The following is a 57671-nucleotide window of genomic DNA, read 5'->3' on the forward strand; positions in this document are numbered from 1 at the left end:
TAAATGAAGTACTAATTGTGCTAATGCTGTTGCACAGATGAAAGTACCTGCTGTTACAGCTAGTGCAACAGGAATAATACGCCAAGATAATCGACGGAATGCACCAAGGTCTTTACCTAAGGATAAACCTGCATAAGCAAGTACAGGTGTTGTTGTTGCAAGGAATGTAACTTGGCTAGTTTTAGCAATAATCCATTCTTGGCCAGGCATACCAGGTAAGGATGCAATAACACCAACTAAAGATACCCAGAATACCATAGGCAATTTATTAGCATATGGCAAGTTAGAGATCAAAGCGCCAATTGTAGCAAGGACTGCCAAGATAGCTACGCCAACTAAACTATCACTAAATAGATGTTTGCCATCCATTACATTACCTACTGCAGTGATGATAGCAGCAATACAGATAACGATGACAAATTGTGTTAATTTTTCGCTTTTACTCATGACTTGCTGCCTCCTCTGCTAAATCTTGTTCACGGGTACGACCTGTAAAGAAGTTGTATGTTTTTTCCATAACAGGTAAAGAAACAAATAGACCAAAGTATACGCCTAGAACGGTAGTTAACAAGTTTGCAGCCCCAGCAAGAGCCATAATTTGTTGTTCATAATCTGGATATACTGCAATGATCGGAGCTGTAGCAGCAGCCATCATACTAGCACTACCTACGCCAGCGCCCATAGCCAATGCCAATGGATGGAACCAACCAGATTGTGCCAACATCCCCGCCAATACTGAAGACCACATAGCGCCAATAAGAACGCCACAAATGTACATGCCCATAACACCACGGCCCTCAGGAGAGCTAAAGCCAAATTTGTCGATAATAATCGCTACGTTCGGCTCACGGTCTACAGAGTAACAAGCACCTACTGCTTCACGACGCATACCAACTAATAAAGCTACAGGTAAACCAAATACAATAGTACCAAAGAAATGACCAAGCTCTTGTAATAACAATGCCCAGCCAGCACTTGTAAGAATACCAAGATTTGGACCGATACCTAAACCGACTTTTACCATCAAGATCATAACGGCGATACCGATATAATCAGCAGATTTTTCCATCTGTTTAATGGTTAGGATTTTAAACTTAGGAATAGAAATTAATAAACCTAGAATCAATGTGTACAATAATGGCAATAATACAACAGGACCTAGTTTTTTTATGCCTATAAATTCAGCGACTACAGTTAGTACGAGCGCTAGAAAATGTATTTTGAGATTTCCCAAAAGCTGCATAATGACCTCCTATAAAAACATATAATATAACATTATTATATTATAAATAATTATTATTTATAGTGTCAATTACAGATGTACATTTGTCTATTTGAATTATTCTTTTCCAATAATATAAAGACCCTGTTCAGCATCAACTACCTCAATGATAATATTTTCTATCATTGATGGTTTTACTTTATGAAATCTTTGTTCTTCTTCATCATAATAAATGGCCCATTCAGATATAGATGCCGGAATACTGTCACTATCATAATCCTTCCCTCTCCAAATAGCATCATCTCTAAAATAACTTAGTCCATCTTTTACTAATTCTGTATCTAAACAAAATTCACCAGCTAAGCTAACATGATTATCTAATAGAAGATCTCTAACAATGATGGCTTCATATTCCCAACTTAGAAAACATAAATAATCAAAGTATCTAAGTGCTATCTTGTAATCCCAACGATTGTTTAAGACCATCGTTTGATATAATTTATTTACTAACTCATAATCAGAAAATATATAATAATAGTCGTTAGTTAAAAGAAAATTATATATCTGTTGAATTTCTTGTAGTTCTAACGTTTTATCTTCATTTATTTTGTCTATAGGCAACGAAGAAAATATTGTATCCATATAGTACCTCATAATATATTTCAACAAAAGGCAGTTTGATTTCTCAAACTGCCTTTTTACTGTCATTAAATTATGGAATTTAAAAACTTTACGCTTTGCAACGGCTTACCTATTTCTTGCTCGCAGTATGCAAATAGTAGCTTTTCAAGTTCCTTCCAAATTGTTTTGGGAAATTCTAAAGGCGTATCTTCACCCCACTGGTAAGCTAGAATCTGAGGTAATGTAGCTTTCACAGAACGAGAAATGCTAAGATTTGTAGTTTCCCGTACCTGCATCCAGAATGGCTCAATTCCGTCTTGATGGTTAAAAGCATTAGCACTAGGGACAACCCCTGCGAGAGATAATAGTTGCCATCCAAGCATTATCGTTCCCAATTGTACATTGCGACGTCGAATTTGCTTGGAATAGTTTACAACGGTATCAAAGACCTTGCGATCTACGTCATACATGGCAAATAACTCTTGAATGAGCTCACTCGCTACCGCTGCATAAGCAATATTATCGAGGTTTACATCTAAGGACTCCACCACATAGGAGCCATCAATTTGCGTAACATTAACATATTCCCCATCAGGTACGACTGTAATATACATGGCACTAAATGGACGTAAATAGGAGCTGTTGCGCATCGTCATCATTCGCTTATGTGGAATCGATGCTTTAATAAGCCCCAAGCTAGGCGTAATAAACGTAAATACGGAATACAACTTATACTTTTTTCGACTTATGACGATGGCTGGCGTATTAAAACCACCATTAAGCTTCTTCATTTTCTTCTTCCGTTGGTTCCTCTACTGGTATAGGTGTTACTTTAATGCGAGAGATACGATATCCTTGCATTTGAGTAACTTCAAAGGTGTAACCATGAGCATCCACCGTATCACCTACGATTGGTGTACGTTCTAATAAACCAAAGACATAGCCACCAATTGTATCAGAATCAGAATTATCAATTTCAATATTCATAATTTCTTCTACTTCGTCAACGAGGACCTTGCCATCAAACTCGAAGGAACCATCTGCATAGGACATCGTAGCTGGTAAATGCGGCTCATGCTCGTCTTGTATATCCCCAACTAGCTCTTCTATAATATCTTCTAAGCCTACAAGACCTACCATGCCACCATATTCATCTACTACTACAGCTAGATATATACGGCGAGTTCTCATATATTGCAACAAGGTAGATAATTTCATTACCTCTGGAACAGTAAGAATATCTCGTTTAATATTGCGCAAATCCTTACGGGCTTGATTAGGGCGTTCCATTAAATCTTTAATATGAACGAGGCCAATAATGTGATCCTTATCCTCTACACAGAGTGGATAACGTGTATGTACTTTAGAGCGGATAACCTTCATCGCTTCATCGTAACCATCTTCTACGAATACGCAGTCTACGTCTTGACGAGGCACCATAACCTCTTTCGCCATGCGATCTACGAAGTTAAAGACATTATCGATTAACTCAGACTCTACTTGGTCCAATTGCCCTTCCTCGTGACTTCGAGAAATCATCATGCGAATTTCTTCTTCTGAGTACACAAGGTCAAGCTCTGTAAAATATTTTGTTTTGTAAAAGCCTAAAATAACATTGGAGATTTTACTAGCAATCCAAATAAATGGATACACCAATTTACCTGCAGCCACGACGATACGGCTATAGGTATTTACATATTTTGTAGGGAAGGATAGGCCCAATGCTTTAGGTACAATTTCCCCAAAAATTAAGACGATTAAGCTAATTAATAGTAATAGAATAATATCTAACACTAAATGCATCCAAGTACTATGAATATTAAGAACCGCCACTATACGATCAACAATATTATCGAATACAAAAGTACCTGTGCCTGCAAGGGCCAAAATAAAGAATAGAATCAAAAACTGTGTAGTATTTAAAAAATACTCAGGATTTTGATAAAGCTTTAATAAAAATTCTCTATCCTTCTCCAAGAGGATGTCCATATCCTCTACATGTTCTTTACGAAGGCGTGCAAAGGAGAACTTTGCAACCACAAAAAAGTTAATTAAAAAAATACATAACAGACCAAACCCTATGGGTAACAGGCCATCTACACTATCCATCTTTATTCCTTTCATATGAATATGGAAACACTTATTTCTTTTTATTATATCAAATTATTTTCTATAACCAAGTTCAGATAACATACCAGATTTATTTCGCCAATCTTTTTTTACTTTAACCCAAAGGTCCAAGTACACCTTTGTAGCTAATAGCTTTTGAATGTCTGCGCGCGCTTCAGCGCCAAGTTGTTTTAACAAAGCACCTTTTTTACCGATGATAATTCCCTTTTGAGAGTCTCTTTCACAGTAGATTGTAGCGCGGATATAGGTAGTACCGTCATCACGTGTTTTCATTTCATCTACGTCTACAGCGATAGCATGAGGAATCTCATCTCGTGTAGCTAACAAGATTTTTTCACGAACGATATCGGAAATAATAAGGCGTTCCGGTTGATCCGTAATCATATCCTCTGGGAAATATTGTGGACCTTCCGGCAATGTTTCTTCTAGAACCTTAAGAATTTCAGATAAGTTCTCTTTATCTTTTGCAGAAATAGGAATGACCCCTGCAAAAGGATATGCATCTTGATAAGAAACGATTGCTTCTAAAAGTTCTTCTTTTTTGAGTGTATCAATTTTGTTAACTACCAAAAATACAGGAACCTTTACACGTTTCAATTGTTCAATAATAAAATTATCCCCAGGGCCACGTTTTTCATTGCCTGCTACGACAAATAAAACAGCTTCCGTTTCTTTTAAGGACTCAATAGCAGCATCTACCATGAATTCGCCTAACTTGTGCTTAGGTTTATGCACACCAGGTGTATCCATAAATACGATTTGTTTGGATTCATCCGTATATACGCAGATGATACGGTTACGCGTTGTTTGAGCCTTATCGGATACGATAGCAATCTTATCGCCAATAAGAGCGTTGATTAAAGTAGATTTACCCACATTAGGGCGTCCTACAACGGCAACAAAGCCTGATTTAAAATGTTCGTTCTTATTCATTATATGGTGCATCCTCCCGCACATAACCCAGATTACCTAGGATAAATTCTTCCTCTATGCGCATCTCTTTTTTATCTTCGTCGTTCATATGGTCATAGCCTAAAATATGTAAGCAACTGTGAGTCGTTAAATATGCTAATTCCCGTTCAAAACTATGTCCATATTCAATAGCTTGTTCACGAGTACGCTCTAAAGAAATAATCATATCACCAAGTAAGTGATGTTCCTCTTCACTACCTTCGTAATCATCCCCTTCATTGAGGGCAAAGGACAATACATCCGTTGGTCTATCGATGCCTCGATATTCCTTATTAAGTTTGTGAATCTTAGCATTATCACAGAGTAAAATACTCATTTCATCTTCTTCAAGACCATATACGCGACTCACTTCATCACAGACCTTGCGTATAACAGCCTCAATATTCGAATCCTCTTGAATTCCTTCATCATAGCTAATGTTTATATACATGCTTATCCTTTCGCTACACTCTCTTTAGATGCTGCGTTAGTTTCCGCAGTCTCACCAGCTAATTTACGTTCATGATACTGATCGTAAGCTTTTACAATACGGCCTACTAAATCGTGACGAACAACGTCTTGATCACTAAAGTAAACCATATTAATACCAGGCACATGACGCAATACCTTTTCAGCCTCTCCGAGACCAGATACGACACGTGGAGGCAAGTCGATTTGTGTCTTATCACCATTGACTACCATTTTAGAGTTGTTACCCAAACGGGTTAAGAACATCTTCATCTGTTCTGCCGTCGTATTTTGAGCCTCATCGAGAATGACAAAGGCATTTTCTAAGGTACGACCACGCATGTACGCTAGTGGTGCTACCTCGATAGTACCGCGCTCCATAAAGCGTTGCACTTGCTCGATACCAAACATTTCGTGTAATGCATCATAAAGAGGTCTCAAATATGGGTCTACTTTGTCTTGTAATTCACCAGGTAAGAAGCCTAAACGTTCACCAGCCTCTACGGCAGGGCGTGTCAAAATAATTTTATCTACATTGCGGTTTTTTAAATAGAATGCAGCTAAAGCTACTGCTAGGAATGTTTTACCTGTACCAGCAGGACCAATACCAAAAGTAATAGTATTTTTTCGGATACTATCTACATAGTATTTTTGACCTTCAGTTTTAGGCGTAATATTTTTACCGCGCATATTAACGGATAAAGTATCCTCAAACATAGTATGAACAGCATCAGCCTTACCATTAGCCACGAGTTTAGCCGCAATGCGCACCTGAGACTCAGTAATCGTACTGCCTTCACGATAGAGAAATACTAATTCTTCAAGAGTACGATAGAGGGCATTGACTTGGTCTTCATCCCCCTTGATAACTACCGTATCACCTCGAGCTACTACATCGGCAGAAATTACCTCAAGCATCATATGTAAATATCGATTATGTTGACCTAGTATGGATTGTGCTAGGTCATATGTAGGAAATGTAAATACTTGTTCGCTCATACAACCTCCTAATCTATAAATTTACGAACTGCTTTACCATTTAGGTAATCACAGAGATCACCTTGATGAGCATCTAGTTCGTCTAGTTTATCATCAATTAAATCTTGTACGCGCCACCAACCCATGGACCAGTTTGTAAAAAGCGTATTATCTTCAGGCGCTCTACCTACAAGACGCTGTAAAACAATGTCAGGGTGTAAATGACGTACAAAATTAACAACCCGATCAGCATATTCTTCCGCACTAATTAGGGTAAACTGCCCCTCTTGATACCACTTGGCCATCAATGTATTTTTAACAATATATAACGCATGTAATTTAACTTGATCTACACCAAGGGCTGACAAAATGCGAGCCCCTTCAATAGTATCCTTCATGGTATCCCATGGTAAATTAACTATCATATGAGTAGTTATGTTAAATCCATATCGCTTAATCCGTAATACGGCATCAATAAACTGGGCTAAATCATGACCACGATTAATTTTCTCTAATGTATCATAGTTAACCGTTTGAAGACCTAGCTCAATATAGATATCCTTATGAAAGCGATCCCCAATATCAGCTAATATTTCAAGATATTCATCAGCAATACAATCGGGTCTTGTTGCAATAGCAATGCCCACGGCTTCATCGATACAACCTTGTTCAATATAGCTTTTAAAATCATCAAGATTCAAGTAGGTATTACTAAAGTTTTGGTAATAAGGGATGAACTTCTTTGCTTTATATTTAGGGCCTATGTGAGCAATATTTTCCTCTAATTGCATGCGTACCGTCATCCACGCTGGACGATTTTCATAGCCTGCACCAATTTCACCGCAGAATGTACATCCCCCTACGCCTGCCGAACCATCACGGTTAGGACAGGTCAAGGGTAGTGCTACAGGTAATTTATAAACCTTTTCCCCATATGTTTCTTTATAATATTTAGATACCATGCGGTATCGTTTTGGTCTCGTTGTATCGGTCATAACACTCCTATTAAACTAACCAATCATCGCTTATTATGTAATATTTCAACTATCATAAATTCTCTAATCTTTTGATTATATAAAATTAGATAAACTATTTTTATATTACTAACAAGCCTCTATTTCAGGACGTATAAAAGGTTTTACCTCTTTATTTACGTCGATTACAACTGTAAAAGGTACATTTGGTACATTCTCTATACCTAACACTTTAGCCGTGTCCTTAGACATAGGCATTTCTACATATTGTTGGCGAATTTTGCGCCACTCTTTAAATGTATAGTTTGGAATATATTGAGATGCAATTTCTTCATTGCGCCAGAATGCTTCCCCTTCTTGTAAAAGTTCCTTTGTCTGCTTCGGTAAACCAACAGCTTCACTGCGAACCTTACCGCGATAGCTAACGAGTGTATCATATTGTAATAATTCGGCAGCCACTGTATCGCCTTTAGCTAAGAAGAAATTATACAAGAACTCAATTTGGTCAATATCTTTTAAATTAATCTTATGATTACCCGCATCGAGCCAAGCCTGTGTCATATCACAGAAATAGGAAAAGGCATCTTTTTTTATCTCCACTTTAGATGGATCGTACTTTTTCATAGGTGGTACATGATTAGTTTCTGTATTTTCCCCAGTTATAGATGTATCAGTATGTTCTTTTATAAGCTTACTACCAATATAGCCAAACACAGTTCTAAATCGTTCACTATTATAAAAGCGTTCAAAGACATCTTCAAAGTGTTTTAAGAAGCGTATATCTCTATAAGGAAGCACGTGAGTACTTAATACCTCATATGGCGCTAAGGGATCACTAATGTATTGATACTCTTCCATACGGCGTACACCAGAACCCTTTAACAGTTTTAAAAAACCAATTTGTAACGCATGTGGCTGTAAACTAAAAAGATCATTAAAGGATAATCCAAATCGTTGTTTATTCTCGTAAGGCAGGCCTACAATTAAATCCATGTGCACATGAGTTCGGCCTGCTTCAATAATAGGACGAATAGCCTTTTGAATATACGGCCAATCATTATATCGATTAATAGCATCCAAGGTTTTCTTATGTGTACTTTGAACCCCTACCTCAATTTGAATACGGCCTGGTGGTGTTTCACAGAGAATATTTGTCTCCCATTTCGTCATTAGCTCTGGTTCCATTTCTAGATGGAAATTCGTCTCCGTATCAGCATCACGCATGAATTCCATCATAGGTCGATGATGATGTGGCGCACAGTTAAAAGTTCTATCAACAAATTTAACTTGTTTTACCTTATGATCGATAAACCACTGTAGTTCTTTAAAAGTTCTTTCCTGCGGGAAAAAGCGAACTGTATTTTTATTGCCAGATAAACAGTACTGACAAGAGAATGGGCACCCTCGAGAGGATTCATAGTAGATGATTTTATGTTCTAAATCTATCATATCCTCTTCTACGTAAGGGAATGGTATGGTACTAAGATCTTTTACCTCCACCGTATCAGTAGAGCCCAGGAGTCGGCCAGAAATGTGGCGACCACGTACGCCAGGAATCTGCTCTTCTAAGCCATCCTTGCCAGCGATTAGTGCACTAATAAGTTGATAAAAAGCTTCTTCCCCCTCACCTTGTACGACATAGTCCACCGCAGCACAACGATTTAAGATTTCATCGGCTGTGAAAGACACCTCCGGCCCACCTAAAATAATTTTAATATCTGGTCGCACAGCTTTCACCATGTCTACTACATGTAAAGTCATCTCGATATTCCAGATATAGCAAGCAAAGCCCAATACATCAATATTGCGCTCTGTAATATCACTAAGAATATGTAAAACAGGCATATTAATAGTATATTCTACTATATCGTATGCCTGTCCGTGAGCCTGCCCATAAGCTTTGAGATAACGCAAAGCCAGAGAAGAATGTATAAATTTTGAATTTAATGTGGATAAAACTACGTTCATAGGTCCCCTTTAAATCATCGAATGGCTCAGCCACCGTCTAGTCATAATATATGTATTATACCATTAAAAGAGACTAAAGATAATAGAAATAATAGCACCCACTAAAATAACAACAGTTACTACCGTAAGAATGACACTACCAAAGAATACGACAGCTGCCAAAATAATCGCTAAAACAATAAACAAGACAATTCGACTAAGCCAGCTTGTACTAGTAAAGCTATACACCTTAACTTTCGGTTCATATTGATTGTTTTCATCGTAATATTGTTGCTCGTCATTGATATTGGTTGGCGTTGAATCTACATGGACGGAATCGCCTACCTCTTCAATAGTTACACCATCAAATTCTCGTCTCTCATCATCGGATAATACGCGTGTATTAGGTTCACCAGAATAAGTACTGCGACTATAAGTATCATCTGATTGACCATTTCTATATGTATATTGATTATTGTTTATATTGTGTTGATCATTCATATGTATTTCCTTTATATGAACAAATAATAATAAATTTTATACAATTTATTATACCATATTTTACCATCATAATGGCAAATAGAAATCCCTTCAGATATAAACTCATATATCTGAAGGGATTGTATTTTTTAATATTGATTAATGCTAATATATATTAACACTCATATCAGTCATTTAAGAATTTTTTAAGTAATTCATTTACCATTCCAGGATTAGCTCGGCCTTTGGATTCCTTCATAACTTGACCAACTAAGAAGCCTATAGCCTTACCATTACCACTCTTGAAGTCTGCTACTGGTTGTGGATTATTAGCAATAACTTGCTTAACAATTTCTTCAATAGCACCAGTATCTGTGATTTGAACTAGACCTTCCTCTTTTACAATAGTATCAGCATCCTTGCCGGATTCCCACATGGATACGATAACTTTTTTCGCAATTTTACCCGAAATTGTACCTTTGTCGATTAGGGCAATCATACCAGCCAAGTTTTCAGGACTTACCTTGGATTCAGCAAATGTTAAACCGCTTTCATTAATCATCTTGGACAAGTCACCAAGCATCCAGTTAGCAACAGTCTTAGGATCTGCACCTGCTTTTACAGTAGCATCTAAGAAGTCCGCTGTTTTACGGGATACAGTAAGAATAGTTGCATCTTCACGAGACAAGCCATATTCAGATACAAAACGTTCAATCTTAGCATCTTGTAATTCTGGCAGTGCACGACGTACTTCTTCGATTTTTTCATCTGTAATTACGATTGGTACCAAATCTGGTTCTGGGAAGTAACGGTAATCGTTTTCTTCGTCTTTTTTACGCATACCAAGAGTGATACCTTGTGCATCATCCCAAGTACGTGTTTCTTGATCTACAGTACCGCCAGCTTCGATTAACTTAGCTTGGCGCAATGCTTCATATTCAACAACTTTTTGGATTGCAGTTAAAGAATTAACATTTTTAGTTTCTGTACGTGTACCAAATTCTGTAGTGCCACGTAAACGTACGGATACGTTACAGTCACCACGCAAAGAACCCTCTTCCATACGACCGTCAGATACTTCTAAATATTGCAAAATAGAACGTAATTTTTCAACGTATGCTCTCGCTTCTGCACCGGAACGAATATCTGGTTCAGATACGATTTCAAGAAGAGGTACACCCGTACGATTGTAGTCAACATTAGAAGATTTAGAGTCGGAAATAGTGTTGCCACTATGGACGAGTTTACCTGCATCCTCTTCCATATGAATACGGGTAATACCGATGCGTTTAGTTTCACCATTAACCTCAATATCTAAATGACCATTTAAGCAAATTGGCAAATCATATTGAGATGTTTGATAGTTTTTAGGCAAATCAGGATAATAGTAGTTTTTACGGTCAAATTTGTTAAAGTTAAGGATTTCACAATTCAATGCTAAACCTACTTTAATAGCAAATTCTACTACTTGTTTATTTAACACAGGCATTGCACCAGGTAAGCCAAGGCACACTGGGCATACATGTGTATTTTGATCACCGCCAAATTCAGTGGTACAACCACAGAAGATTTTAGACTTAGTCTTAAGCTCTGTATGAACCTCTAAACCAACGACTGTTTCGTATTTACTACTCATAGAGAAACCTCCCCAGTTGGTGCTACTAATTGACAGTCTGGACGTGCTTGTTCAAATGTGAAAGCGGCACGTAACAATGTTTCTTCACCCATAGCAGGTCCAAGCAATTGTAAGCCGATTGGCAAATTACTGTTACTCATACCTGCTGGAATGCTAATGCCTGGAATACCTGCAAGGTTTGCTGGTACCGTACAGATATCTTCTAAATACATTGCCAATGGGTCATTTGCTTTTTCACCAAATTTATAAGACGTATTAGGTGCCGTTGGTGTTAAAATCAAATCCACTTTGGAGAATGCTTCATCAAATTCATTTTTAATGAGGCGGCGGACTTTTAATGCTTTCAAATAGTAAGCATCATAGTAACCAGCACTCAATACATAAGTACCTAACAAGATACGGCGTTGTACCTCAGGGCCAAAACCTTCTGTACGAGTTTTAGTAGACATGTCTACTAGATTATCTGCAGGTACGCGCATACCATAGCTTACGCCGTCATAACGAGCCAAATTGGAGCTTGCCTCTGCCAATGCGATGATATAGTATGCAGACAACGCATATTTAGAGTTAGGCAAGGAAATCTCAATGATTTCAGCACCTAATTTTTTATATGTTTCGATAGCCTCTTCCATAGCTTTGCGAACTTCACTATTGAGACCTTCACCAAAGAATTCTTTTGGCACACCAATTTTAAGATTTTTTACATCATTTACAAGAGCTGTAGTGTAATCCACACGAGCACCTGGAATCGATGTAGAATCCTTTGCATCGTAACCAGAAATAGCATTCAATACCAATGCAGCATCCGTTACATCCCGTGTAACAGGTCCGATTTGATCTAAAGAAGATGCAAAAGCAATAAGGCCGTAACGGGATACATTACCATAGGTTGGTTTTAAACCTACTACGCCACAGAAAGAGGCTGGTTGACGAATGGAGCCACCTGTATCAGAACCGAGAGCCCAAATTGCAGAACCACTAGAAACAGCAGCTGCACTACCACCAGAAGAACCACCCGGTACACAGTCAATATTCCATGGATTAGTCGTTTTTGCTAATGCAGAATTCTCTGTAGAACCGCCCATAGCAAATTCATCCATATTAAGTTTACCAAGGCTAATATAATGATTGTCTTGTAAGCGCTCGATAACAGACGCATTATATGGAGGCACAAAGTTTTCTAACATTTTAGACGCACAAGTTGCGGGTTCGTCTTTGATACAAATATTATCTTTAATTGCACCAGGAATACCAGCTAGTGGAGAAATCGCTTCACCTTTAGCAATTGCTTCGTCTACAACCTTAGCTATAGTTAAAGCACGGTCATGAGAATCTGACAAGTACGCATGCACAGTCGGTTCCACTTTAGCTTTATGAGCAATAACAGCATTCGTCAATTCAACGGCACTGATTTCTTTATTCACAAGTTTTTTATGTAATTCATGAATTGTCGGCACAGCAAAATCTCCTATTCTTGTACAACACGAGGCACTTTAAAGTACCCATCTTCTGCTTCTGGAGCATTGGATAAAGCTAACTCATGATCAAGGGATGGTTTCTTTTCATCCTCTCTAAATACATTGTGTAAAGGTACAGCATGAGCCATTGGTTCAACACCATCTAGTTCTAATGCATCTAGTTCAGCAACATAGGTCAAGATGTCGGACAACTCTTTTTCTACATGTGCCATATGTTCTTCTTTAACTTCCAAACGTGAAAGCAAGGCGATTTTTTTTATTTCCTCTTGGCTGATTTTCATCGGAACACATCCTTTCATAATTACTTATTATAAAGCAAATAGTATATATTTTCAAAACATTGTAAGACTATATATTTATTGGATTTCACCGAGTTCTTTTAATAGTTCTACGAACTCTTCTTCGTTTATCACACGAATACCCAATTCATTTGCTTTAGTGAGTTTACTACCACTATCTTCTCCAGCTACGACGAGTGTTGTCTTCTTTGAAACAGAACCAGTAACCTTGGCTCCATGAGCTTCAAGGATTTTACCGGCTTCACTGCGCCCCATAACCTCAAGCTTACCTGTGAGAACGACGATTTCGCCTTCCATTTGATTGCCTGCAGCTTCTACTACATCTACGGTCATCTTAAGACCAGCTTGAGTTAAGCCTTCAATAATTTCCTTATGTGCTGGATCTTGACGATATTCAACGATGCTATCTGCCATTGTGGGCCCGATTTCTTCAACTGCTACTAGTTCATCCTTCGTAATAGTCATGAACCGATCTATAGATTGCACCACATTAGCAATTGTAGTTGCAGCCTTTGAGCCGATTAAACGAATTCCCAATCCATATAATACACGGTCTAAACCACGTGATTTAGAGTCATCAATAGCTTTCACCAAATTTTCTGCAGATTTTTTACCCATACGGTCCATCGTAACAAGTTGGTCTACAGTTAAATGATATAAATCAACAACATTTGTAATTAACTTGTTGTTGATCAAATTTTCTACGATACTAGGACCAAGGCCATCGATATTCATAGCGTCACGAGAGGCAAAGTGGATAATTTGTTCCTTTTCAATAGCTGGACAATGTTTATTCGTACATCGAACTGCCGCTTCTCCTTCACGACGAACTACAGGAGATTCGCATACAGGACATGTATTAGGAATTGTAAAAGGAATTTCGGAGCCATTTCGCTTTTCAGGAACAACACGGATAACCTCCGGAATGATTTCCGCCGCCTTGTGAATAATAACGTGGTCACCAATACGAATATCCTTTTCATCGATAAAATCTTGGTTGTGTAATGTAACTCGGCTTACATTCGTACCAGATACAAATACGGATTCCAGCTCACCAGTAGGAGTTAGAACCCCTGTGCGACCTACATTAATGGTAATATCTTTAAGGATTGTTTCCACTTCTTCAGGTGGATACTTGTACGCAGTGGCCCATTTAGGATCCTTTGCAGTGCTACCAAGAACCTCTTGATCATCAAAGCTATTTACCTTAATAACCATTCCATCTGTATCATATGGAAGTTCATGCCGTTTATCACCCCAATAATCAATGGCTTCAATTACTTCATCAATTGTTTTACATACACGATAATGAGGATTTACAGAAAACTTAAAGTTCTCTAAACTCTTAAGCAATTCCTCTTGGCTATGAATATTGGCTCCCACTTCAGAACCTATAGCATATGCGAAAAATGCAAGATTCCGGTTAGCAGTAATAGCTGGGTCTTGTTGTCGTAAGGAACCTGCTGCAGCATTGCGAGGATTTACGAAGGTCGGGAGACCTTCTTCATCACGTTCTTCATTAATACGTTTAAATTCACTATGAGGCATATACGCTTCACCACGAACTTCGATAAACTCAGGCGCATTATCTAAAAATAATGGAATAGATTTAATGGTACGTACATTAGCTGTTACATCTTCACCAATGCGACCATCACCACGCGTAACAGCACGGACAAACATACCATTTTCATAGTGTAAATTAACTGCTAAGCCATCGATTTTTAGTTCTACAACATACGAAGATGGCTTATGGCCAAGTTCCTTTTCTACACGATTTCCAAAAGCTCGTACTTCATCAGCATTAAATACATTGCTAAGGCTTAACATAGGACGTCCATGAACGACCTTTTCAAAGGAGCCTTCCACCTTCATACCGACCCGTTGTGTTGGAGAAGATGGCACAATATATTCAGGATGAGCAGTTTCTAAATCCACAAGCTCACGATATTTTTTATCATATTCAAAGTCGCTCATAGTAGGAGCATCTTTTACGTAGTATAAATACTGCGCATGAGTAAGCTCCTGTTGCAACTCTTTAATTCTATCTTTCGGATTCATTTTATACCCTTTTATACACAAATATATTTAGTTATATGATTGTATGTGTTTTCTATTTAAATATAAACGTAATTAGACGAATCATCCCTTTTTAACAGGCGCAAATTTTGCCATTACGACACGTACACCTTGTGTAGGGAACTCGATAGTCAATTTCATACCCGCCCCTTCACCAGTTACGTTGATTACTTTACCATTACCCCATTTACTATGAATAGCCGTATCGCCCACCTTCCAGTCGGCAATTACTTCATTACGAACAATTGGCTTTGTCACAGGGCGGCTAGTAACACTCATATGTTGGGGTACATGACGTTTAATATCGTCAGGCACTTTACGCTTAGCACGTAAGCCATCTACTAATTCTTCGGGAATTTCATCGATAAATCGAGATGGTAAATAACTACTAGTACGGCCAAATACGGTTCTAGTAGTGGCATTAGAAATATATAATTCCTTTTCAGCACGCGTAATACCTACATAAGCAAGACGACGTTCCTCTTCAATTTCTTCAGGGTTCATCAAGGTACGACTATGAGGGAATAAACCTTCTTCCAACCCACATAAGAATACGATAGGAAATTCCAAACCCTTTGCAGCATGTAATGTCATCAATGTCACTTTAGCCTCTTCTTGTTCGAAGGAGTCTACATCGTTAACAAGTGCTACTTGCTCTAAAAAGTCCTCTACAGTACCAGATGGATTTGTATCTTGGAAGTCTTTTGCCACAGATAAAAGCTCACCAATATTCTCAGCACGAGCTTGATCTTGTGGGTCTGTACTCTCTTCTAATTGTGCCAAATAACCTGTTCTATCTAGAATAGACTCTAAGATATCGAGTACAGTTTTATCTTCCATTTCAGAAACAAGAGTAAAGATGAGAATACCGAATTCTTCTAACTTTTCTTTAGTTTTTCCCTTGATAGAATCAATTAAGTGTAACTGCGTAAGCGTCATAAACAAAGACGTTCCTTTTTCACGAGCATAGTCTTGTAGTTTAGCAACTGTAGTGGCCCCAATACTCCGTTTTGGCACATTAATGATGCGCAATAAGCTCAAATCATCAAAGGGATTGTATAATACGCGTAAATAAGCTAAAACGTCTTTGATTTCTTTACGATCATAGAACTTTGTGCCCCCTACCATCGTATAGGGTAAGGCCCGCTTAATAAGTGCTTCTTCAAGGACACGAGACTGGGCGTTTGTACGATATAAAATGGCCATATCCCCATATGGAACATCGTGAATATCATGTTTTTTAGCGATTGTGTCACCGATAAAAGCTGCTTCCTCATGTTCGGATTGAGCCGTAAAATGCTGAATTTTTGCGCCTTCTATTTTATCGGTCCAAAGATTTTTCTCTGGGCGACCTTCATTATTATCGATAACAGCATTGGCTGCATCGAGAATAATCTTAGTAGAACGATAGTTTTGCTCTAATTTAATAGATGTACAATTAGGATAGTCCTTTTCAAAATCTAAGATATTTTGAATATCAGCGCCACGCCAAGCATAAATACTTTGATCAGCATCACCCACGACGGCGATATTCTTCCAATGTGAAGCTAATAATTTCGCCAATAAATATTGTGCATGGTTTGTATCTTGATACTCGTCAATCATGACATAACGGAAACGATGACTATATTTATCAAGAACAGTTGCATTAGACTGTAATAATTTAACGGCTACTAATAATAGATCATCAAAATCTAATGCATTATTCTTGCGCAACTCCCGCTCATAATACTCATAAACATCAGCTACCTTTTGTTGGTAAAAGTCTCGTGCTTGTTTTCTAAAATCAGAAGCAAAAAGTAATTTATTCTTAGCATCTGATATGGCAGCAATCATAGCCCCTACAGGATAGTATTTATCATCCAAATTTAACGCTTTCAATGCGGCCTTAATAACAGCTTGAGAGTCAGATGTGTCATAGATAGTAAAATTGCTGTTATACCCTAAGAAACTATCTATTTCAAAACGTAAAAACTTAGCACAAAAGCTGTGGAATGTACTGAGCCAAATACGATTTGCCACATCGCCTACAAGACCTTCTACACGGCTTTTCATTTCTTTCGCCGCTTTATTGGTGAAAGTAATGGCCAAGATTTCATAAGGATTAACACCTTGTGCCAATAAATGTGCAATACGAACTGTTAAGACCTTTGTTTTACCAGATCCAGCACCAGCTAAAATCAATAAAGGGCCTTCCGTATGCTGGACTGCTTGTTGTTGTTCTTTATTTAAACCTGTTAATAATGAATTCATCGAAACACACCTATTGCCCTTACTTATGCAATACAAACTCCAAATATACATAAATGATCTTTATAAATCTGTGAAATAAGTATGTATAGTTAAAAGCTAAATTATTATATGCAAATAAACACATTTATAATAGCAATTAACATATTCATGCAATATACTTGAAGCCCTATAAATAGAGAAGAAGAACGTTGCGAGCAACGTTCTTTTTTAGTTTGTATACTATTTCATAGCACCAAGAATTGGTGGTACAATTTGTTTTTTACGAGACATAGTATTAGGTAAGAATACACCATTATCTTTTATTTCTTTTTCAAATGCTTTAGTAACTACAGCTTCTACATCGCCACTAAACAACAATGTTGTACTCTCATCGAGAATATTTGTAATCATGATGTAAGATGCATCGTAGTTATTGGCACTGCGAAGAGCCTCTAAAGCTTGTACAAGTTCGCCTTGTTTAGCCAACACATCTGTAGTATCCATAACGGAAATTTGTCCAATGGAAATAGTTTTACCTGCTTCGGAGAACTCTTTCATATCTGTACGAACGATATCATCATTAGTCAAATCAGAAATGTCGGCACCAGCTTTTAACATATCAAGACCATAGGACTCGATATCTACACCAGCGATTTCTGCCAATTTATGAGCCATTTCTTTATCTGTTTCAGTACATGTTGGAGAACGGAATAAAACAGTATCAGAAATGATAGCGGACAACATCAAGCCTGCAATAGCTTTAGGAATTTCTTGATTGTTTTCCATGTACAATTTAGTAATGATTGTATTGGAGCAACCTACTGGTTCTAAACGCATAAATACAGGACCATCAGTTTCGAAATCACCAATGCGGTGATGATCCACAACGCCGCACATATTCATAGACTTGTAACCGTCAATAATTTGTTTAGATTCATTGTGGTCTGTTAAATATAAGTTACCACCTTCTGGAGCAAATTCTTCCCAATTCTTAACAATTTGAGGGTGTTCAAAACCAAAATGATTCAATACGTATGTTGTTTCTTTATTTGCTTCACCTGCACATACTGGAGTAGCTGGTGTGCCCATTTGTGTTAAGAAATTAGCAAAGGAAATAGCAGAACAAATAGAATCTGTATCAGGGCTTTTATGACCTGCTACATATGTTTTTACATCACTCATAATATACCTCTTTTATATAAATTTCACACTTAATATCGACTTACGTCAATCCGATTTTTAACTCTATTATTATATCATAAATTATATAAAAAAACACGCCACTACTAAGTAGTGACGTGTTTTTGTCATTCTACAAAATTATCTAATGTAAATGATTAGTCGTGATTTTTTTTACGGTTTGTCAACAAACCAGGTCCAAGTGTTTCAATGATGATGAACAGCATTGGAATGATAAAGATACCAAACAATGTTGCTGTTGTCATCCCTGCTACTACAGTAATACCCATGGATGTACGAGCACCAGAACCAGCACCAGTAGATACTGCCAATGGCAATACACCAAGGATAAACGCAAAGGATGTCATCAAAATTGGACGTAAACGAATTTTTGCAGCTTCGATAGCGGCATCAACAACGTTCATACCACGTTCGTCTACACGAATCTTAGCGTACTCGATGATTAAGATCGCATTTTTTGCGGCCAAACCAACAAGGGTCAAAAGACCGATTTGCATATAAATATCGTTAGCTAAGGAATATCTACCTGTAAAATTCAACAAGAATGGAACTAAAGAAGCTCCAATCATACCAGATGGTACAGAGAACAATACGGCAAATGGAACCTTCCAAGATTCATACAAAGCAGCCAAGATTAAGAATACAAATACTAGACCTAAACCAAGAATCATGATGGTTTGAGAACCAGCTTTCAATTCTTCACGAGATTGACCTGCCCAGTCATATGTATAACCAGCTGGTAACGTTTTAGCTGCCGCCTCTTTCAATGCATTAATAGCATCACCAGAGGAGTAACCACGTGCTTGAGAACCGCCGATTTGTACAGCCATAGCATTATCAAAACGTGTAATACTAGATGGCATACCAGTTTGTTCCTTCGTAATATAGTTAGAAACTGGAACCATAAGGCCCTTACTATTACGAACAGCTAACATATTAAGCTGATCTGCATTTTGACGATAAGCGTCTTCAGCTTGAACTACTACTTTGTAGTTTTTACCATATGTAGTAAAGTCATTGACTTGAATACTACCATAGAAACCTTGTAATGTAGTAAAAATATCTGCTAATGCCACACCATCTTGGGCCGCTTTTTCGCGGTTTACATCAAATTGTAAGGATGGTGTAGATGTATCGAAGGTAGTGTAAACAGATTGAATGGCAGGGCTCTTACGAGCTTCTGCTAAGAATTCATTAGCACGTTCCGCCATAACTTGTGGGCTATCACCAGCTTTGTTGATGATGTACATGCTAAAACCACCAGTAGTACCAAGACCAGGAATAGATGGTGGATTCAATGCAATAACTGTAGCTTCAGGAACACCTTGTGCAGCAAAGCCAAATGTTTGACCAATCATAGCATTAATGGATGTAGCTTGTGTTGTACGATACTTCCAGTCAGACATGGTTGCAAAAATTACACCAGCACTAGATTTTTGACCACCACCTAAGAGATCAAAGCCTGCTACAGTAAATACCTCTTGGAATAATTGTTCATCCTTAGGCTTTTCAGGATCATTTTTACCTTCCAAGAAAGATGCGATTTTTTCAAGTGTAGCCATAGTACGTTCTGATGTAGCACCAGGTGGCTCATTAACAGCAATCATGTAGTAACCACTATCCTCTGCAGGTACAAAGGATGTTGGTAAGAAGTGGAATACTAAACCTGTACCACCAGCAAAGATTAATAATGCAATAACAGTTAAGCTCAAACGATGGCTTAAACGAGCCAATTGGATACCATACCAATTGCTAAAACGCTCTAAAGCTGCATTGAATTTATTTAACTGACGATGTACCCAATCTTCACGCTCTTTAGGTGTGTGAGGTTTTAACATCGTAGCACATAGTGCTGGTGTTAATACAAGGGCAACAATCGCAGAAATAACAACAGATACAGCGATTGTTAATGCAAACTGTTTGTAAAGAATACCTGTCATACCACCCATGAAGGCAACTGGTACGAATACAGCTACCAATACAAAGGCGATACCAATTACAGGGCCTTGTACATTTTCCATCGCTTTAATAGCCGCCTCTTTCGGAGGTAAGCCATTATATTTTAATTCATACTCTACCGCTTCTACTACTACGATAGCATCGTCAACAACGAGGCCGATAGCCAATACCATGGCGAATAATGTTAACGTATTGATAGAGAAATCAAGTAATACGAAAGCACCAAATGTACCTAGCAAGGATACTGGAACAGCAATCATAGGAATGATCGTAGATCGCCAAGATTGTAGGAACACATATACTACGATAAGAACGAGTAACAATGCTTCTACAAAGGTATGCTCTACCTCTTTAATGGAAGCACTTACGAATTTAGTATTATCTACAACTACGTTATATTGCATATCTGGTGGGAAAGATTTAGATTGTTCATCTAGTACCTTCTTAACATTCGCAATAGTTTCTAATGCATTCGCATCATTTTGTAAGGAAATAGCAAAACCTGCTACCTCTTTATGTGCGGACTTAGCAATAAAGTCATATCCTTTAGCACCAATTTGAATGCGAGCAACATCTTTTAGATGCAATACCTTACCATTAGAGCTTTTAATAGCAATATTACCAAATTGTTCAGGTGTTACAAGACGACCTTCAATTTTGATAGGGTATTGAAATGCTTGTTCCCCATTAGTAGGATTTTGACCAACTGTACCTGCAGCAGCCTGTAAGTTTTGTCCCTTAATAGCTGCTGTTACTTCAGAAATGGTAACACCAAGATTTTGCATCTTCGCTGGATCTAACCAAATGCGCATAGCATAATCAGAACCGAACTCTTGTACAGAACCGACACCCTTAATGGCTTTAATAGCATCCATCATATAGTTGGTAGCATAGTTCTTTAAGAATGTAGAATCATAAGTACCATCAGGTGAGTTCAAGGAAAATACCATAGCCATATCACCAGAAGATTTAGTAGTTGTAACACCAACTGCTTGTACCTCTGCAGGTAATTGAGCAAGTGCTGCTTGTACACGGTTTTGTGTATTAACCGTATCCATATCGGCATCTGTGCCTTGATTGAACTGAACAGTCAAAGAGTAACTACCATTACTAGAGCTACTAGATGTCATATAGTCCATATCTTGTACGCCTACGATTTGTGTTTCAATAACACTGGCTACCGTATCATTAACAACTTGAGCCGTTGCACCTGTATAGGCAGTGTTTACACGAACTGTAGGTGGAGAAATTTGTGGATATCGAGCTATCGGAAGGTTCATCATAGAAATGAGACCTACCAAGGTAATAACAATGGCTATTACAATGGCAAAGATAGGTCGATTAATAAAGAATTTCGACACGATCTAGCCCCCTTCTATTTTGTAGCTTTTAATTGTTCTTTTGAAAGCAATTTAGCATTAACCTTCACACCGTTTTTAACCTTAGTTAAGCCATCAACGATGATTGTGTCTCCAGGTGCTAAACCGGCTTTAATAATTGTATCGCTACCACTTGTACCGCCAACTTCAACACTTTTTTGTTCTACTACACCATCAGCATTTACAACATAGATAAAGTTTTTATCCATGATTTGAAGAATGGCACGACTAGGAACAAGAATAGCATCTTTAAGTTTTTGACCAGGAGAAATCACTGTAGCAAACATATTTGGCAACAACAAATGATCAGGATTTGGGAAAGATGCTTTCAACACAAGCTTACCTGTTGATTGATCAAGACTTTTTGCGGCTTGAACAATAGAACCCGGTTGATTATACGTTTCGCCATCAGCAAGTTTTAATTGAATATTTGGACCATTGGAATCATCGCCAGTTGGATTTTTCATGAAGTCAAGATATTCTTGCTCTGTCATACTAAATTCAACAAAGATAGGATCGATAGAATCAATAGTTACTAATGTTGTAGAACCTGCTTGTACAAATGTCCCCATATCGATATCATCCATACGTAATGTACCAGAATATGGTGCATATACCATTGTATCGCCATAGTTATCTTGAGCAATTTTTACGGATGCTTGGTATGCTTCATAAGCTGCCTTAGCTTGTTCTACAGTACTGCGTTGTGTATCTACACGTTGTTGCGCAATAGCATCTTGTTGAGCTAATGTTTCATAACGATTAAGGTCTACTTCAGCATTTTTATAGTTTGCATTAGCTTGAGCTGCTTGTGCTTCTGCATTAGCAAGAGTAGCTTCGTATTGACGAGAATCGATACGATATAATGGCTGGCCAGCTACAACTTGCTCCCCGCCTTTAACAAATTTTTCAACTACGTAACCAGTTACACGAGCATGTACAGCTACAGAGTTTTCTGCAACTACTGTACCAGCATAGGTTTGGTTTACCTGTGCATCACTTGCAGTAATTTTGTATGCATTGACACTCACGTCGCCTGCTTGCTGTTGATTACTGCCACAACCAGCAACCATTACAGCGGATACAACGAGAGCCGCTAACATACGGGAATAACGGAACTTCATTATCTGTACTCCTTTACACGAAACTAATCATCTATGTGTCATAATTACATAAATATCTTTATATATTTTACAGGATTCTATAGACAAAGTCAATTTTTTCGATACCCTTCCACCTTTATAAAACATAGATAAAATCTGATTTAATTCATATTCATTGTGCACAATCAAACCGATAAAAATTATTGACTTTTATATTTTTTTGTGTACAAAAAAATGCTAGAAGCATAGAACCATTATTTAGCATTCTATACTACTAGGATATATATTCAATATGGTGGAGATGAGGGGAGTCGAACCCCTGTCCAGAAGTGTTGCCATATAGACTTCTCCGAGCACAGTCTATGATTTAGATCTCAGGTTGCTACCGCTCACAGACAAGCTACACAACCCCAGTTCATGTTGTCTCGCCTAATTCATATGAACAACTGAATTAAGCCAGCCTACGGTTTGACGTCCATTCACACTTGGTAGGCACAAGTATGAGGGACGTAGCTTATGCAGCTAATGCAAAATTTTCTTCTGCGTTTAAATGTTTTCCCACCGTTTAACGGCCTCATGGAACGCCGACTCGCTATCTATACCACACGCACCCCTGTCGAAACCTTTACATCCCCGTGTGTCGCTCTCATAATTATAAGCCTATTTAGTATTACTGTCAATTATATGAAACCTTCACCAATTCGGTATATTCACTACTCTTAACCTTCTCAACTTATCTAAATTTGACAATTTTACCAATCCAAGGATTCTTTTATCCCTGTCTTCAGAGGATATATTATCTATTATCATGATTATAACTGTTTCATAGCATTTTGCAGTGATTGGCACACATAATCTATTTGTTCTTTATTATGCGCAGCAGTCACCGTTAGTCTAATTCTGCTTTCACCAATAGGTACTGTAGGCGGACGAATAGCGGTGCCTATAATGCCATCCTCATATAGATAATCAGATACGGCAAGTGTATCTTCATTACGCCCTATTAGTATTGGGAAAATTGGCGTTTCATTAGTAGCATCAATTCCCATAGAAATCAATTGATCTGCCATATAGTTTACATTTTCATGTAAACGCGCTAAAACAGATGCATCTGTCTCAAGAACCTGCAATGCAGCTAAGGCCGCCCCTATATCAGCAGGAGATAATGCGGTAGAGAATATAAAACTGCGGCTCGTATTAACGAGATAATCTATGATAGTACTATTTGCAGCTACATAACCACCAACAGAGCCTAGAGATTTACTCAATGTACCTAGTTGTATGTCTACTTCTTTTTCAAGTCCAAAATAGGCCGCTGTACCATGACCATTACCAATAGTTCCCGTTGCATGGGCATCGTCAACCATGAGCAATGCATTGTAATCACGGCTTAATTCATACAGTTTATCTAGTGGTGCAATATCCCCATCCATACTAAATACGCCATCAGTAACTATAAGCTTTCGAGTGTTTCGATCTACCTGTTTTAACAGATACTTTAACTCGTCTATATCACAGTGGCTATATGTTTTTACAGTACCTCGACTTAATCTACAACCATCAATAATACTAGCATGATTAAGAGCATCACTAAAAATAATAGTATTCTTATCAGCTACGGCAGAAATAGTTCCTACATTGGCCATATAACCGGTATTAAATACAAGGGCTTTTTCAGTATTCTTAAATTTAGCTAATGACCTTTCGAGCTCTGTAAATAATGGAAATGTACCAGATACAAGGCGCGATCCACCAGATCCTGTTCCATATTGTTGAGCCCCTTTCAGGGCCCCTTCTATGACACGAGTATCAAAAGTTAAGCCCAAATAATTATTTGAAGCCATCATTAAATATTCTTTATCATCTCGTTTTACTCGCACTGCATCTAGAGGACAGTATTCTCTTAAGGTTCGTAAATTATGGTTCTCTATCTTAGAATCTAATTGTTCTTTAAAAAATTTGTACATTCTATCTCCGTTGAACAAGTACTGGAGTACGCTCCAAATACTCAATTACACTTTCACTATCTATATCAGACCGTACAAAGAAAACGCGGCCCCCTATATCTGAACCAAATTCTTTCATATTAGGAAGGCGATGGTATACACCATTACAAGCAACATAACCTACTGTATAGTCTGGATCATCAGACCAACATAATTCGCCCACAATACCATCTGCTGATTGAACCTTTGAAGCTAATACTAAAGCCTCTCTCATATGTTCATTATCACCTAATGCATGAGAGTCAAAGGAGTCCATATGACTAACACGTACTCCGCGGTCACCTGTATCTAAGCGCTCGCCAGTAATGGCATCCACTAACATAGCGCCGCGCATAGATTTATCTAAACTTTTTAACAAAGATATAGCTTTAAGAACAGCTGCCTCACTAATATGAGGACCTTGTAAAAGCTCAGTCGCCAATTGATGGGATTCAGAAATACTACTAGTTTTATGTTCCTCTACCTTAAGACAGTCAATATATGTAATCTTCTCCGGTGGGATTAAATCTACAGTAATATTGATAAAATCAGCTCTTCCTTTACTGTGATGCAGTGCGCGATCAGCTAACGATTGAGCTATAGCCCCTACTTCTTCTAACTTCACAATCCGCTCTGCCCCAGAAATATGGTGGCCCCCTTTTTCATGGGGACCACCTTGAGCAGCACGCATGCGTACACTATATAATTCAGCCATTATGACACCTTCCCTTTAATAAGATCATTTTTAGGTACTTGGCTGTGAATTTTACGGAATACTTTCACAAATACTGGTGCCATAATAACAGTAAAAATCATGCCAGGCACTGCTAATGCAACCATAGGTAATGCAGCTTTACCGATATATACAGACAAGGTCAATCGCGCTAATGCAGATGCAATCGGGCCAGAAATCATAATACCTATCATATGATTGTGGCACATCCAAAGAATTAGCCCTACGATAAGTCTAAATTGCATAGCAATCATAACATTCAAAATAGTTTGTGTACCTAGTGCTAAACCGATTAAACTAGATAGACATCCGCTAATAATATATTTCTTAAATCCGAATACGGCACATATGGCTACCGCCAATGGAGCTGACAGTTGAAACTCTATACCTGGAATGACATTAGGTATTTTAATAGCACCTAATACAGTAATCATAGCCGTTAAAATAGCAACCTCTGTAATGTACCGAATATTCTGATTCATGATGTTTCTCCTCTACTTAGAAAATGTCAACCACAATCACAACTCTTTGTTTACATTATAATTTCAATATACATATTTATCAACTAAAAACACAAGATAAGTTAACAAATATCACACAAAAAAATCGAGCCATCATGACTCGATTTCTTTATTTTAATATTTTTGTTGTTCTTTAAGTCTCTTAGCAATATCTCGCTTAGCATCGCGTTCTGCCATATCTTGACGTTTATCGTATAACTTCTTACCTGTTACAAGGCCTACTGTAACCTTCACATAGCCATGGCTAAAATGAAAGTTAAGCGGAACTAGAGAGAAACCCTTTTCCTTCACTTGAGCATGTAATTTATTGATTTCAGCTTTATGCATCAACAATTTACGTGTACGCTCTGGCTCATGATTAAAACGGTTGCCTTGTTCATAGGGACTAATATGAACGCCATACAACAAAATTTCCCCTTTATCTATACGACAAAAACTATCTTTCAAATTAAGCTTACCTTGACGGATAGATTTAATTTCAGTACCTGTTAAAGCAATACCTGCTTCATAGGTTTCATGAATATGAAAATCATGACGCGCTTTACGATTGTCAGCAATAAGGGATGGACTTGATTTCTTTGCCATATTTACCTCTATCGTTTACGTTTACTTTTAGATTTCTTAGATTGACTACGTTTTATAGATTTATTCGACTTCTTACGGCTTGATTTGCCTTTTCCAGATTTTTTACTGAAAGCATCATAACGAGAACGACCAGTTTTATTATCATCGCGTCGTGAAGATTTTTTCCCTCTCTTACTTGAGGATTTGCGATCTTTACGACTACCAAAGCTATCTCGACTAGAAGCATAATCGGAACCATTGCGCAATTGTTCTTGGATAGCCATCAAATTATCTACTTCACCTAGAACAAAGTCAATTTGTTTCTTTTCTACATCGGCTTTTACAAGGGTAACAGTAACCTTATCACCTAGATGATATGTTTTACCTGTACGTTTGCCAACGAGAACAAAATGTTCTTCGTCAAAGAAATAGTAATCATCGTTCATCATGCTAATATGCACGAGGCCATCGATACCGTTTTCTAACTCAACAAACATACCAAAGGATGTAATACTTGCAATACTGCCTTCAAAGACTTCGCCAACGAATGGAACCATATATTGAGTCTTTTTAAGGTCTGTAGTTTCTCGTTCAGCCTCTGTTGCCACTTGCTCTTGAATAGAGGAATGTTCAACAGCACCAGCTAAAAAAGCCTCCTCTACATCTCGCTTGGAATATCCATTTTTCCAATGCATATCTGCTTTTAAAAGGCGATGAACCATTAAGTCTGGATATCGTCTAATAGGAGATGTAAAATGCGTATAACATGTAGATGCTAAGCCAAAGTGTCCCACATTGTTAATACTATATTTAGCCTGTTGCATCGAACGCAAGGTCATAATCTGAGCTACTTGCTCAATATCCTGCCCCTTCACCACGTCTAAGATTTTTTGGAAATCTCGAGGTGTTACGCCATTAGCACTAAGAACGAGATCTTGACCTAAGTAATTTAATACCTTTTGGAATAAATCTAACTTTTCTTCACTTGGACTTTCATGAATACGATATACCGAAGTGCGATGTGTATTTTTCAAATGAGTCGCTACCGTTTCATTAGCGATAAGCATACATTCTTCGATAAGGCGCTCTGCCATTGTACGATCCCGTTTAACGATACGTAATGGCGTACCATCTAGGTCAAGCAAAACCTTATATTCAGGAAAATCAAAGTCTAAAGCACCTCTACGACGGCGCATGCGATTTAAAATTTTCGAAATCTCTGCTAAGTCCCGTAACATGGGCATAAAGTCTTGTAAATCATCGGGAATTATGTTTTCTTCTAGTGCCTTATACACTTCTTTATAACTACAACGACGTCCAACATGGATAATAGATGGTCTAATACGATAATTAACGACAGTACCAGAATCATCAATTTCCATCATACAGGTCATAGCATATCGGTCTTCATGAGCATTTAAGCTACAAATACCGTTTGATAATACTTCAGGTAACATCGGTACTACACGGTCTACCAAATAAACAGATGTCCCCCGCTTATAGGCCTCATTATCGATAGGTTGGCCAGACGTTACATAGTGGCTTACGTCTGCAATATGTACGCCTAATTCGTAATTGCCATTCGGTAATTTACGACCACTCACAGCATCATCAAGATCCTTTGCATCCTCCCCATCGATAGTAACCATTTGTAAGTCACGAAGGTCCCAACGTTTTGGGTCTTCATGGATAACAGTATCGATTTTCTTACTAGCCTTAATAACCTCATCGGGGAAGGCAAAAGGAATCTTATGATTCGCCATGATGCAGTTAATATCAAGGCCCACATCGCCTTTATAGCCTAGAACTTCTGTTATAATACCTTCAGGCTTTTTATCGCCTTCAGGCCATTTTGTAATTTTAACTAATACTTTAGCGCCACTACGAGCATCTAAGGTATTTTTTAAATCTACAAATATATCTGTACCGATACGTTCATCATCAGGCACAACAAAGCCAAAGTGTTGTTGTCTATCATAGGTGCCAACTACAGTTTCATTAGCACGCTCAATAACATCAACAATAATACCTTCTCGTTTATGTTTTGTATAGTCAGATGGCACTACGCGAACACGCACTTTGTCGTTATGCATGGCAGTGCCCTTATTTTGTTCAGCCACATAAATATCTTCATCATCGAGCATGATAACAAATCCATAAGATTTACGATATCCTTTGTAAATCCCTTCATATTCTTCATGCTGCTGTTCTTCATATTGATATACATCAGGTCGCGTACAAGTTAATACACCTTCGCGAGCAAGCATTTTAGCAGACCGAATAAACATTTCTAGGTCTTTACCACCTCGAATATGATTATCCATTGCTGCATCTTCAATATGATATGCATGTGGTTGGATAGATTTATAAAAGTCCAATACTTTTTTCTTCAAATTTTCACCCCCTTAGGATGGAAAAAGAAAAAGCCTGCAAAGCAGGCTTTCATCATTAGAATTGATTAATCATTGCCCCTAATACTAAGCTCAACACAGCAAAGATAATCCCTAAAATAATTGTACATCTAGATAAGAAACCGTCTACACCACGGGCCTTACCACCAAAAGAGGAGTCTGCCGCACCAGAAACAGCACCGCCCATGCCAGAGCTTTTGCTATTTTGTGCCACAACTACTACGATTAATAAAATTGATACGATTACTTCTAGGATCATTAAAAAATTTGTCACGACTGTCATCCTTCCTGTGAGGCTCTAGGCGAACCCAATACACGATGTTCTAAATACTTCTCTAATTTACGTTTAACCCTTTGCAGTGCATTGTCGATAGATTTAACACTGCGATCTGTGACCTCAGCCATTTCTTGATAAGAACGTCCGTCTAGATATCCTTCCAAGACCTCCCACTCGAGATCACTTAAAATATGACCGATATTGCGCTCAATATCATCCAGTTCCTCTTTGCTGATAATGAGGTCCTCCGGGTTTGTAACCTTTGCGGAGGATAGCATTTCGATCAATGTACGCTCTGATTCCTCTGTATATACTGGTTTATTAAGAGATATATAGGAATTTAAAGGCGCATGTTTTTGTCTTGTAGCCGATTTAATGGCCGTAATAATTTGTCTAGTTATACACAATTCTGCAAAGGCTCTGAAAGACGCTAATTTATCATGTTTAAAATCGCGCGTCGCCTTGTAGAGTCCAATCATACCTTCTTGGATAATGTCCTCTCGATCCGCACCTACTAAAAAATAGGAACGGGCCTTAGCTCGAACAAAGTTCTTATATTTATTTACAATATAATCGATTGCAAACACATTTTGCTCTTCTTGAGCTATGACCACAACTTGCTCATCGGTCATTTCCTTGAAATTGTAATCGGACTTGCGTGTATGAATTAATTTCATAAGCTCCTCCTTACAATTGAGCGAGAAAAACCAATATATTTATTATACTGGAAGTGTATTTGATTTTCAACTATCAATGGCCCCGTCGCAATTTCTCTAGCTTTTCAGCCACTTCAGGAGATAATAAGCCCCCTACTTCATTACGTCGCAAGCTAAATTGATCTCGTCTATGTTCATGAGCATATTGCTGTCGTTCCTCTTCCTTAGCTATGCGAATCATATTTTGCAATTCTCGAGCTGGAATGCGTAAACCACCAGATCCAAGAATTTGATTTTGTTCAGCTCCATCAGAGGTTACAACATATACATTGGTATATTTGCCTTTCCGCAAAAATACCTCTCGTTCTATAAAGGAATCCGCCGTCTCTCCATCCTCAGTATAGACTTCAAGAAATCCGCTCGTAATAGCCTCTACAGAACCGCCAGACTTTGTATATTTACCATCAAACACAAGGATAACTTCGTATCCCTTGAATTTTCCGTAGTTTAACAATCTATCTCTAAGCTCCATACGGGCATGTTCTAATGACTCATGAGCCAATTTCTTTAGATGAGTCCAGGCGAATATCACATTATATCCATCTACAATTAAGATATCTTTTAACATAATTATTTCGCTTGTCGTTGACGAACCGCTTCATACATAAGAACGGCGGCTGCAACAGATGCATTCAAAGAATTTAAATTCCCATACATAGGGATGGTAACGAGGAAATCACAAGCTTCTTTTACAACGCGGCTAATGCCCTTACCTTCATTACCGATAACGATAACTGTAGGAATTGTCATATCCGCCTCGTATAAGGTACGATCACCTTCCATATGAGCGCCCATAACCCAAAAACCTTGTTTTTGAAGTTGTTTAATAGTTTGAGCTACATTCCCAACCTGTACAAGTGGAATTTGTTCAATAGCACCTGCCGATGTTTTAGCTACAGTAGCATTAATAGGAGCATTGTGACGCTTAGGAATGAGTACGGCCGTAGCCCCTACACATTCCGCAGTACGGATAATTGCGCCCATGTTATGTGGATCCTCAACACCATCTGTTAGGATAAGCAAAGGGACATCATGATTCGTCTCTTGTAGTACTTCACCAAGTTCCTTAAATTGAACAGCAGAAACAAGAGCAATAACACCTTGGTGTGGTACCTCTAAATCATATTTATTCATTTGTTTGATAGGTGTTGGACGCACTTCAATGCCTTGAGATTTAGCAAGGCCAACAATATCAGCTAGACCTGTTTTAACCTTATCTTCACTGACCATAATGCGCTGGATGGAACGACCACTTTTAAGGGCCTCTTTAACCGCATTGCGACCTACAATATAATTATCCATACTACATACCTCGTAGAGTTATTGAAAAGGCTTGCTTCATAACATCTTGTAAGCGCTCATCTTGACGCGTTTCATAAAGAAATCCAAGTACGGCTTCAAAGGCTGTACTACTACGATACTCTTGAACAGAACTACTTTTTGGCACATTTACATTACTATTTCTAGCTCGTCGTGCAATAGCTTGTTCTTGTTCTGTGAAAGCATCCTCTATTTCAAGCAATACCTTCGCTTGTGACTTAGCACAAATAAACTCAGTAACAATGGTGTGCAACACTTGTACCTTAGATATATTCATTTGTACCACTCGTTCACGGACATACATGGAGTATACGGCATCGCCAATATAGGCAAGCATAACTGCATCTGCACTGAGACACTCCTCTATAGTTCGTTTACGCAAACGAAGCGGCTCTTGTTCAAGAGCCGTCAACTTTTTTATTGCTTCATTCTTTAAGAATTGAAATTGTTTAAACTTCACGTTTTTTCCACCGTGCACCTTGAGGGGAATCCTCAATAGTAATACCGATTTCAGCCAAACGATCGCGGATACAATCAGCTAATGCCCATTGTTTTTGATCGCGACATGCTTGACGTACAGACAAGATTACTTGCATTAATTCTTCATATTCAGCAGCGTTAGCACCTGTGTTGCCTTCCCATGCTTTTTCAAGAATACCAATTACTTCTGTCATGAACTTGAAGATACGTTTTACTTCAGCAATAGCTTCTTGGCAAACAACACCTTCACGACCTGTTACAGTTTGATAGTAAATGTTGATCTCTTTAGCAAGACCAAACATGCTAGATGTAGCTAACGCAGTATTGAAGTCATCGCTCATAGCTGCTTCGAATTCTTCTTCATACTCTTTAGCTTTTTCTAATAAGCGTTGAGCTTCATCACATGAGCCTGGCTCACATTTTTCAAGGTAAAGAAGGTTTTCAATAGCTGTGCTTAACCGTTCCAAAGATTTATTAGCTTCTTCTAGACGCTCATCAGAGAAATCTAATGGGCTACGGTAATGCGTGCTCAATAAGAAGTAACGCAATGCATCAGGACTATATTGTTCTAAAATATCTTTTACCAAGAAGAAATTATTCAAGGACTTAGACATTTTTTCAGAATTAATAGTGATAAAACCATTGTGCAACCAGTAGCGCACTGCTGGATGTTGACCAGAGCAACCTTCTGATTGAGCAATTTCATTTTCATGATGAGGGAAAATCAAATCGCTACCACCACCGTGGAAGTCAAATTCTGTGCCTAAATATTTTTGGCTCATAGCAGAACATTCAATGTGCCACCCTGGACGACCATTCCCCCATGGGCTTTCCCAATAAGGTTCACCAGGTTTTGCTGCTTTCCACAAAGCAAAGTCCATAGGATTCTTCTTACGACCATCTACTTCAATACGTGCGCCTGCTTCCATATCGTCTAATGTACGACCAGATAACTCACCGTAATGTTCAAATTTCTCCACACTATAATATACATCGCCATCGAGTTCATAGGCGTAGCCCTTGTCAATCAATGTTTGAATCATAGCAATGATATCATCAATATGTGTAGATACACGTGGATAAATGTCTGCACGTTGTACACCTAACGCATCCATTACTTCAAAATAACTATCAATATAACGGTTTGCAATGGTATCCCAAGAGACACCTTCACCATTAGAAGTGTTGATGATTTTATCATCCACATCAGTAAAGTTTTGTACATATGTTACTTTATAGCCTACATGTTTCATATAGCGACGAATTACGTCCCAAGTCACGAAAGGACGAGCATTGCCAATATGAGGATGATTGTATGGTGTGACACCACATACGTACATTTTTGCCTCACCTGGTGTTACAGGATTAAAAACCTCTTTTTGGCGCGTCATAGTATTATAAACAGTAATTTCTCTCATCGTTACCGATGCCTCCAATTTTGTAAAATAAAAAAGACCTCTCATCTCATACAGAGACGATGGTCCGCGGTTCCACTCTGTTAGGTACCAATAGCGATACCCACTCATCGCATAACGGTGCGTCGCCGGACAAACCTACCTATAATCGGAGTGTCAGCTCGTGAATGCATTTCATCTACCTATCCATGAACCCTCCCACCATCGGTTCTCGCTAAAAAGTTAGTCGTAGAGTACTTCTTTCAGTCTCAGCTATTAAAATAATCTATATTCATATATAAAAATATTTTACCAATAAAGCTATAGAATGTCAATATTTACAAGAAAGATCCCCATCTTTCATAGGCAGCTATTCACATATCATACATAGGTATTTTAAATAGCTTAATTAGAAAGATGAGGATATATAATCAGAATATTAAATTACTATTATCATTCATAACAATAGCTTTTATAGTACACAAGTAATAATAATGTCATTACATCAAATCAATTAATATTAAGCATTTTCTAATTTATCTTGATCATCATGTTTACGGCAAATACCTGCAAAAATAGATCCTGTAAAGTTATGAATGATGGAGAATACTGCACCTGCTACCGCAGCTTGTGGTGTAAAGTGTTTTAGTGCTAAAGATACGGATAATGCAGAATTTTGCATAGCCACTTCGATTTGCATAGCACGACGAGAAGACACATCAATACTGAGGGCTTTACATACCAAGTATGTCACAACATAACCACTCAAATTTTGTACTAAACACGCTACAAAAATAATGAAACCGGTTTCGGCAATTTGCTTTTGGTTAACTGCAGTTACAGCTGCCAAGATAAGCAATACCGCGATAGCTGCAATGGTTGGACATACAGATTTTACAGGTTCAATTTTTGCGCCAATAAAGTAATTCAATACAATCCCCAAAATAATTGGTACTAACACAATTTTTACAATGGATATAAACATTGGCATAAATTGAATTTCAATAGAAGATGTTGCACCAGCATATAATACGACAAATAAAGGCGTTAAAATAGGTGCCAATAATGTGGATACAGTTGTTGCTGATACGGATAAGGGAACATTACCATTTGCAAGGAAGGTCATTACATTAGAAGCAGTACCACCAGGACATGCACCCAACAAGATAAAACCAATCCCAACTTCTGAAGGAAAATTAAATGCTAAGGCTACTAAGAAACCTGCTAATGGCATCCATAAGAATTGGATTACGGATACGAGAATAACCTTCATTGGTTGCTTAAATACATCAATAAAGACTTGAGCCGTTAATGTTAACCCCATCGCAAACATAACAAACTGTAGCATGTAAGCAATATAAGGAGTCATCCAAGAAAATACTGCAGGTAGCATATATGCTAAAACAGCCATCAATAGTACTATCCAGGATAGATAACTATTGAATAAGTGATTAATAGAACGAATAACACTCATAAAAACACTCGCTTTCATAATAAATCAAAATTTAATACGCCGATTATTATAGCATTTCTATAGAATATTAACAACACATACAAAAGGAGTTCACATAACACCTGTTACGTGAACTCCTTTGATTAATTGATCAAATTTATTTTGTTAATGCACCTACATTATCTAAACGATGTAAGCACTTTTCTTTACCAAGTAATGTAACAATATTATTCAAATCTGGACCATGCATTTGACCTGTTAAAGCTACACGAATTGGCATAAATACGAATTTACCTTTTAAAGAGGTTTCTTTCATTACGGCCTTGATTGTTGCTTTTACAACTTCAGGTGTAATTTCATCAAGTTCAGCCAATGCATTCCGGAAAGCGCCGAGAACTGTTGGAGCTGTTTCTTCATTCAATACAGCACGCAATTCTTCTTCATGGCCCTCTTCAAGGAATACTGTTTCGCCCATAAACAAGCCTACATGATCTTTGATTTGAGCACCATAGCTAATATGATCACGGAATGTAGAGCATAATAATGTCAACCAATCAATATCAGCTTGATTCAAGCTATCTGGAGCTAAACCAACCTCTTTCAAATGCGGTAAACAAAGATGGAATAACTCTTCATCACTCAAATTCTTCATATAGTGGAAATTTATATGGTTCAATTTATCAATATCAAACACAGCAGGATTTTTCGCTACCCGATCCATAGAGAAAGCCTGAATTAATTCATCTTGTGTGAAGAATTCTTCTTCACCTTCAGGAGCCCAACCAAGAAGTGCCAAGAAGTTTACAAGTGCTTCTGGCAAGTACCCTAATTGTTTGTATTGTTCAACAGAGGTAGCACCATGACGTTTGGACATTTTTTTGTAATCTTTACCAAGAATCAAAGAAATATGACCAAACTTAGGGACCTCCCAACCAAGAGCTTCATAGATAGCCATTTGGCGAGGTGTATTGGATAGATGTTCCTCTGCACGAATAACGTGAGTAATCCCCATCATATGATCGTCCATTACTACAGCAAAGTTATATACAGGAATACCATCGGATTTAACGATAACGAAGTCACCTACACCATTGGACTCAAAGGATACATGCCCACGTACCATATCATCAAAAGCGTATGTTTTATTCAACGGTACACGCAAACGAATTGTAGGTTTACGACCTTCAGCAATGTATTTAGCCTTTGTCTCTTCATCTAAGTGTTCACAATGACCGTTGTATTTTGGTGTTTCCCCACGATCCATTTGATCTTGACGCACCGCATCTAACTCTTCAGGTGTGCAGTAACACTCATAAGCTTTACCTTCATCCAATAAGCGTTGTGTTACTTCTTTATATAAATCAAGACGTTCTGTTTGACGGTAAGGACCATTATTACCACCTACATCAATGCCTTCATCCCAGTTCATGCCAAGCCATTGTAAGGAAGCTTTAATATTCTCTTCACTTTCACGTGTAGAACGAGCTAAATCTGTATCTTCAATGCGCAATACAAATGTGCCTTTTTCCTTACGTGCTAATAACCAGTTAAATAAAGCAGAACGAGCACCACCAATATGGAATGGACCCGTAGGGCTTGGAGCAAAACGAACTTTCATGGAACTCATGATTAAATCTCTCCTTCATATACAGAAACGACAGCTTGTGCAGCAATGCCTTCGCGGCGACCAATAGCCCCTAGCATTTCATTTGTTGTCGCTTTAATACTAATGCGATCTAATGGTATCTCTAAAATAGACTGTAAATTAGACTTCATCATATCGATGTGAGGTTTTAATTTAGGTGTCTCAGAAATAACCATAATATCAATATTATAGGCTTGTAACCCACGTTCTTTCAATAAGAAATTTACTTTTTCTAGTAAAAGCATGCTAGAAATCCCTTTATACTGGTCGTCTTCAGGTGGAAAATAGTATCCAATATCCCGTAAACCAGCGGCACCTAGCATGGCATCCATCAATGCATGAATGAGAACATCCGCATCGGAGTGACCATCAGGGCCAAGGTCAGACTCGATATGAACACCACCTAAGATACAAGGACGCCCTGCTTTTAATTGATGAATATCATAACCAAATCCAACGCGCATACGCTTATCCTCAATTCCTAAATATCGTTTTGCTACTGCAATATCATTAGGTGTGGTCACCTTAATATTACAATAGTCTCCACTTACTATATGTACAGGCTTACCTAAATACTCGACGAGGGACACATCATCAGTGCCTAAATATTTTTCGTCATAAGCCTTTTGATGGGCCTCTTTAAATAGATCTTTTTGAAAGCCTTGTGGTGTTTGAATTTGATATAACTCACTGCGTTTCAAGGTTTCTATTACGGTATGCTCTGTATTAACCCGTTTAATCGTATCCGTAGCAGGGACACCTACAGTAGCAGCTCCATATTCTATTGCGGCCCTAACAACAGAATCAAACAGTTTCGTTGATGCTAATGGACGCGCGCCATCATGAACTAGCACAATATTACTATCTTCTGATACAGCTTTGAGCCCATATGCCACAGAATCTTGACGTTCTCTTCCACCAAGCACTATCTTTACAGGAATATGCAAATCCAACCCTTGAATATGGTTAGACATATATTCTTGTTCGCCTTCAGCTACAACAAGAATAATTTCTTTTAAACATTCAATCTTTTCTACATTTTGTATGGTACGTTGAATAATAGAATGTCCCCCTAAAGGAATAAATATCTTATTTTCTTTGTATCCCATACGGCGACCAGCACCTGCAGCGAGAACGATACAACTAATTGCCTTGCCCATTTTGTCCTCCATCTACACGAGCAAAAATCATCCGTCCTGCACTCGTTTGTAATATGGATGTAACCATAACCTCTACATTTTGACCAACATAAGGTTTACCATCCTCTACGACAATCATCGTGCCATCGTCGAGATAAGCCACACCTTGGTGTACTTCCTTACCTTCTTTCATGATTTGAACGCGAATCCATTCTCCAGCGATTAGAGCAAGTTTTAATACATTTGCCAATTCATTGAGGTTAAGCACTTCAATACCTTGTACACGAGCCACCTTATTCAAGTTAAAGTCATTAGTCATCAATTTCCATTGCTTATCTAAAGCAAGTCGCATAAGTTTTGAATCAACCTCTACAAGATCATCATAATCATCTTCAACAACTTCTATAGCTACCTTATTGGCATCTTGCATATCCTTCAAAATATCAAGGCCACGTCGGCCACGGTTGCGTTTCGTAGCATCCGCAGAGTCAGAAATTACCTGTAACTCATTTAATACAAATAGTGGCACCATAAGAGGGCCTTCAATGAAGCCCGTAGCACATAGTTCTTTGATACGACCGTCAATGATAACTGAAGTATCTAGTAATTTTGGCGTACTAGAAGATTTATCTAATTTATGAGTTGAAAACATTTTAAAACGACTTGTTTTTTTAGTGCTATCTCCTCCCCATTGTTGTACGTAATTATTGTACATTTCGGGGCCTTTACGAGCCATGATTTTAAGTCCACTATATCCAAAAATAGCACTCAAAATTATAGGAATATAAGGTCCTATAATAGGTACTTGATTGAATGCAACACCAATTAGATTTGCAATAATAAGGCCGAATAATAAACCGATGGTGCCTGCAATCAATTCTTGATTTGGAATATGAGTAAGAATACGCTCTAATCTTTTAGCAATTACTAAACCTTGTTTCAGAATAAATGATGAAATCAGATAACCAATAACAAGGCCTAATAGAGTACCTACGATTAATACTGCAATACGTGCAATTGTTAACGACATGTCCCCAAAAGATTCAAATTGAGAGACCAAATATGGGTCAATAATAGGTGCTAAGCTATCCATTCCCACGTAGGCGGCTGTACCTACTAAAATGGCTATTACATAGCGTAAAATCCGATAAATCATGAAATCACCTCCTAATTATGAAAATACGAGTTGCATCGCCTCTTGTATAGATTTGACACCTTTAATTTTGATAGAGCTATCATTATCCTTGATTTGTTTATAGTTGCCTTCAGGAATAATAAACTTTTTAAAACCTAATTTCTTGGCTTCATTTATACGCTGTTCAATGCGAGGAATACTGCGAACATTACCAGTTAAGCCTACTTCACCTAAAATTACCATATCTGTTGGAACGATTCGATTTTTCAGATTTGACACAATGGCAACCGCCATAGATAAATCACAAGCAGGTTCATTTACCTTGAGACCACCGATGACATTTACATACACGTCTTTATTACCTAATGTAAAGCTACAGCGTTTTTCTAAGACTGCTAATAATACAATTAATCGGTTAAGATCATAACCAATCGCCGTACGTCTAGGCATACCAAAGGCCGTAGTAACGACCAAGCTTTGTACCTCTACTAAGATGGGCCGAACCCCTTCGAGGTAAATCATAACAGCACTGCCACTTTCTTCATCGGAACGCTCTGCCAAGAGAGAAGCAGATGGATTGGACAATTCCTGTAACCCTTCCTCTACCATGGCAAAAATGCCTGTTTCTGATGTAGAACCAAAACGGTTTTTAATGGACCGTAATATACGGAATTGATAAGAACGCTCCCCTTCAAAGTAAAGCACTACATCTACCATATGCTCTAACATACGAGGCCCTGCAATATTGCCTTCCTTTGTTACATGACCAATGATTACAGTAGGTATATTTCGTTCTTTACAGAAGCGAAGTAGGCGAGATGTGCATTCACGAACTTGACTAACACTGCCTGGCGCAGCATCTATATCTCCAGTATACATAGTTTGTATAGAGTCAATGACTAGTAAGGAAGGAGTCATTGCTTCAGCTTGCTCCAATATATGATCTAGATCAGTATCTGCAATAACTTGTAACCGTTCACTATTAATATGCAGTCGTTCTGCTCGAAGTTTAAGTTGTAACTGAGACTCTTCACCAGATGCATAAAGAACTGCTCCTACTGTATCGGCTATCTTCTGGGATACTTGTAGTAACAAAGTAGATTTACCAATACCAGGATCACCACCTAAAAGCATTAGAGCACCAGGCACTATGCCACCACCTAATACACGGTCAATTTCATCAAAGGTTGTAGATACGCGTGCAATAGAAGAAATTTCGATATCTGGCAAGGCGGTAGGCTTCGCCGTTTGATTTCCAACACCTCGAGAAGGTGTTCGACTATATTTAGTTTCTTTAATGATTTCTTCAACTAATGTATTCCATTCACCACATTGTGGACAACGACCCATCCATTTAGAGGATTCAGCCCCACAATTTTGACAGAAGAATACAGATTTTGCTTTTGCCATTATACCTCAAAACTTTTAAAAAGAAAGGCCATGAATGATAACCATTCATGACCTTTTATGCATAATTTTACTACATGGTTAACTATCATCATTCTATAGTATACCATTTAACTTATATTTTTTATATGAAAGGTAGTCATCAACTGTATAATTTGTATTTTTTATCATATTGATACAACAAGATCGTTATCCTTTGCATCTGCTTTAATAATTTTGCCTTCTTTTGCATCTCCTTTCAAAATAAGATCGGACACTGGGTCCTCAATTAAACGTTGAATAGCACGTTTTAATGGTCGAGCCCCCATTGTGAAATCAGAGCCTTCCTTAACAAGTAATTGCATAGCCTCAGGAGAGATTTCTAATTGTAAATCACGCTCTTCAAGGCGTTTTGTAACATCACTCATCAAGATAGTTACAATTTCTTTTAAGTCCTCTTCTGTTAATGGATGGAATACAATCATTTCATCGATACGGTTTAAAAACTCAGGTCTAAAATGACGTTTCACCGCATCCATTACCGATTTCTTAGCCTCTTTAAAATCAATTCCTTTATTTTCATCTACATTAGAATCAGACTTTTTAGCTGCTAAGAAACCAAGTTCTGGCGAGTTCTTATGTAAAGCTTTAGCACCTAAGTTACTTGTCATGATAATAACTGTATTTCTGAAATCAACAGTTCTACCTTGGCTATCAGTAAGACGACCATCATCAAGAACTTGTAACAAGATATTAAAGAAGTCTGCATGCGCCTTTTCCACTTCATCGAGGAGAATAACACTATATGGTTTACGACGTACCGCATCTGTTAATTGGCCACCTTCTTCATAACCTACATAACCTGGAGGGGCACCGACTAAGCGAGACACAGTATGTTTTTCCATATATTCAGACATATCAAGTCGAATCATAGCAAATTCATCGCCGAACAAGGAGGATGCAAGCGCTCTTGCTAGCTCAGTTTTCCCTACACCAGTTGGCCCAAGGAACAAGAATGAACCAATAGGCCGTTTTGGGTCTTTTAATCCAGCCCTTGCACGGCGTACAGCTTTAGCTACAGCAGTAACAGCCTCATCTTGACCTACTACGCGTTTATGAAGTTCTTCTTCCAAATGTAGTAAGGTTGCAGACTCTTCTTCTGCAATTTTAGCCACTGGAATGCCTGTCCATTGCGCTACTACAGCAGCTATGTCTTCCTCTGTTACTATTAATTTTTGATCGCTTTTTTCTTTAGCGATAGATTTTTTATCACCAATTTCTTTTAATAGTGATTGTTCTTCATCGCGAAGCTCTGCAGCCTTTTCGAAATCTTGAGACGTAACAGCAGCTTCTTTTTCTTTCTTAACTGTATTAAGGCGATCCTCTAATGCTTTAACATCAGGTGCTGCAGAAAATACTTTCATACGAACCTTAGATGCAGCTTCATCGACTACATCGATAGCCTTATCAGGCAAGAATCGATCTGTAATATATCGGCTAGATAAAGATACAGCTGCTGTTAATGCCTCATCTGTGATCTTAGCCTTATGGAAAGCTTCATACCGATCTCTTAATCCCTTTAAAATTTCAAGAGCATCCTCTTCGTTAGGCTCTCCTACTTGAACGGGTTGAAAACGACGCTCTAAAGCAGCATCTTTTTCTATATGTTTCTTATATTCATCAAGTGTTGTGGCACCGATAACTTGGAATTCACCTCGTGCCAAAGCAGGCTTTAAGATATTAGCTGCATCCATAGCGCCTTCAGTAGCACCTGCCCCAACCAATGTATGAATTTCATCTATAAAGATAATCATATCATCATGTTGTTGTACTTCATCAATGGCTTTTTTCAACCGTTCTTCAAATTCACCACGGTACTTGGCACCCGCTAACATAGAACCAATACTAAGAGAAATAATGCGTTTATTACGTAAAATCTCCGGTACATTACCAGTCACAATACGCTGTGCCAAGCCTTCGGCAATAGCTGTTTTACCTACACCTGGTTCACCAATAAGAACAGGATTATTTTTAGTTCTACGGCTGAGAATTTGAATGACTCGTTGAATCTCCGTATCGCGGCCAATAACAGGATCAATCTTACCTTGTTTAGCAGACTCATTAAGGTCAGTTGCAAAATCTGACAGCTCACCTAAATCATTATTGCTATTTATTCCCTCTTGACCACCATTATTGCTACCTTTATTCGAGCCAAGAATACTACGAATTGCTTCTACTACGTCATTACTACGTATATTCATAGCTCGTAGAATAGCAACAGCAACACCGCTACCATCGCTAAGTAGGCCCAATAGAATATGCTCAGTACCAACGTAGTTGTGATTCATGTGATTTGCTACTTGAATGGCAAGCTCAAGCACATGCTTAACGCGAGGTGTCATATATATTGACGTTGCCTTTTTATTACCACGTCCTACATGTTCTTCTACAGCTTCAAAAATATCTTCTGTAACAAGGCCAAGCTCTTCTAAAGCTTTAGCTGCTACACCATTTTTAACCTTTGTAAGGCCGATGAGTACGTGTTCAGTACCGACATAGTCATGTCCTAACTCCAAAGCAGCCTCTTGAGCTAACGAAAGAACGCGCTGTGCATCGTCTGTAAACCGTTGCATCATAATATCACCTCATCTATCTATGTAAATTGTAATTGTATCTCTTCAAATATATGTAAACAATGGTGAAATAACCATTGGAATATCAAAAATATTATTAAACTCTATTAATCTATTATGCTATCTAGTATTAATATTTACTATTTTTTACAAATCTCTTAACAGTAAACTAAGAAAATTATATAAATCAATCTATACAAAATAAATAATCATGCATTAATTATTTATGTACTTATATTAATTTAAAATTTTTTGACGTATCACCTTTGCACGATAGCTGTCGCGATCGGTATCTGTCAAATTTTCACTACCTAAGTATTTAGAGAGGAAGTTTGGTCTAGTTATAGCAACAAGCTCATTAAAAGTATCTTTACCCCAGAATGGTAATATTTCTAAATCTACACCTAATTGAATATCACTAAGCTTACTAAGTGCCTCTTTACCGCTTACACGTCGTGCATATTGTAAAATTCCATAGGATCGCCAAAGTATATCTTCCAAACCTTCTTTATCATTGTGTAATAAAGATTGCCGGGACTTTCGTTCTTCTGCAATAATTCCTTCTACGATTTTAATCAATTGCTCAATAGTTGCTTCTTCACTAATACCCATCGTTCGTTGATTAGAAATCTGGTAAATACAACCTAAAGCTTCGGAACCTTCCCCATACAACCCTCGTACAGAGTAACCTAATTGTATTATGTTACGAATGAGTCTCGTAATACGACCAGATAACGTCAATGCGGGTAAGTGTAACATAACAGAGGCCCGTAAACCTGTACCCACATTAGTGGGGCAAGCAGTTAAATAACCAAATCGCTCATCAAAGGCATAAGGATATTTTGCTTCGATAGCTTTATCAATTTGAACCGCATGATTATAAGCTTGTTGTAATTTAAGTCCTGGAGCCATAGATTGAATACGTAAATGATCTTCTTCATTTACCATAATTGCGATAGAAGCATCATCAGATACGATCAAATTACGATACGGTAATTCTTCCTCTAAAGCAGGACTCATTAAATGTTTTTCAACTAAGACAGCACGTTCACGTTGACTTAATTGCTCAAGGCTAATATTTGTATATTGATGCTCATCAGCCTTTTTTAATATTGGCAATAGGCCTCGAGAGATTGTATTCACTTTTTCTAAGGAAACTGTATCTTCACGATTCGTAAACAATATATCATCAAAATTTCTCGCCAATCGTATACGACTTGAAATTACAATGTGGTCTGTCGCCTCTGTATCCTGACACAGCCACTGACTTAGCGGAGAGTCCAATATAGTATCTAACATAAGAACCTCCTATTCGTTATCACCATCGATGATAACTTCTAGATTTTTAATTTTATCTCTCAAAATTGCGGCTTCTTCAAAGTTTTCAGCTTGAATAGCTGTATCTAATTGACGGCGCAATTGCTTTACTTCATACTTTGCTTTAAATACATTAGTACCACGACTAGGTATAGCCCCTTCATACTCAGAACTACCTTGTATTCGTTCTAATAATGGATTTATTTCACTATTAAAAGTCTCATAACATTGACCACAGCCAAACTTACCTACCCGATTGAATTCATCATAAGTAATACCACACTGAGGGCATCTCTTAGATTGATGAGCTTTTAATAAGTTATCTGGATACACCATATTCTTAAAAAAATCATTAGTAAAAAAGTTATTATCCCACATATCATTCATAAAAGAACTATAAGGAGATAATTTCCCAGCTTGTTGTAACTCGGTGGCACAAGCACTGCAAAGATGTTGCTCAGTCTTTTGATTATTTATGATATTAGTCATATGGATAGTAGCTTCATTTTTATGGCAATGATCACATAACACAAATCATCACTCCTTCCGTAAAGTGTCCACCATTGATGCATATAATTGACGAACAGCATCATTACGTTCTTCTACGTCTACATTTTCAATTAATGTAGCAAAAGAATTATGCATCAATTGAGCTTCACGACGGGTAATCTTTTCAGATTGTAATAATTGAAATAATGATTGATCTACATCTCGCATATCAATTAATCGTTCTACCGTATTTGGACCTTCATAAATCCGATAAGTTGTAACAGCAGGTAAAGAATCTGAACTTTCTGGGTTAATTTTTTTGATTCGAATATATCCACCCAAGCCCCGTCTTGACTCAACATCAAAACCGCGCTCATTAGAAAAACGCGTACTTAACACGTAACTAATTTGGGATGGCGCACAATCTAATTCATCAGCCAATTCATTACGCTTTAAAATTAGCTTTTCTTGTTCTTCACGCATACGGTCTAATATAAATTTTTCTATTTTATCAGCTATCATACTCATAAAAAACACCCCTTTAAAGTTTATTTACTATAGTTTTGACTATTTGTTCTTTAACATAACTCTATTATATTTGACTTTTTGACCTTAGTCAATATAAAAGTCAAATTTCATAAAAATAACGTTTGACTTTTAATGTATTCTCATATAATTGGACTTAATGCTTAAATCTATGTATAATAAATGAGATATTATTTTCTGAAGGAAGGTGTTGTTATGGCAGAAGCATTAGGACAAGAACTGTTAATTGATTTATATTCCTGCGATGAAGACGCAATTTCATCCGCTACAGCTGTACAGGAAAGTGTAGCAACCGCATTTGACTTAGCTGAACTTGATGTAGATGAAATCAGTTGTCAGGTTATGGACGAGGAAATCGCCCTCCTTTCTGTCGCACCAGGTTTTCACTTTACATTGCACACATATCCTGCACTTGGTTATGTAGCAGTTGATTTGTATTCCTTCGAGCAAACATTACCGCTTACGTTAATTATGAAAGCCTTACGTAAATCTTTTAGAGCTGAAAAAGTAAAGGCAACAAGTGTGCAACGTGGCGACTTTGGTAACGAACGTGATATGAAACCACGTCGCAAAACTAAGATTACTACACTTGGTCGTGTTTCTCGTACACGTATCCAACTCAAACAAACAGGAGGCAAGTTGAAAAAACAAAGTGCTAAGGTTATCAAAACATTAGCTAAAAAGAGTGGCCTAAAAAAATAACATAAAATGAAAATGCAAAAAAGCTAGAGGATTTCCTCTAGCTTTTTATTTGGGTTGATATGTAATTCTATTTATATAGCTTATCTACGAACCATCATTTCTTCAAGATTGAGAACATCAGCAATTTCATCAACATCATCACAGATATATTCAGCATCCGCTTCTTTTAACTCAGATTCCGTACCATAACCATAGGTAACGCCAATGGAGATACAGCCAAGTTCATTAGCTGCTTCTACATCGTACTTACGATCTCCAACCATGAATGTCAATCGACGACCATTTTCATCAGTTAATGGGTTACCACATAGCGTGAGAGCTTTTTCAAGAATTTCTTTTTTGTGTAACAATCCCGCTTCGTAATTAGCACCAACAATAACATCAAAGTATGGTGTCAATTCAAAGTGATCAAGAATATCTTTAGCATAATGTTCTGGTTTTGCAGTAGCTACAGCTATAGTATATTGTTCAGTTTTGCATTTAGCCAATAAGTCTACAATATTCGGATATACTTTATTTTCAAATTTACCGATGGTACCATAACGTTCACGGAATTTAAAGTATGTTTCTTCCGCTTGCTCAAAGGTCAAACCACAATGTTCTTGGAAAGCATCTACCAATGGTGGTCCTAAGAACAATTGTAATGTTTCTTCATCAGGTACAGTATAACCGAAATGTTCCAATGCAAATTTAATGCTTTTAAGAATACCTTCTTGAGAGTCAGTTAAGGTTCCATCTAAATCAAATAATATCGTTTTCTTCATATTATTTCTTTAAAGCCTCTTTCAATGTATGCCATGCAAGAACTGCACATTTTACACGTGCTGGCATATTAGAAATATTTTGTAGAGCCATAGCATCTTCTAATTCTTCTAACTCATTTTCATCGGTAATCTCTTTTTTAATCATACCCAAGAAAATTTCTACTAAACGAAGCGCTTCCTCAACAGATTTGCCCTTAATGATATCAATCATCATAGATGCAGATGCTTGGCTAATAGCACAGCCAGAACCTGTATATGCAGCATCTTTAATGATACCATCTACTACATTGAGTTGTAATGTTAGATCATCACCACAACTAGGGTTATGTCCATGTTCAGAATTTGTAAATTCAGATAATTCATGCTTATTACGTTTATCTTGGTTATGTTCCAAAATAAGTTCCGTATATAATTGATCCATTTCCATTAGTGGTAATTCTCCTAATCTTTAAAACCCATTACTGAACGAACAGTCTTTAATACTTCAAGGAATGCGTCTAAATCTTCCTTGCGAGTGTATAAGTACATACTTAAACGAGTAGATGCAGATACATTGTAGAACGCACCTAATGGTTGTGCACAATGGTGACCGGAACGAACGCAGATCCCCTTAGAATCCAAAATTGTAGCTACATCATGAGGATGTACATCATCTACAGTGAACGCAATAACGCCATGTTTTTCCTTAGGATTTTGAGAACCAATAACATGGACATGTGGCAATTCAACAATCTTAGGAAGAATATAAGCTACTAACTCCTCTTCATAGGCTTCTATAGCATCCATTCCAAAGGATTCCAAATAGTCAATAGCTGCATGCAAGGAAACGGCACCATCAGCATTTGGAGTACCTGCCTCAAACTTATATGGAAGCTCATTGAATGTAGCAGTTTGCTCTTTTACATACTCAATCATATCGCCACCCAATAGGAATGGAGGCATAGTTTCTAATAAATCACGTTTACCGTATAGTACACCAATCCCTTGAGATGCACACATTTTATGGCCAGAGAATACGAAGAAATCGCAATCCAATGCTTGTACGTCAATTTTTTTATGAGGTGTAGATTGAGCACCGTCTAGAACAACAATAGCACCTACAGAGTGAGCCTTCTCAGTTAATTCTTTTACTGGGAATTCCATACCAAGCACGTTACTAACATGAGCGAAAGCAACAATTTTAGTCTTTTCATCAATTTTATTGATTTCACCATCTTTTAAGTGCCCATGTTCATCAAGATACATGTATTCTAAGGTTGCCCCCGTCTGTTCTGCCACATATTGCCATGTTACAAGATTCGCATGATGTTCAGCAACAGTAATGACAATCTTGTCACCTTTTTTCACATTATGAAGGCCATAGCTGTGGGCAATCAAGTTCATTGACTCCGTACTATTACGTGTAAATATAACCTCTTCTCGTTCGCGAGCATTGATAAATTCAACTACGCGATCCCGTGCATTTTCATAGTCTTCAGATGCTTCAATGGCTAAAATATGAGAACCACGATGTGGGTTACCATTACGTTGTGTCATATGTTCCACAACACGGTCAATTACGGACTGTGGAATTTGAGCAGTAGCACCGCTATCTAAATAGATAACACGATGCCCATTATGCTCTTTATGTAATATAGGAAAGTCTTTGTATGCTTCTGCAATTGGTCTCATAAAAACGCCTCTTTAAATTTTATTACGTACAGCTGCTAACGCTGCTTCTTCAATCGTTTCATCACCAATGCGATCAATAATAGGTCGAATCATAGATTCAACAATGATATGTTTTGCCTCTACCTCACTAAAGCCACGGCTCATGATATAGAACAATTTATTATGATCAATTTGGCCTGCACTTGCTGCATGATTACCAACTACATTATCTTCTTTACACAATAAAAGTGGTAACGAAACAGATTTTACAGTTGGATCTAACAATAAGCAAGTATCCTCTTCCGCACCTTCAGAAGCTGTTGCTCCATTAAGGAAATCAAGGGTCCCTCTGAAGGATTTTTTAGAATTGCCACTAAGAGCACCTAAGGTATGAATATCACTAAATGATTTTTTACCACCATGACTCATAACCATAGAAATATCAAATTTTTGCTCTTTATTACCAAGATAAGCAATGTCATGAACCATACGGGATTCTTGACCTACTAAATCATGATAGTAATTCAAGATGTTTTCACTGCCACCAATTTCAATATTGATGTATTCTACATCTGCTTTTTCTTCTAATTTAGTGTATCGATGCTCGATATGTTGTACATGTTCAGGCAAAAGATTTACCTTTTTTACTACAACCTTACCAGCTTCTTTCACATCGTATTCGTTTAAATAGCTAACATTTGTCAATGCATCGCCAGAACCAGTTACATAGAATTGTACTTCTAGTTCAGCACCTTCACCAACGATAAATTGGAAACGGTTTGCCACACGAGCATTAGCATCAATGCGGATGCCTACAACTTCTTTCGCCTTAGGAGGCACATTGATAGCATAGCCTTCCGCTTTTTCAACTAATACATGAACAGCTTCTTTATTAGCACCTTCATAATTACCATCTAGTAATGCTGTACCAACAGGTAATGGTGAAAGTATATCTTTATTAGCTTCCACAGCGATGGATTGTACCGCTGTATCTTCTCCAGCTAGAGAGCTTACAGTATGATTAACGCGCAACCATCTGAATGTCGGTCTAGGGAGTTCATTAAATAGTAATTCGCTCATAATTCCTCCTTAACCGATAGAACCTTCTAATTCAAGATTGATTAGATTGTTCATTTCTACTGCATATTCAAGTGGCAATTCTTTAGAGATTGGCTCTACGAAGCCACGAACGAGCATCGCACGAGCTTCTTCTTCACTAATACCACGAGTCATAAGATAGAAAATTGCTTCGTCGGAAATACGACCGATTTTAGCTTCATGACCTAAATCCACATTGTCATTTTCTACGATAATAGCCGGAATTGTATCAGATTGAGACTCAGCATCAAGCATCAAGGATTCACAAGAAACTGTTGCTTTGGAATGTTCAGCTTTAGGGCCAATCTTCAAAAGGCCACGATAAATTGCAGCGCCACCGGATTTAGAAATGGATTTAGAGTTTACATTACTTGTTGTATATGGTGCATTATGTACCACTTTACAACCTGTATCGAGGAATTGTCCTTCACCTGCGAATGTTACACCTGTAAATTCAGCATGTGCACCTTCACCATTGAGAATACTCATTGGGTACAAACAAGAAACTTTGGAGCCAAAGGAACCAGATACCCACTCAATTGTACCATTTTTACCTACTACACAACGTTTTGTGTTAAGGTTGTACATGTTTTTAGACCAGTTTTCAATTGTAGAATAACGCAATGTAGCATTATCTTTAACGAACAGTTCAACAGCGCCTGCATGAAGGTTAGACACATCATACTTAGGAGCAGAACAACCTTCGATAAAGTGCAATTTAGCCCCTTCTTCTACGATAATCATCGTATGTTCGAACTGACCAGCACCTGGTGCATTCAAACGGAAGTAAGATTGCAATGGAATCTCTACTTGTACACCTGCAGGAACGTATACGAAGGAACCACCAGACCAAACGGCACCGTGAAGAGCAGCCCATTTATGGTCTGTAGGTGGAATTAATGTCATCCAGTATTTTTTTACGATTTCTTCATGTTCATGTAATGCTGTTTCGATATCAGTATAGATAACACCTTGCTTAACAAGATCTTCTTGAATACTGTGGTAAACAACTTCAGAATCATATTGAGCACCAACACCAGCTAGAGATGTTTTTTCCGCTTCTGGAATACCTAAGCGGTCAAAAGTACTTTTAATTTCTTCTGGAACTTCATCCCAGTTTTCTTTCATATCTACTTTAGGCTTAACATATGTATGAATATTTGCCATATCTAAGCCCGAGATATCAGGAATCCAATTCGGAATGCCCATGCGATTATAGATTTCCAAAGACTTTAAGCGGAAATCGAGCATCCATTCTGGTTCATTTTTATTAGACCAAATCTCACGGATAATATCTTCTGTTAAACCGGCATCAGAGATATAAGAATATTCAAATTCGTTCTTTATATCATAGACGCCACGGTCCATATCCGCGACTTGGGTTTTCTTTCTTTCTTCCATTATGCCTCCTATGCTAATGCTTTGTATGCGTCATAACCTTTTTCTTCGATTTCACGTACAAGAGAAGCATCACCAGTTTTAACAATCTTGCCATTGATCAACACATGAACATAGTCTGGTTTTAGTTTTTGTAAAATTTGGTTATGATGAGTAATGATTAATACAGCATTTTCTTCGTTATGGAAACGTTGTACACCTTCAGATACGATACGAACCGCATCTACGTCAAGGCCAGAATCAGTTTCATCAAGAATAGCCAATTTAGGATTCAAAATGGACATTTGAAGAATTTCATTCTTCTTGCGTTCACCACCAGAGAAGCCTTCATTTACATAACGTTGCGCATAAGATAAATCAAAGGATAATTCATCCATTTTTTCTTTCAATTCTTTTTTGAAAGATAATGCACGTACATTTTCACCAGTAATTGTGGATTTAGCTGTACGAATGAAGTTTTCTACAGTAATACCAGGAATAGAAATTGGATTTTGGAAGGACATAAAAATACCCGCTTTTGCACGATCGTTTACTGCATCTTCCGTAATATCCTTACCATCAAAAATGATAGAACCACTATCTACTGTATATGTAGAATTACCCATGATTGCATTAGCAAGTGTAGATTTACCAGCACCATTTGTCCCCATCACAACATGAATTTCACCTTTATTAATTGTTAAATCAATACCTTTCAAGATTTGTTTCTCTTCAACAGATACCTTTAAATCTTTTATCTGAAGTAATTCAGCCAAAATGTTCACTCCTTTTATTTGTATGTAACCATAAGAAACATACACTCATTATATATAAAACGTATATACTGACACATATAAAAAGGCGGTACGCACTAACGTGAATACCGCCGTAATTCTCGCCAACTTAGCAAGTATGTGCATAACAATCTACACTCATTATACATTCTTATCTAAATGATAGCAAGATATTCCTACTAAAATATACAGGAATTAAAAGAATATCAAGTATTACATATATTGATAGGTTTTTATTAATATTAATTCTCATCCTATTCGATTCTCAATATTAAATTATAGATTTGAAAAATCAAGAGTTCCAAATAAATCATCATATGTTTCAGCACGACGAATTTGTGTAACAGAGCCATCTTTATGTAGCAATAACTCTGCAGAACGTAATTTACCATTATAATTGAAACCCATAGAATGTCCATGTGCACCAGCATCGTGAATGATGACACGATCTCCAATATCAATTTTTGGCAGCTCTCGTTGAATAGCAAATTTATCATTATTTTCACATAAGGAGCCTGTTACATCATATACATGATCCTTGGGAGCATTTTCTTTCCCCATTACGGTAATATGATGATAAGAGCCATACAACGCCGGACGCATAAGATTTGCCATACAAGCATCTAAACCGATGTAATGACGATAAATATCTTTTTTATGAATAGCAGTAGAAACAAGGTAACCAAATGGACCTGTTACCATACGCCCACATTCATAAGCCAATGCTACATCATTAAGTCCATTAGCTACTAAAATCCGATTATACGCTTCTTCTACACCCTTGCTTAATACGCGGAAGTCTACTGGTGTTTGTTCTGGTTTATAAGCTACACCTACACCTCCACCTAAATCAATAAATTCAATAGTGATACCAAGTTCTTTTTTAATATCTACAGCAAGATTAAAGCAAAGCTCTGCTGTACCAACTAAACCGTCAATATCAAGTTCGTTAGAAACAACCATTGTATGAATACCAAAGTGTTTTACACCTTTAGCTTGTAATTGTTTATACGCTTCAAATATTTGTTCGCGTGTCATACCATATTTAGCTTCTTCAGGAAGACCAATAATTGTATTGCCCCCTTCCTTTAAAGAACCCGGATTATAACGCACGCAGAATGTATCTGGCAAAGAGCCATGATTTTTTTCTAAATATTCGATATGTGTAATATCATCAAGATTGATGATTGCACCCATTTCAAGTGCCTTTTTATACTCCACATACGGTGTGTCATTAGATGTGAACATAATATCATGGCCCGTAATACCCACTTTTTCACATAAAAGTAGTTCCGCTAAGGAAGAACAGTCTGCGCCAACCCCAAGCTTTTGTAACAAACGCATGATATACGGATTTGGAGTTGCTTTAACTGCAAAATATTGCTTAAATCCCTTATTCCAAGAGAATGCATTGATGAAAGATTTCATATTCTCAATAATTCCTTCTTCATCATAAATATGGAATGGAGTTGGATACTGAGCAATAATATTTTCTAATTGTTCTGACGTGAATGGAACTGTTTTTTTGTTCATGATAACCTTTCTACATAAATAAAAGACTCATCAGCCGATGAGTCTTTTATTCTAATTTCCTAATTATTTAAATAAAGCTTTATCTAAACTAAAGCGACCAGCACCAGCAAAGAATAACATAAGTGCACCAAAGCCTAATTGAGATGGGTAGTCCCAGCTAAAGAAACTACCATTCAAACTCACAATAGTCGCAGTTGCTAAAGTACCTACAACTAGAATAGCACCAATACGTGTAAATAATCCTACTGCAATGAGAATACCACCAATCATTTCTGCAAGTGCTGCCATAGTGCCTAGCATCTCATAACCACCGGATACGCCTAAAGGTGCTAACATAGTCCCTACTTTGTAGAGCCCTTCAGCTCCGCTAAGCCATTTTAAATAACCATGATAAAACATGGAAATGCCCAATGCAAGGCGATAAATCAATAAGCCAAAGTTTACATAATTAGGTTTACTTTTAAAAATAAAGTTCAACATAGTGATCCTTCTTTCAATTCAAATATAACAAATCGAATAAATTCGATACATTAATTATACTATTAGAGAATAACTATGTCAATAAGACTCACTATTAAATTCTATAGAATTATATCATACATTGTATACAAAATCAATTTTATCGATGTAATCAACATAATCTAGTCACTTTAAATCTGGTCAGCTTGAATATAATAATATCTTATTTAAAATATTACACCCTTACAATAGATTAATTTATCAGTAAAAAATAATCCTAATGAATATGAAAAATGTAATTCACAATTCATTAGGATTATTATATTTCTTATAAAATTAATTCTAAGCAGCTGATTACATCATACCGCCCATACCACCCATTGGAGGCATTGCAGGAACTGCTGCATTTTCATCTACCTTATCAGCTACGATTGTTTCAGTAGTTAATACAAGAGATGCGATAGATGCGGCATTTTGAAGAGCAGAACGAGTAACTTTTGCAGGGTCAACAATACCAGCTTTAACCATATCGATGTATTCTTCAGTCAAGGCATTAAAACCTACACCAGCTTCAGTATTTTTAACTTTTTCTACTACTACAGAACCTTCGAGACCTGCGTTGTATGCGATTTGACGAAGTGGTTCTTCTACAGCGCGTTTTACAAGGTTAATACCAGTTTGAACGTCACCAGTAGCTTCCAATGTATTCAATGCAGGGATGATATCGATAAATGTAGTACCACCACCAGCTACAATACCTTCTTCAACAGCTGCACGAGTTGCATTCAATGCATCTTCAATGCGAAGTTTCTTATCTTTCAGTTCAACTTCTGTAGCAGCACCTACTTCGATAACTGCAACACCACCGGACAATTTAGCTAGACGTTCTTGTAATTTTTCACGGTCGAAATCAGAAGATGTTTCTTCAACTTGTGCACGGATTTGGTTAACGCGTTTAGCAATTACATCTTTATCACCTGCGCCATCGATGATTGTAGTTTCATCTTTAGTGATGCGAACTTGACGAGCTGTACCAAGATCTTCAAGCTCTACAGAATCAAGCTTACGACCCATATCTTCAGTAATAACAGTACCGCCTGTTAAGATAGCGATATCTTCAAGCATAGCTTTACGACGATCACCAAAGCCAGGAGCTTTAACGGCTACAGCTTTGAATGTACCACGCAAACGGTTTACTACTAATGTAGCCAATGCTTCCCCTTCTACATCTTCAGCGATAATAAGAAGTTCTTTGCCTACTTTTACTACTTTTTCAAGTGTTGGCAACATGTCTGCGATGGCACTGATTTTACGATCAGTGATCAAGATATATGGGTTATCCATAACGGCTTCCATACGATCAGGGTCAGTTACCATATAAGGGGAAATGTAACCACGATCAAATTGCATACCTTCTACTACATTTAATGCAGTTTGCAAACCTTTGGATTCTTCAACAGTAATAACACCGTCATTACCAACCTTTTCCATAGCTTCAGCAATTAAACCACCGATTTCTTCATCAGCAGCGGATACGCTTGCAACTTGAGCAATTTCAGCTTTACCAGAAACTTTGATAGAGCGTTTTTTAATTTCTTCAACCAAAGTTTTTACTGCTGTTTCAATGCCTTTTTTCAAAATCATTGGGTTTGCACCGGCTGCTACATTGCGCATACCTTCTTGAATCATAGCTTGCGCCAATACTGTTGCGGTAGTAGTACCATCACCTGCTACGTCGTTAGTTTTAGTAGCAACTTCTTTTACTAATTGAGCCCCCATGTTTTCAAATGGATCTGGAAGTTCAATATCGCGAGCAATGGTTACACCATCATTTGTAATTGTTGGGGAACCAAATTTTTTATCCAACACAACATTACGACCTTTTGGACCTAATGTAACTTTTACAGCATTTGCTAATTGATCGACGCCACGGCCTAAAGCGCGACGAGCTTCTTCATTAAACAAGATTTCTTTTGCCATATGTATTACCTCCTAAATAGTAACACTATCCAATGTAACGAAATATATGTGCCCTTAAGCAATATAAAATGTATCATCAGTTTTTATAGTCATATAGACTATAAATCAGCGATTATAATACTGCTAAAATATCGCGTTCGCTAATAATCAAATGAATAGCGCCATCGATTTCTAATTCGCTACCAGCATATTTTGCAAACATAACAGTGTCGCCAACTTTAACTTCTGGAGCTACACGTTGACCATTGTCATATACTTTACCAGCACCTACAGCTACAACTACACCTTCTTGAGGCTTTTCTTTAGCTGTATCAGGAAGGAAAATACCACTTTTAGTTTTTTCTTCTTTTGCTTCTAGACGGATAAGAACGCGGTCAGCTAATGGTTTTAACATATAATGTCACTCCTTTTTACTAGTTAATCTCCATAATTTATTAGCACTCTAACTCATTGAGTGCTAATCACAAGTATTATTATAACCGAAGTTAAAATAATTGCAAGTACTAATTTTGATTTTTTGACTTTTTAGATATTATTTGACTTATTAGACTGTTTAATGATGAGATTACATGTTTCTATAATAGATATTTGTTTATTCATACTTAAAGTGCGGATCCGATTATACGCTTCCACTTCAGATATAGAATATAGTTCCATTAATATACCAGTTCCCTTTTGAATGATTTTACGATCTTCTAATGACTGTTCTAGCTCAGCCATCTTTTCTCGCAACTGAGCATCACTTTTATAGCGACCTAAAGCCATCTCTAAGGTAGGAACTAACTGTTCCTCCCGTACTGGTTTAATTAAATAGCCATATACACCAGAATCTCGAGCCTTATCGATTAAATCTTGCTGGCTATAACTTGTTAATAATACTACAGGTGCTTCATGGTGAAAGCCAATTTGACGTGCCGCCTCAATACCATCTAATTCTGGCATCTTAACATCCATCAATATAATATCTGGCTTATGTTTTTTACAAAGTGCTAAAGCTTCAACACCATTTGTACCTTCTGCAACGACTTCATGACCACAAGACTCAATAATATCTCGTAAATCCATACGTATTAGGGATTCATCATCCACGATTAAAACGCGCATTTATGCCTCCTTTTTCATATATATCGTCACCAATACACCTGTTCCAGTATTTTCTATGGATAAACTTCCTTTTAATTCATGAGTAACTAAATTATTAATAATTGTTAAACCTAACCGTTTATTAGAAGAAACAGAGAAATCACTAGGCAATCCTTTTCCGTTATCTGTAAAAGCCAGTTTAATTGTACTACCTGCATCAGTAACTGCTAGATGAACATTTCCACGATTCCCGTCTAACCCATGTTCTAAGCTATTCGTAATCAATTCATTAATTATAAGAGATACATAACTCGCCATATGAGAAGAAATTAGCATATCTTCACCACTGTAAGTAAAAGTAACCTCTTGGTCTTGTCGCACCATACTCATACGCAACAAACGACATAATTCATCATAAATTGATCGTATACCAATATAATCCTCATCGTAATGAGACACTATATCGTGAACTAGAGCCATGCTCTCAATGCGATTAATCCCCTCTTGGAGTGCTTGCTTTACATCTGGCAAGCTAGAGCGTCTCGCCTCCATACGCAATAACCCTGCTACAGTTTGTAAGTTATTTTTTACACGATGATGAACCTCTTTGATAATGGAATTTTTAACCAATAATTCTTGTTGCTGTTTACTTTCACGAGTACAATCATGAAGAACTAAAAAGCACCTCGTTTCATTGCGCCCCATAGCAATAGGAATCATGTGCTGACGAATTACCATATCTTGATAGATTTCTTCATTTGTACGTATACTTCTATCTAATAATACCTGCTGTATAGCGGACATCTTTAAGGTACTGCTAAAAATTGATGAACCTACCAAGCGACGATCAAAGCCTAATACATCTACTAACTTCATAGCTGCATCGTTAGCATACAGTATTTTATAAGTGTCGTCGAAAATAATTAAACCATCAAAATAGGACATGGGTTC

At 37.5% G+C, this 57671-nt stretch carries 52 protein-coding genes, 1 other RNA gene and 1 other annotated feature (2 of these 54 cut by a window edge); of the genes, 1 reads left to right on the forward strand and 52 read right to left on the reverse strand.

Features of this window, described 5'->3' with window-relative positions; translation table 11 throughout:
- From E7B10_RS01930 to E7B10_RS02125, 40 genes are all read right to left on the reverse strand, one after another.
- Positions 1 to 447: the 5' portion of a hypothetical protein gene (locus E7B10_RS01930; RefSeq protein WP_004695934.1), read on the reverse strand. 15 nt of this gene lie to the left of the window's left edge; only the first 447 of its 462 coding nucleotides appear in the window; it begins with the start codon at positions 445 to 447; the stop codon falls past the left edge of the window.
- Positions 440 to 1243, reverse strand: a complete 804-nt coding sequence (locus E7B10_RS01935; protein WP_118091262.1) for a DUF3100 domain-containing protein — start codon at positions 1241 to 1243, stop codon at positions 440 to 442. The genes E7B10_RS01930 and E7B10_RS01935 overlap by 8 nt, the downstream gene beginning before the upstream one ends.
- A 96-nt stretch (positions 1244 to 1339) precedes the next feature.
- Positions 1340 to 1864, reverse strand: a complete 525-nt coding sequence (locus tag E7B10_RS01940) for a hypothetical protein (RefSeq protein WP_101928308.1) — start codon at positions 1862 to 1864, stop codon at positions 1340 to 1342.
- 65 nt (positions 1865 to 1929) lie between these two features.
- Positions 1930 to 2634: a DNA repair protein RecO gene (locus tag E7B10_RS01945; protein WP_077708455.1), complete on the reverse strand. Its 705-nt coding sequence runs from the start codon at positions 2632 to 2634 to the stop codon at positions 1930 to 1932.
- Positions 2621 to 3952: a hemolysin family protein gene (locus E7B10_RS01950; RefSeq protein WP_316055457.1), complete on the reverse strand. Its 1332-nt coding sequence runs from the start codon at positions 3950 to 3952 to the stop codon at positions 2621 to 2623. Before E7B10_RS01950 ends, E7B10_RS01945 begins: the two co-directional genes overlap by 14 nt.
- A gap of 54 nt (positions 3953 to 4006) precedes the next feature.
- Positions 4007 to 4906, reverse strand: coding sequence for a GTPase Era (era, locus tag E7B10_RS01955; RefSeq protein WP_004695950.1), 900 nt, complete (start codon positions 4904 to 4906; stop codon positions 4007 to 4009).
- Positions 4899 to 5375 carry an rRNA maturation RNase YbeY gene (gene ybeY, locus E7B10_RS01960; RefSeq protein ID WP_004695952.1) on the reverse strand — a complete coding sequence of 159 codons (477 nt, stop codon included), beginning with the start codon at positions 5373 to 5375 and terminating at the stop codon, positions 4899 to 4901. Before ybeY ends, era begins: the two co-directional genes overlap by 8 nt.
- A gap of 2 nt (positions 5376 to 5377) precedes the next feature.
- On the reverse strand, positions 5378 to 6391 hold the full coding sequence (locus E7B10_RS01965) for a PhoH family protein (RefSeq protein WP_004696978.1): 1014 nt from the start codon (positions 6389 to 6391) through the stop codon (positions 5378 to 5380).
- Between the two features lie 8 nt (positions 6392 to 6399).
- Positions 6400 to 7365, reverse strand: coding sequence for a TIGR01212 family radical SAM protein (locus E7B10_RS01970; protein WP_187002445.1), 966 nt, complete (start codon positions 7363 to 7365; stop codon positions 6400 to 6402).
- Positions 7366 to 7473: 108 nt separating this feature from the next.
- A complete protein-coding gene (locus E7B10_RS01975; RefSeq protein WP_012864421.1) occupies positions 7474 to 9312 on the reverse strand; it encodes a B12-binding domain-containing radical SAM protein in 1839 nt (612 codons plus the stop codon).
- A 63-nt stretch (positions 9313 to 9375) separates the two neighbouring features.
- Complete coding sequence (locus tag E7B10_RS01980; protein WP_012864422.1) at positions 9376 to 9792, reverse strand: hypothetical protein; 417 nt, start codon at positions 9790 to 9792, stop codon at positions 9376 to 9378.
- A 166-nt stretch (positions 9793 to 9958) separates the two neighbouring features.
- Positions 9959 to 11407 (reverse strand): Asp-tRNA(Asn)/Glu-tRNA(Gln) amidotransferase subunit GatB, encoded by a 1449-nt coding sequence (gene gatB / locus E7B10_RS01985; RefSeq protein WP_101928315.1) that lies wholly within the window; start codon positions 11405 to 11407, stop codon positions 9959 to 9961.
- The gene (gene gatA, locus E7B10_RS01990) at positions 11404 to 12864 is read right to left on the reverse strand and encodes an Asp-tRNA(Asn)/Glu-tRNA(Gln) amidotransferase subunit GatA (protein WP_278618107.1); all 1461 of its coding nucleotides are present in this window, start codon (positions 12862 to 12864) and stop codon (positions 11404 to 11406) included. The genes gatB and gatA overlap by 4 nt, the downstream gene beginning before the upstream one ends.
- Positions 12865 to 12875: 11 nt before the next feature.
- On the reverse strand, positions 12876 to 13166 hold the full coding sequence (gene gatC, locus E7B10_RS01995) for an Asp-tRNA(Asn)/Glu-tRNA(Gln) amidotransferase subunit GatC (protein WP_004695967.1): 291 nt from the start codon (positions 13164 to 13166) through the stop codon (positions 12876 to 12878).
- 75 nt (positions 13167 to 13241) lie between these two features.
- Positions 13242 to 15245, reverse strand: a complete 2004-nt coding sequence (ligA, locus tag E7B10_RS02000) for an NAD-dependent DNA ligase LigA (RefSeq protein ID WP_278618108.1) — start codon at positions 15243 to 15245, stop codon at positions 13242 to 13244.
- An 81-nt stretch (positions 15246 to 15326) separates the two neighbouring features.
- Positions 15327 to 17516, reverse strand: coding sequence for a DNA helicase PcrA (gene pcrA / locus E7B10_RS02005; RefSeq protein ID WP_004695971.1), 2190 nt, complete (start codon positions 17514 to 17516; stop codon positions 15327 to 15329).
- 219 nt (positions 17517 to 17735) lie between these two features.
- A complete protein-coding gene (locus E7B10_RS02010) occupies positions 17736 to 18677 on the reverse strand; it encodes a manganese-dependent inorganic pyrophosphatase (protein ID WP_287511197.1) in 942 nt (313 codons plus the stop codon).
- 155 nt (positions 18678 to 18832) lie between these two features.
- Complete coding sequence (locus E7B10_RS02015) at positions 18833 to 22015, reverse strand: multidrug efflux RND transporter permease subunit (protein ID WP_287511198.1); 3183 nt, start codon at positions 22013 to 22015, stop codon at positions 18833 to 18835.
- Positions 22016 to 22029: 14 nt separating this feature from the next.
- On the reverse strand, positions 22030 to 23157 hold the full coding sequence (locus E7B10_RS02020) for an efflux RND transporter periplasmic adaptor subunit (protein WP_004696969.1): 1128 nt from the start codon (positions 23155 to 23157) through the stop codon (positions 22030 to 22032).
- Between the two features lie 272 nt (positions 23158 to 23429).
- Positions 23430 to 23771: a transfer-messenger RNA gene (gene ssrA / locus E7B10_RS02025) on the reverse strand.
- A gap of 177 nt (positions 23772 to 23948) precedes the next feature.
- Positions 23949 to 25103, reverse strand: coding sequence for an 8-amino-7-oxononanoate synthase (gene bioF / locus E7B10_RS02030; RefSeq protein ID WP_004697385.1), 1155 nt, complete (start codon positions 25101 to 25103; stop codon positions 23949 to 23951).
- Position 25104: 1 nt separating this feature from the next.
- Positions 25105 to 25836 (reverse strand): 6-carboxyhexanoate--CoA ligase, encoded by a 732-nt coding sequence (locus E7B10_RS02035; RefSeq protein WP_004697200.1) that lies wholly within the window; start codon positions 25834 to 25836, stop codon positions 25105 to 25107.
- Positions 25836 to 26336: a hypothetical protein gene (locus tag E7B10_RS02040; protein ID WP_004697157.1), complete on the reverse strand. Its 501-nt coding sequence runs from the start codon at positions 26334 to 26336 to the stop codon at positions 25836 to 25838. The genes E7B10_RS02035 and E7B10_RS02040 overlap by 1 nt, the downstream gene beginning before the upstream one ends.
- Before the next feature lie 153 nt (positions 26337 to 26489).
- The gene (smpB, locus tag E7B10_RS02045) at positions 26490 to 26960 is read right to left on the reverse strand and encodes an SsrA-binding protein SmpB (RefSeq protein WP_118091269.1); all 471 of its coding nucleotides are present in this window, start codon (positions 26958 to 26960) and stop codon (positions 26490 to 26492) included.
- An 8-nt stretch (positions 26961 to 26968) separates the two neighbouring features.
- Complete coding sequence (rnr, locus tag E7B10_RS02050; protein WP_024062160.1) at positions 26969 to 29332, reverse strand: ribonuclease R; 2364 nt, start codon at positions 29330 to 29332, stop codon at positions 26969 to 26971.
- 55 nt (positions 29333 to 29387) lie between these two features.
- The gene (gene secG / locus E7B10_RS02055) at positions 29388 to 29624 is read right to left on the reverse strand and encodes a preprotein translocase subunit SecG (RefSeq protein ID WP_009351331.1); all 237 of its coding nucleotides are present in this window, start codon (positions 29622 to 29624) and stop codon (positions 29388 to 29390) included.
- Positions 29625 to 29629: 5 nt separating this feature from the next.
- A complete protein-coding gene (gene sigH, locus E7B10_RS02060; protein WP_024066834.1) occupies positions 29630 to 30304 on the reverse strand; it encodes an RNA polymerase sporulation sigma factor SigH in 675 nt (224 codons plus the stop codon).
- 73 nt (positions 30305 to 30377) lie between these two features.
- Positions 30378 to 30911: an NYN domain-containing protein gene (locus E7B10_RS02065; RefSeq protein WP_287511203.1), complete on the reverse strand. Its 534-nt coding sequence runs from the start codon at positions 30909 to 30911 to the stop codon at positions 30378 to 30380.
- 2 nt (positions 30912 to 30913) lie between these two features.
- The gene (rlmB, locus tag E7B10_RS02070; protein ID WP_004697367.1) at positions 30914 to 31645 is read right to left on the reverse strand and encodes a 23S rRNA (guanosine(2251)-2'-O)-methyltransferase RlmB; all 732 of its coding nucleotides are present in this window, start codon (positions 31643 to 31645) and stop codon (positions 30914 to 30916) included.
- Between the two features lies 1 nt (position 31646).
- Positions 31647 to 32123 carry a Mini-ribonuclease 3 gene (locus E7B10_RS02075; protein ID WP_004697373.1) on the reverse strand — a complete coding sequence of 159 codons (477 nt, stop codon included), beginning with the start codon at positions 32121 to 32123 and terminating at the stop codon, positions 31647 to 31649.
- Positions 32113 to 33561, reverse strand: a complete 1449-nt coding sequence (gene cysS, locus E7B10_RS02080; protein WP_287511205.1) for a cysteine--tRNA ligase — start codon at positions 33559 to 33561, stop codon at positions 32113 to 32115. The genes E7B10_RS02075 and cysS overlap by 11 nt, the downstream gene beginning before the upstream one ends.
- A gap of 49 nt (positions 33562 to 33610) precedes the next feature.
- Positions 33611 to 33817, reverse strand: a binding site (T-box leader).
- 240 nt (positions 33818 to 34057) lie between these two features.
- On the reverse strand, positions 34058 to 35029 hold the full coding sequence (locus tag E7B10_RS02085) for a bile acid:sodium symporter family protein (RefSeq protein WP_316055458.1): 972 nt from the start codon (positions 35027 to 35029) through the stop codon (positions 34058 to 34060).
- A gap of 118 nt (positions 35030 to 35147) precedes the next feature.
- Entirely contained in the window at positions 35148 to 36617 is a 1470-nt protein-coding gene (gene gltX, locus E7B10_RS02090) for a glutamate--tRNA ligase (protein WP_008714033.1), read from the reverse strand.
- Positions 36618 to 36619: 2 nt separating this feature from the next.
- Complete coding sequence (gene ispD / locus E7B10_RS02095; protein ID WP_278618123.1) at positions 36620 to 37795, reverse strand: 2-C-methyl-D-erythritol 4-phosphate cytidylyltransferase; 1176 nt, start codon at positions 37793 to 37795, stop codon at positions 36620 to 36622.
- Positions 37779 to 38930: a PIN/TRAM domain-containing protein gene (locus E7B10_RS02100; protein WP_287511207.1), complete on the reverse strand. Its 1152-nt coding sequence runs from the start codon at positions 38928 to 38930 to the stop codon at positions 37779 to 37781. Before E7B10_RS02100 ends, ispD begins: the two co-directional genes overlap by 17 nt.
- A 15-nt stretch (positions 38931 to 38945) precedes the next feature.
- Entirely contained in the window at positions 38946 to 40319 is a 1374-nt protein-coding gene (radA, locus tag E7B10_RS02105) for a DNA repair protein RadA (RefSeq protein ID WP_278618125.1), read from the reverse strand.
- 164 nt (positions 40320 to 40483) lie between these two features.
- A complete protein-coding gene (locus tag E7B10_RS02110; RefSeq protein ID WP_287511208.1) occupies positions 40484 to 42931 on the reverse strand; it encodes an ATP-dependent Clp protease ATP-binding subunit in 2448 nt (815 codons plus the stop codon).
- 234 nt (positions 42932 to 43165) lie between these two features.
- Positions 43166 to 44227 carry a protein arginine kinase gene (locus E7B10_RS02115; RefSeq protein ID WP_278618128.1) on the reverse strand — a complete coding sequence of 354 codons (1062 nt, stop codon included), beginning with the start codon at positions 44225 to 44227 and terminating at the stop codon, positions 43166 to 43168.
- A 9-nt stretch (positions 44228 to 44236) separates the two neighbouring features.
- On the reverse strand, positions 44237 to 44734 hold the full coding sequence (locus E7B10_RS02120; protein WP_008601086.1) for a UvrB/UvrC motif-containing protein: 498 nt from the start codon (positions 44732 to 44734) through the stop codon (positions 44237 to 44239).
- 48 nt (positions 44735 to 44782) lie between these two features.
- The gene (locus E7B10_RS02125; protein WP_004696020.1) at positions 44783 to 45262 is read right to left on the reverse strand and encodes a CtsR family transcriptional regulator; all 480 of its coding nucleotides are present in this window, start codon (positions 45260 to 45262) and stop codon (positions 44783 to 44785) included.
- Positions 45263 to 45475: 213 nt separating this feature from the next.
- Between E7B10_RS02125 and E7B10_RS02130 the strand changes: the two genes are divergently transcribed.
- A complete protein-coding gene (locus E7B10_RS02130) occupies positions 45476 to 45982 on the forward strand; it encodes an S-adenosylmethionine decarboxylase family protein (RefSeq protein WP_004696023.1) in 507 nt (168 codons plus the stop codon).
- 80 nt (positions 45983 to 46062) lie between these two features.
- Here E7B10_RS02130 and E7B10_RS02135 read toward each other — a convergent pair whose 3' ends face one another.
- The 12 genes from E7B10_RS02135 to E7B10_RS02190 form a co-directional block, all read right to left on the reverse strand.
- Positions 46063 to 46746, reverse strand: a complete 684-nt coding sequence (locus E7B10_RS02135) for an HAD hydrolase-like protein (RefSeq protein ID WP_004696982.1) — start codon at positions 46744 to 46746, stop codon at positions 46063 to 46065.
- Between the two features lies 1 nt (position 46747).
- The gene (gene sufU, locus E7B10_RS02140; protein WP_004696027.1) at positions 46748 to 47173 is read right to left on the reverse strand and encodes a Fe-S cluster assembly sulfur transfer protein SufU; all 426 of its coding nucleotides are present in this window, start codon (positions 47171 to 47173) and stop codon (positions 46748 to 46750) included.
- Between the two features lie 14 nt (positions 47174 to 47187).
- Positions 47188 to 48417 carry a SufS family cysteine desulfurase gene (locus tag E7B10_RS02145; RefSeq protein ID WP_004696029.1) on the reverse strand — a complete coding sequence of 410 codons (1230 nt, stop codon included), beginning with the start codon at positions 48415 to 48417 and terminating at the stop codon, positions 47188 to 47190.
- Between the two features lie 12 nt (positions 48418 to 48429).
- Positions 48430 to 49476 carry a SufD family Fe-S cluster assembly protein gene (locus E7B10_RS02150; protein WP_004696032.1) on the reverse strand — a complete coding sequence of 349 codons (1047 nt, stop codon included), beginning with the start codon at positions 49474 to 49476 and terminating at the stop codon, positions 48430 to 48432.
- A 9-nt stretch (positions 49477 to 49485) separates the two neighbouring features.
- Positions 49486 to 50895: a Fe-S cluster assembly protein SufB gene (gene sufB / locus E7B10_RS02155; RefSeq protein WP_004696034.1), complete on the reverse strand. Its 1410-nt coding sequence runs from the start codon at positions 50893 to 50895 to the stop codon at positions 49486 to 49488.
- 8 nt (positions 50896 to 50903) lie between these two features.
- Complete coding sequence (sufC, locus tag E7B10_RS02160; RefSeq protein ID WP_004696035.1) at positions 50904 to 51647, reverse strand: Fe-S cluster assembly ATPase SufC; 744 nt, start codon at positions 51645 to 51647, stop codon at positions 50904 to 50906.
- Between the two features lie 294 nt (positions 51648 to 51941).
- A complete protein-coding gene (locus E7B10_RS02165; RefSeq protein ID WP_004696038.1) occupies positions 51942 to 53198 on the reverse strand; it encodes a diaminopimelate decarboxylase in 1257 nt (418 codons plus the stop codon).
- Between the two features lie 63 nt (positions 53199 to 53261).
- Complete coding sequence (locus E7B10_RS02170) at positions 53262 to 53678, reverse strand: DoxX family protein (protein WP_004696040.1); 417 nt, start codon at positions 53676 to 53678, stop codon at positions 53262 to 53264.
- Between the two features lie 333 nt (positions 53679 to 54011).
- A complete protein-coding gene (gene groL / locus E7B10_RS02175; RefSeq protein ID WP_118091278.1) occupies positions 54012 to 55637 on the reverse strand; it encodes a chaperonin GroEL in 1626 nt (541 codons plus the stop codon).
- Positions 55638 to 55749: 112 nt separating this feature from the next.
- Positions 55750 to 56031, reverse strand: coding sequence for a co-chaperone GroES (gene groES / locus E7B10_RS02180; RefSeq protein ID WP_118091279.1), 282 nt, complete (start codon positions 56029 to 56031; stop codon positions 55750 to 55752).
- 131 nt (positions 56032 to 56162) lie between these two features.
- Positions 56163 to 56741 (reverse strand): ANTAR domain-containing response regulator, encoded by a 579-nt coding sequence (locus tag E7B10_RS02185; protein WP_004696048.1) that lies wholly within the window; start codon positions 56739 to 56741, stop codon positions 56163 to 56165.
- On the reverse strand, positions 56742 to 57671 hold the 3' portion of the coding sequence (locus E7B10_RS02190) for a sensor histidine kinase (RefSeq protein ID WP_118091280.1). Its footprint extends 462 nt past the window's final position; only the last 930 of its 1392 coding nucleotides appear in the window; its start codon lies beyond the right edge, outside the window; the stop codon is at positions 56742 to 56744.

Origin of the sequence: Veillonella sp., from assembly GCF_032470285.1 — a bacterium.
Classification (GTDB): domain Bacteria; phylum Bacillota; class Negativicutes; order Veillonellales; family Veillonellaceae; genus Veillonella.

Coding starts and splice junctions, on each gene's coding strand:
- E7B10_RS01935 (WP_118091262.1), bottom strand. CDS start 1,243: ATGCAGCTTTTGGGAAATCTCAAAATACATTTTCTAGCGCTCGTACTA.
- E7B10_RS01940 (WP_101928308.1), bottom strand. CDS start 1,864: ATGGATACAATATTTTCTTCGTTGCCTATAGACAAAATAAATGAAGAT.
- E7B10_RS01945 (WP_077708455.1), bottom strand. CDS start 2,634: ATGAAGAAGCTTAATGGTGGTTTTAATACGCCAGCCATCGTCATAAGT.
- E7B10_RS01950 (WP_316055457.1), bottom strand. CDS start 3,952: ATGGATAGTGTAGATGGCCTGTTACCCATAGGGTTTGGTCTGTTATGT.
- era (WP_004695950.1), bottom strand. CDS start 4,906: ATGAATAAGAACGAACATTTTAAATCAGGCTTTGTTGCCGTTGTAGGA.
- ybeY (WP_004695952.1), bottom strand. CDS start 5,375: ATGTATATAAACATTAGCTATGATGAAGGAATTCAAGAGGATTCGAAT.
- E7B10_RS01965 (WP_004696978.1), bottom strand. CDS start 6,391: ATGAGCGAACAAGTATTTACATTTCCTACATATGACCTAGCACAATCC.
- E7B10_RS01970 (WP_187002445.1), bottom strand. CDS start 7,365: ATGACCGATACAACGAGACCAAAACGATACCGCATGGTATCTAAATAT.
- E7B10_RS01975 (WP_012864421.1), bottom strand. CDS start 9,312: ATGAACGTAGTTTTATCCACATTAAATTCAAAATTTATACATTCTTCT.
- E7B10_RS01980 (WP_012864422.1), bottom strand. CDS start 9,792: ATGAATGATCAACACAATATAAACAATAATCAATATACATATAGAAAT.
- gatB (WP_101928315.1), bottom strand. CDS start 11,407: ATGAGTAGTAAATACGAAACAGTCGTTGGTTTAGAGGTTCATACAGAG.
- gatC (WP_004695967.1), bottom strand. CDS start 13,166: ATGAAAATCAGCCAAGAGGAAATAAAAAAAATCGCCTTGCTTTCACGT.
- ligA (WP_278618108.1), bottom strand. CDS start 15,245: ATGAATCCGAAAGATAGAATTAAAGAGTTGCAACAGGAGCTTACTCAT.
- pcrA (WP_004695971.1), bottom strand. CDS start 17,516: ATGAATTCATTATTAACAGGTTTAAATAAAGAACAACAACAAGCAGTC.
- E7B10_RS02010 (WP_287511197.1), bottom strand. CDS start 18,677: ATGAGTGATGTAAAAACATATGTAGCAGGTCATAAAAGCCCTGATACA.
- E7B10_RS02020 (WP_004696969.1), bottom strand. CDS start 23,157: ATGAAGTTCCGTTATTCCCGTATGTTAGCGGCTCTCGTTGTATCCGCT.
- bioF (WP_004697385.1), bottom strand. CDS start 25,103: ATGTACAAATTTTTTAAAGAACAATTAGATTCTAAGATAGAGAACCAT.
- E7B10_RS02035 (WP_004697200.1), bottom strand. CDS start 25,836: ATGGCTGAATTATATAGTGTACGCATGCGTGCTGCTCAAGGTGGTCCC.
- E7B10_RS02040 (WP_004697157.1), bottom strand. CDS start 26,336: ATGAATCAGAATATTCGGTACATTACAGAGGTTGCTATTTTAACGGCT.
- smpB (WP_118091269.1), bottom strand. CDS start 26,960: ATGGCAAAGAAATCAAGTCCATCCCTTATTGCTGACAATCGTAAAGCG.
- sigH (WP_024066834.1), bottom strand. CDS start 30,304: ATGAAATTAATTCATACACGCAAGTCCGATTACAATTTCAAGGAAATG.
- E7B10_RS02065 (WP_287511203.1), bottom strand. CDS start 30,911: ATGTTAAAAGATATCTTAATTGTAGATGGATATAATGTGATATTCGCC.
- rlmB (WP_004697367.1), bottom strand. CDS start 31,645: ATGGATAATTATATTGTAGGTCGCAATGCGGTTAAAGAGGCCCTTAAA.
- cysS (WP_287511205.1), bottom strand. CDS start 33,561: ATGAGAGAAATTACTGTTTATAATACTATGACGCGCCAAAAAGAGGTT.
- E7B10_RS02085 (WP_316055458.1), bottom strand. CDS start 35,029: ATGAAAGCGAGTGTTTTTATGAGTGTTATTCGTTCTATTAATCACTTA.
- gltX (WP_008714033.1), bottom strand. CDS start 36,617: ATGAGTTCCATGAAAGTTCGTTTTGCTCCAAGCCCTACGGGTCCATTC.
- ispD (WP_278618123.1), bottom strand. CDS start 37,795: ATGGGCAAGGCAATTAGTTGTATCGTTCTCGCTGCAGGTGCTGGTCGC.
- E7B10_RS02100 (WP_287511207.1), bottom strand. CDS start 38,930: ATGATTTATCGGATTTTACGCTATGTAATAGCCATTTTAGTAGGTACA.
- radA (WP_278618125.1), bottom strand. CDS start 40,319: ATGGCAAAAGCAAAATCTGTATTCTTCTGTCAAAATTGTGGGGCTGAA.
- E7B10_RS02110 (WP_287511208.1), bottom strand. CDS start 42,931: ATGATGCAACGGTTTACAGACGATGCACAGCGCGTTCTTTCGTTAGCT.
- E7B10_RS02115 (WP_278618128.1), bottom strand. CDS start 44,227: ATGTTAGATACTATATTGGACTCTCCGCTAAGTCAGTGGCTGTGTCAG.
- E7B10_RS02120 (WP_008601086.1), bottom strand. CDS start 44,734: ATGACTAATATCATAAATAATCAAAAGACTGAGCAACATCTTTGCAGT.
- E7B10_RS02125 (WP_004696020.1), bottom strand. CDS start 45,262: ATGAGTATGATAGCTGATAAAATAGAAAAATTTATATTAGACCGTATG.
- E7B10_RS02130 (WP_004696023.1), top strand. CDS start 45,476: ATGGCAGAAGCATTAGGACAAGAACTGTTAATTGATTTATATTCCTGC.
- E7B10_RS02135 (WP_004696982.1), bottom strand. CDS start 46,746: ATGAAGAAAACGATATTATTTGATTTAGATGGAACCTTAACTGACTCT.
- sufU (WP_004696027.1), bottom strand. CDS start 47,173: ATGGAAATGGATCAATTATATACGGAACTTATTTTGGAACATAACCAA.
- E7B10_RS02145 (WP_004696029.1), bottom strand. CDS start 48,417: ATGAGACCAATTGCAGAAGCATACAAAGACTTTCCTATATTACATAAA.
- E7B10_RS02150 (WP_004696032.1), bottom strand. CDS start 49,476: ATGAGCGAATTACTATTTAATGAACTCCCTAGACCGACATTCAGATGG.
- sufB (WP_004696034.1), bottom strand. CDS start 50,895: ATGGAAGAAAGAAAGAAAACCCAAGTCGCGGATATGGACCGTGGCGTC.
- E7B10_RS02165 (WP_004696038.1), bottom strand. CDS start 53,198: ATGAACAAAAAAACAGTTCCATTCACGTCAGAACAATTAGAAAATATT.
- E7B10_RS02170 (WP_004696040.1), bottom strand. CDS start 53,678: ATGTTGAACTTTATTTTTAAAAGTAAACCTAATTATGTAAACTTTGGC.
- groL (WP_118091278.1), bottom strand. CDS start 55,637: ATGGCAAAAGAAATCTTGTTTAATGAAGAAGCTCGTCGCGCTTTAGGC.
- groES (WP_118091279.1), bottom strand. CDS start 56,031: ATGTTAAAACCATTAGCTGACCGCGTTCTTATCCGTCTAGAAGCAAAA.
- E7B10_RS02185 (WP_004696048.1), bottom strand. CDS start 56,741: ATGCGCGTTTTAATCGTGGATGATGAATCCCTAATACGTATGGATTTA.